Here is a 46,742-nt window from a genome sequence, read left to right as displayed (position 1 = left end):
TGGCCTGCGTCGGCGGCTTGCCGGACCAAGGTTTCGGCCCCTTCATGGTCTCCCGCTTCCCTACGCCAGTCGGCCAGGATGCTGAAGACATACGGGTTGCCTGCGTCGAAAGCCTGCCGTAGCAGGACTTCGGCTTCCTGGCGTTTTCCGGCATTCGCCAGCCATATAGCCAGGGAGGCAAGAGCCTGCGGGTCGTCTGCATCGGTGACCTGCCGCATCAGAGACTCGGCTTCCTGGTGTCTTCCGGCTTCCTTCAGCCACGTGACCAGAGTGTGATGGGCGCTCGGATGGCCGACGTCGACGGCCCGGCGCTTGAGGTGGTGCGCCCACTGCGTGCGGTATCGGGCATGGGCTGCATGGGCGAGGTTGGCCAGGTCATCTGGGTTCGTGAGGTGAGCGTGTGCCGCCTGCCAGAAAGAGGCGGGTGGGCACGCCAGACGCCGGGTCTCACGCCCGTGCTGCTCAAGGTAGTCGGCCAGCCGGAACACCGGGCCCGGATGAGAGCGGGCTGGTACCACTGAGTGCGGCGTGTCTGACGGGCGGACGGTGGCGCGACGCAAAGGGGCCTGCTTGCCATGGACTTGCTCGGCCAGTTCGGCGAAGGCGGCTTGCACCCAACCATCAGTCAGGTTGTCGTAATCGGTGTCGGTGAGGTAGTCGGTTGCGGCGTCGAAAAGGAAGGCCTGAGGCAGATGCAGGCCGACACGGAGCCGGCGGGCATCCATCGCTGCTCGTAGCAATGCCTGAGCCGCGGGGGAACCGTTTTCATAGCGACGCAGCAGCTCGGGGGCACCTGCCAAATCCTGAGTTACGCGCCCATGGACATCGGCTCGTGTCAGAGCGTCCGCCAGCAACTGGTCGCCGCCCTGTGCCAGTCGAGTGGCGGTGGCAAGCGACTCTGCATCGAAACTCTCCGGAACGCTTACGGTGCGTCCGGCCAGGAGTTCTCGTGCCCGGCTGTACGGGTCCGGCCGACCGGTTGCGGGCAGGGCGGTGTACTCACGGGCGTACTCGGGCCAAAGGGTGCCCAACACCAGGACAGGTGCTCGCGCTTCGTCGGTGAGCAGCGTGTGCAGCGCGGCAGCGATCTGCTCACCCACATGCGTATCGCCGAAATAGTGCTGGGCCTCGTTGAGCCAAATCACGGTCCGTGGCCAGACGAACGGGAGTTCCTTGAGCGCAGCCTCCGCGCGCGTGGGATCGAAGGGATGCCACAGCTTCCACCCGGCACGGGACAGCGGCCTGATGGCTTCCCAGCAAGCCCGGGTCTTGCCGGTTGATGAGGATCCGGACAGGACCACCATGCAGCTCCGGTCGGCTTGAGCCTGCCGCACCGCCTCGACCAGAGTTCGGTCATGCTCCCGCGGTACGTAGCTCGGCAGTTGCTGCTGTCTGGGCAAGTCGGCCCCGCACGCAGCCGTACCAGCAGGATGAACCTCCAGGTCATGAGGCCCCCACTGGTCAATAGGGCGACCAGGTCCTGGATCCTTCTCGTCGGTCTGTTCAGCCTCCTCAATTACGGCAGTCCGCCGAAGTTTCAGTAGCTCCTCCGCCGGCCGACCCAGAGCCATGGCAAGTGCGGCCAGTGTCCTGGTCGAGGGCACCGGCCCATCAGGCTGAAACGCCTCCGACACGGTCGTTCGCCCCATGCCCGTACGGCGGGCTAGCTGTGTCTTGTCCAGCCCAGATGTGGCCAGCCAGTCACTCAGGCGCCGGCGTAACTCGGCGAGAGCCACGTCCGGCTTGCGCTGCTTGTCGTGCACCTGTGCCCCCACACCTTGAGTGTTCGCCGGTGTGCGTCTTCGTCCGCTGCGCACCCCGGCGTACGTTGCTTCCGCGACCTTCGATGGCGTCAACGGTCCATCGCCTACAGGGAGGCTGGCATGTCCGTCGCCGTCGTTCTACTCACTGCCGCACTCGCGGTCGTCTTCGCGCTGCTCGCTGCTGCCGGTGCGGGCAAACTTGCCCGCCTGGACGGAGCAAGCTACCCCACCGCCGTCAGGCAGGCAGCCGCGGCGTTCGCGGCGGTGGTCACACTCGTGGCTGCCCTAACAGCCGCCTTTGCGGCCGTATTCATCTAATTTGTAGGCGATCGAAAAACGGACGGTGGTGGTGGGGGCCAACGCCAACCTGCCACTGCGACATCAGGTTGTCGGGTGTCCGTCCGCCAACGGCTGATCGGGATCTCGTAGACGATCTCGCAGTGCGCTGCGGGCACCACGATGTCCGCCGTCTCCACGGGTCGGCCCTGGTCGCTGTAGTACGTCCGGCGGATGTGCGTGACGAGTGCGGCTTTCTGGATGCCGAGTAGCGATGCTTCCTCGGCGGTCGCCTGCCGCGGCTCCGGCTGCTCCACCGCATGGCTGACGGTCACTCCGATCACGGCCATACGGTTCACGACACCCGCTCCGGCGTGCGGCCCTCCCTCAGGGAGAACGACAAGCGTGCCGACGGCGAGGTCGTATGGCTCCCAACTCGTTGACGGCTGCACCGGCCTGCCGTCCGCCAGGAACCCGTACGTCGTTCGTACGCACAACTCGCCCTCGGCATCCCGAGCCGCGCCGCAATCTCCGCCGGGGCCGGTACCTTCGCGTCGGTCCGGCTCTCCCAGTCGCCCTGCCTACCCAGCGCCTTCATGTCCTGGCGGAACGGAGCTCCGCCAGGCTGCTCGCGCGCTGCTGACCGGACGACCCGTACCCGTTGCCGGGTCTCGGGGACGTAGGTGCCCGATCCGGCCCGGCCCTCCAGCACTCCCAGGGAGATCAGCAACTCCTGTGCCCGGCGCACCACGTTCTCGCCCACGCCGCACTCCTGGCCGATCTGGGCGCGGGAGGGGAGGGCCTGGACCTCGACGAGATCACCTCGCCCCGTGTCCGTACCTGGCGAACCGAGCGGCTGATGTCCACCGGGGCATCCACGACCGTGGCCAAGTCGTACAGGCTGCTCAAGGCCATCTTGGAAACCGTGGTCGATGACGAGCTGCTCCGTCGCAACCCCTGCCGCATCCGGGGCGCCGGGAAGGAGCGGTCCGCTGAACGTCAGATAGCCACCGTCGCCCAGGTCGACGCGCTCGCGGATGCTCTCGGGCCCCGCTGGCGGCTGATGGTCTACCTCGGCGCATACCGTCCGATGCGCCCGGAGGAACAGGCAGAGCTTCGCCGCAAGGACGTGGACCTGGACGAGATGACCATCCGGGTCCGCACGGCGGCGCCCGAGCGGGTGACGAGAATCGAACTCGCGCTCTGAGCATGGGAAACAGCGGTTCTGGGGCGGGCTACCGAAGGCGCTCTGACCTGTGTTTTCCGTTGGAAGCAATGGTTGGCTACGGTCCCCGGGAGCCGTACGTGACCGCTGTTGTCCGCTCAGCTGGGCACGGATGGGGCACGGTCGTGGCAGTTCCTTCGGCTGCGGTGTCAATGGCGTGCTCGGGCAGGGGGGAGCCTTTGCGGGACTTGCCTGCTGCCTGTGTGGCGGTTAAACGGTTGCGGACGGCGGAGACACCTTGTCCAGCATCCTGCGGGTGGCGGTCCCGCGCTGTGCGGCGCGCAGGACCGTGTAGCCGAGGAGACCACCGACGGTGTTGGCGATCAGGTCGTTGACATCGACGGCGCGACCGTTGGCGAAGACGATGTACTGGAGCAGTTGGGCGGCCTCGATGCTCAGGCTGATGAGCGCGCAGGCCAGGACGGTGCGGCTCCGGTTGAGCCGGGGGAGGAGCAGCGGCAGGATGAAGCCGAGCGGCATGAACATGATCACGTTGGGGGCCATGGTGATGTCGGCCAGGAGCAACGGGATCGGCTGGATCTGCCCGATCCATTCGGCCTGGTTCCGATATTCCTCGCCGTAGATCCACAGAGGGAAGAAGGTGAGTGAGATGACCGCTGCGGCGTAGAGCGCGGTGGCGACGCGCAGCACCAGCGAGCCGCCCTGCCAGCCGGAGAGGCCTCGCCGGTGGCGTACCAAGGCCACGAGGGCGAAGACGGCGAGCGCGGGCCCGAGGATCGCGGCGGTGGGAATGTGGATCTGGAAGTTCATGGGTGCTCCTGAGGTTCGCGGTTCGCGTACCGATCGTCTTGAGCGATCGTCGTCCGCTGAGACGTCAGGGCGGATCTGCCGAAGGACGGAGCCTGCGAGGAGCACTACGACTTTCGGCAGAAGGGCTCCCGACCCCGGATACGTACGCTGCCCGTATGGATTCCCCGCATTGAAAGGGCCCACTGACCAGGGCCTTCATCGAAGAGCGGGTGACGAGAATCGAACTCGCGCTCTGAGCTTGGGAATCACCGGTATTTGGACTGGTGCAGTCACCCTGACCTCCCATGTTTGACCGGTCCTGGTGAGGTTGGCGAGGTCTCTGAGAGCCGTACTTGACCGCTGCTGTCCGCTCCGAAGGGCACGGATGGGGCACGAGGGCCGCGGGGCGATCAGTCCCTCTCGCGCACCGCAACCTGTCACGCAGTCGGCATCGTCGGGCCGTCAATCCTCGTGCGGGGACTCGACCTCGTGAAGTCGTTCCCCGATGTCGTCGGCCCAGGTCTGTGCCCACTGACGCAGCCCGGCGATCGCCTCCTCGTCGAGTCCGTAGGCGGCGAATTCCGTGTCGTCGATCCAGTCGGCTCCGCTCAGCCGAGCTTGGAGCTCGCTGAGATCGAAGGAGTCCCGAGCATGGCGCCGGCCGAGTTCTTCGAGTTCGACGGGGTTCCAACGGCCCGTGGCGGCCTGCACGTCGATCAGGTCCCTGGCGAGTCCGCGGTCGGCCAGGGCGCGGACCTTCGTGCCCACGACATCTTCGAGGGACAACACCAAGCCGTGCTCGGTGGGTACGGGTGGCCGCCAGAGTGCTTCCTTGAGGATGTCGACCTCGCACTCTTCGTGGCTGGCAGGGTCGGTCACGATCAAGCGCGCGGACAGCGGGTCTGCCTCCAGAGCCACTACGCTCCACCCGCGCTGCTCCAGCCCGATACGCACGACGGTAGCGATGTCCTCCATACGATCTGGGTTCTCGGTCGCGACATCGAGGTCCTGGCTGAGCCGGTCCACCAGGCCATGTGCCTGGATCGCGTAGCCGCCGGTGAGCGCGAGGGGGTACGCGCCGCCCACGGCGAGCACGTCTGCAAGCAAGCGGCGGTGCAGGCCGGTGAGGTTCACGCAGCGGCCCGGGCGCTGTCAGCCAGCTCGTCGAAGGCGCTCTCCCAGACCTCACGGACATCCCGGCTGACCAGTGTGCGCAGTGTGGGCCACAGGCCGACGAGAAGGTCCCGGTCGAGGTACTGGACCAGGTCGTCGTGCTGGCCCTCGGCCAAGATGATGCGGTAGTAGCTCATCCGCAGCCGGGGCTGGTCGAGGTCGAAGGTGGTCAGCCCCGACCATGCAAGGTGGAGCGGCAGGTGTACCGGGCCGTGCTTGGGACCGGCAAGCTCGGAGAGCGCTGCGGGCAGGCGCCGGACGAACTTGGCACGACGGAGGTCGGAGAGACGAGGCTGTGATGCCATGCATCGATTATCCAGGAAGAGCCGAGGATGAGCCGCTCGGACCGCAGACATCACTCCTGCGAGCAGGACACCGGCCCGTTGCCCCGCCGGCGGGGCCGATGACGCCGCTGCCCGCAGTGCCTGTCTCGGAGATCGGCGGTGGAACTCGGCCCCCGGCGCCAACGTGATGCCCACCCCCAGATCGCCCGCGGGGATCGAGAGTGTCTGTCCACCGGACTGGCTGTGGAGGAGGCGTCGATGCCGGCCGACCGGATCCGGCACCTCTGAAATGCTCTCTATCGAGTTCTGCCGACTGTTTGCTGCGCGCGGTGGGGGCTGAGTCTTACAACTTTTTGGAGGGGAAAGTGTGTCGAAAACCGACCTTGTGGCGCTCGTCTTCGTTGCTTGGACAACCTCAATATGGGCCCTGACCATGACGGCAACGTCGCAGCGCCGAGGTAAAAGGACATTCTTGGAGCGGCTCTGCTGGGCTCGTGCGCGGGTGCGTGCACGTCGTCGTCGCGCTCACTTGGTGCGTCAGATCCGCGGCAGCTCCCTGGCGACACGTCCCGACTATCCAACGCTGGACTATTTGGAGCGCGAAGACGTCCTCTACCAGGTGTCGAGGAGGGCGCTCTGCATAAAAGTGATCGGCCCTGTCGTGACATCTTTCTCAGCGGGGCTGGTCTTTGCAGCAACCATTGAAAGCAAAGCCTGGCACGCCTGGCGGGACGTCCTCGCTGTCGGGGCCCTCGTGACGCCCATTCTGATCACTGGAATGATTGCTTCGCTTGTCTCGAACCAAGGCATGCCACGGTGGACAACCGAGGCTGTGACAGCCACCGTGCGTAGGGCCTATGAGGCACTTCTCAAGCCTCTGGAAGTGAAGGGGAAGGTGCCTCTGACGGCATCGCCCTTCAACTCCCCGCATGTCGCGGCAGTCCAAGCGTTGGAGGACTTCGCCATTGCGCTGGAGAGATACGCCCTGCAACGTGCACTTCCCGACGGCCGCAACCCCATGCCCCAGGTCGTGGCTCGATTTTCAGCAGCCGCCGCCCTCGTGCGCGAGCTTCGGGACGGGGTTGAACTTGATCGCATCGACGGTGCGAAGCGTGCTCTGCTCGGAGTCGAGAGAATCCTGAAAGTCCTCGCCAGCGGTCAGCTGCAAGATCTCGCGCCCGGTGACCCATCCGGCGACGAGCTGTTGCATAGCCACCGGGAGCGCAGAGCGTGGCGACAGCAGGTGTTGCGAGGATCTGCGTTCACCCTCTGTCTTGCCGGCATCGTATTCGCCCTGGCCTCATCAGCCGTCGGCGTCGCCCTGGCTACGGCCGCCGCTGTGGCTGCTATGGCTATTTGGGACAAGATTCTTCGCCTCTCCGCTGGCTCGGACGTGAATAGGTCAGCCAGCAGCTGACTGGCACTTTCATACGGCCCTTGACTCAAAGGAGAGCCCTATCAAACCTGAAAAGAGACATGCTGCGGTGTGGGATGACCTCGCTGCCCGGACTCTATGGGGCGGGCAACGCGAAGGGCCCCCAGCCAAATGGCTGGGGGCCCTTTCAAAGAGCGGGTGACGAGAATCGAACTCGCGCTCTGAGCTTGGGAATCAACGGCTCCTGCGGTGGTCGAATGTGCTCTGACCTGCACTGATGTCGCTAGAGGCTGCGATAGCCCTGGCTTCGCAGTACCGTGATTGACCGGTGGTTACCGCTCTGAAGGGCACGGATGGGGCACGAATGCGGTTACTGCAGGGGAGCGGCCCTGCGAGTGTCACGCCCAAGCGGTGATGAGGTCGTCGGGGGTGAGGCTGAGGATGCCGCTGGCGCTGCTTCCGCTGCGGGCGACGGCGAGCAAAGGGGTGGAGTCGTCGGTGCCGGGCAGTTGTGAGCGGTGGGTGACGAGGCGGGCGAGGTCGCGGTTGTCGAAGGGCTTGTTCTCCAGCCACTTGATGGATCCGACGAGGGTGATCTTTTTGGCGATGGGGGAGCGGTCGGCGCCGATGAGGTCGATTTCGGGGTCGTTGGTACGGGTCCAGTAGCCGCCGATCACGTTGGTGGCCTCGGGTAGCCGGTCGTCGGTCAGACGCCATAGGGCCTCGCGGATCACAGGTTCGACGGCGCGGCCCCGCCAGGACGTCCAACTGGTGCGGATCGACTCGAGTACACGGTCTCCACGCCCGCGCTCGACCATCGGGATGCCGGAGCCGATGAAAGAGAGCCAGAAGCGAAGATATGGGTCGGCGATGCGATAGCGGCTCTCGCGGCTCGGCCTGGTGGACAGCGGAAGGTCGGCCGCCACCATGCGTCGGCTGGTGAGGAGCTCCAGGGAACGTTTCACGGAGCCTGGATTGAGGTCGCCGGCTGCCCGGCCGATGAGGGTGAAGGTGCGTTCCCCGTGTCCGATGGCGCTCAGCACGGTGCGGGCCTGTGCCTCGGTGGGGAACTCGGCGGCCAGAGTGCGCTCGCCGCTGACGAGGAGGGCGGATGTCGGACGGACGAGTGCCTGCTCCAGGTAGTCCCAGAGGGTGGCGCCCGGAGGCCATTCTTCAAGGATGAGCGGGAGGCCGCCGGAAACGAGAAAGGCGTCGAACGCTTCAGCCGGCGGGAGGTCGAGCATGACGGCGACCTCGGCCGGATTGAGCGGGGGTACGACCATCTCGGTGCCGCGCTGGTAGAAGGGGCGACCGTAGGTATTCAGCTGCTCCATCATCGCAATGTCCGAGCCGATGAGGACGAGTAGTACGGGGAGCTTGGCCAACGTCCGGTCGAATGCTTTCTGTAGCGCGCCCTCGAAAGTGGGGTCATCGCGTACGAGGTAGGGCATCTCGTCGAGCACGACCACGCTGGGTGTGTCTTGAGGCAGGACGCTGGCGAGCAGGCCGAAAGCCGCGTCCCAGGTCTGCGGGGTGGCGAAGTCCGCGACCCGGCCGGCGTCTGGGAGCGGAGAGGCGGCGAGCTCGGCGGCGAAGCCTGCCAGGTCCTCGGCCTTCGAGCCGCCGACTGCGGTGAAGAAGACATGGGGAAGCTCTGTGCGTTCCAGGAACTCTTCTACGAGCCGGGATTTGCCGACGCGCCGCCGCCCTCGGATCAGCACGGCGCGACCGGGCCGCCCGCTACGGCCGCCGGTTCGTACGGGGACCAGTAGGTCATCCAGAAGGTCGAGCTCTGTACGGCGCCCAACGAATCCGTTCATGGGTTCCACCTCGCCGATCGTTCATTCTCTGTGGTCATGTTACTTGCTTTAATGAAAGTTGCGCAAATGAAAGTCTGCTTCATCGGTCGGTGGTCTCGCCTCGAGGGCTGCGAGGAGGCCGAGGCCGACTTGTATGCGGTGGGACTGTTCTGTGGCATGCCAACTCGCTGGGTCCTCACCTCGGTCGACGTCAGTAGCGGGTGCCGGGGCGGCCGGTGTGCGGACCGGGCTCGCCCTGGAGATGCGGTCCGAATGCCACGCTCGGGGGTGCGATGGTCCTGGCATCGTTGGTATGCCGGACGGCTTCCGCTTCTACGGTCTCCGTTACGCCGGGCACACCCTGGTCGCCCTCAAGGACGCGATGGTCCGGGCCGGTCAGTCGTCGGAAAAGGCCGCGCTGATCTATCAGCACTCGGACCTTGAGCGGCAGCAGGTGGCCGCGAGTGGGTTGGATGACACCTCCTGCGGTTCGCCCGCAATGAGGCTGATCAGGGGCCTTCCGGGGTGGATCTGGTGCGAGAGCCCTGAACTGATCTAGGCAAGCAAAGAAGCCCCCGGCCGCTGGCCTGGGGCTTTTTCATGGAGCGGGTGACGAGAATCGAACTCGCGCTCTGAGCTTGGGAATCAATGACGGTTACGGGTGTCTCAGTGCTCTGATCAGGTGTTTTGTTGCCTACGGTGGTTATGGAGGCATCTGGATTTGGCCGCTTCTGACCCTGGCGTACCGAGGTGAAGGGCTGGGCCGGGGCTGGTCTGCGACTGGGTGGATATGAACGCGGGGATGGAGTAGGGCCGAGACCCCGAGAGGCACCGGGCGCAACGGGGACGAAGCGGTGTACTCACGCGAAGGAGCCGGATGCTTTTGCGTAGATCTGCATTTGCTCAGCGTGGTGGGTTGGGCTTGACGAGGCCGCTCCGGTAGGCGATGACGACGAGTTGGGCGCGGTCACGGGCGTGGAGTTTGGTCATGGCGCGGTGGATGTGGGTGCGGACGGTCAGAGGGCTGAGGTGGAGCTGTGCGGCGATCTCGGTGTTGGTGCGGCCTTCGGCGGCCAGCGCCATGACTTCGCGTTCGCGGGCGGTGAGGTGGGCGAGGCTCTCCTCGGCTGCCGGGTAGGTGCTCGACCGGGGAGTGGCGAGGAAACGGGAGATGAGGTTGCGGGTCGCCTGGGGCGAGAGGAGTGCTTCGCCGGCGACGATGGTGCGGATGCCGTGGAGGAGCCCTTCGGCACCGACGTCCTTGCCCAGGAACCCGCTTGCTCCGGCGTGAAGAGCTTGGGCGACGTGCTCTTCGGTATCGAACGTGGTGAGGATGAGGATGCGTGTGGCAGAGAGGTCGGGGTCGGCGCAGATGGTGGCGGTGGCGGTGAGCCCGTCGGTCCCGGGCATGCGGATGTCCATGACGACGATGTCGGGGTGATGGGTGCGGGTGAGCTGGACGGCTTCGTCGCCGTCTGCGGCTTCGCCGACGACTTCCATGTCGGGTCGGGAGTCGATGAGGATCCGGAAGGTTTCGCGCAGGAGGGCCTGGTCGTCGGCGAGTAGAACGCGAATGGTCACGGGGTGTCCTCGGCAGGGGGATGGGAGTACAGGGGCAGTTCGACGGTGACTTCGAAACCGCCGGCAGGCCGACGGCCGGCGTGCAGCTGTCCGCCGACGGACAGCGCGCGTTCCCGTATTCCGATGAGGCCGTACCCGGCGCCAGGGGCGCTGTCGGGGCCCGTCCCGTGGTCGCTGACGCTGATCGTGAGCCGGTCGTGGGCGTAGGTGAGAGTGACTTCCGCGGTACTGGTGCGGGCGTGCTTGGCGACGTTGGTGAGGGCTTCCTGCACGATGCGGTACGCGGTGAGCTCCACCCCGGGAGCGAGTGGCCTGGGCTCTCCGTAGGCGGTGAGGGTGACGGTGAGCCCGCCGGCGGAGTGCGCGTCGAGGAGGGCAGGGAGTTGGGCGAGATCCGGGGCCGGCTGGAGGGGCGCGTCAGGTGTGTCGCTTTGGCGCAGGAGTCCGACGGTGGCTTTCATCTCGCGCAGGGCCGCGGTGGTGGTCTCGCCGAGGGCGGTGACCATCTTCTCGGCCTGCTCGGGGTGGCTGCGGATAAGGAGCGCTGCGGTGGTTGCCTGGGCGTTGGCGAGGGCGAGGTGGTGGGCGGAGACGTCGTGGAGTTCGCGGGCGATACGCATGCGTTCCTCGGCGACTCGGTGCCGGGCCTCCTCCTCGCGGTTCCGTTCGGCGTATTCGGCGCGGGCGCGTACCGATTCCAGGTAGGCGGTGCGGAAGCGGGCGTTGGCCCCGAGGGCGGCCGGCAGGAGCAGATACGCGGCGGGCCCGATCACCTTGAGCGCCAGGGATTCGCCGGTGGGCCCACCGATCACGGAGGCGCCGACGACGAGGGCGACAGCTGCGAGGGTGAGGTTTCTGGTTGTTGCGCGGTCGGTGCGTTCGGCCAGTGAGTGGAGCGCAGCCATCAGCGGGGCGAGCAACAGGACAGTCATCACATAGCCGGCCAGGGCCGTGCCGGTCGCGCAGAGGATGGCGATGCCGGTGACGAGTGCCGGTCGGGTGCGGTGCCAGAGCAGTGCGGCACAGGAAATGCCGGCCAGGAGGACGCCGATCCACCGGTGCAGTGGTGCCGCGAGGTGGTCGACACCGGCGTAGCTCCCGGGAAAAGCCACGACGAACAGCACCAGGGCCACCGTCGTGTCGACCCCACGAGGGTGACGGCGCAGGTAGCGCTGCCAGGTCGTCATCATCGCGCCTTCTGCCATGTAAGGGGTAGTACGGACACCGGGCCGGTGAAGGAGGGGTGGACCGCCCGGATTCGGGCGGTCCACCCCTCCAGGCTGCCACTAGTGGACGGGGAGACTCGGCCGCTCCGCTTCGCCGGGCGTTGCGGCCGCAGGGTTCGTGTCCCGGGTCAGGGCCTGGCCTTCGACGTCGACGCGGGGGGCGATGCGTTCCAGCCAGCGGGGCATCGTCCAGGCCCGCTCGCCCAGCAGCGCGAGGACGGCGGGCACGATCGTCATCCGGACGACGAGTGCGTCGAACAGGACGGCGGTCGCGAGGCCGAATCCGATCATCTTGATCATGGGTTCGCTGACGCCGATGAATCCGGAGAACACCGAGATCATGATGACGGCTGCGGCTGCGACCACTCGGGCGCTGTGGTTGAAGCCTGAGACGATCGCCTGACCGGGGCGTTCACCCTTGAGGTGGGCTTCCCGGATACGGGTGACGAGGAAGACCTGGTAGTCCATGGCGAGGCCGAAGACGATGCCGACCATGACGATCGGCATGGTGTTCATGATCGGGCCGGTCTGGTGTACGCCCAGCAGGCCGGCGAGCCATCCCCACTGGAAGACGGCGACGACCGCGCCGAGGGCGGCGAGGACCGACAGCAGGAACCCGAGGGCCGCCTTGAGCGGTACGAGCACGGAGCGGAACACGATCAGGAGCAGGAGGAAGGCCAGGCCCACCACGAGCCCGAGGTAGGGGACGAGGGCGCCTTGGACCTTCTGGTCGCTGTCGATGTTGCCCGCCGTGCTGCCGCTGACCATGAACGTGGCGCCGGTGGTCTTCTCGATCGTGGGGCGGCCGTCGCGCAGGGTGTGGATCAGCTCGCTGGTCCGCTCGTCCTGGGGGTCGGTGGCCGGGGCGACGGAGAAGATCGCGGTGTCGCCCGCAGTGTTGTAGCGGGCGTCCGAGATGGATACGACACCGCCGACGGCGCTGATCACCCGGGCGCTCGCTTCGACCGCGCTCTTGGGGTCCTGTGCCGACTTGGCGTCTACGACGATGGTCAGCGGTCCGTTGAATCCCGGGCCGAAGCCGTCGGCCAAGGCGTCGTAGGCGCGGCGTTCGGTGGCCGAGGTCGGCTTGGAGCCGTCACCCGCCGTGCCCAGGTGCAGCTGTGCGGCGGGCAGGGCGATCACGCCGAGGGCCGCCACCCCGGCCAGCAGCACCAGCAGCGGGCGACGGACCACCAGTCGGGCCCACCGGCTGCCCAGGTTCGCCTTCCCTTCCACGGCCCCGGACCGGGCACCACCGCGGGCGGGACGGCGCTGCGAACGCGCCAGAGAGGCGCGGGGGAAGATCCCGAGCAGGGCCGGGACCAGAGTCACCGCGACCAGTACGGACAGCGCGACGGTTCCGGCCGCGGCCAGGCCCATCTGGGTCAGCGTCGGGATGCCGACCACCGACAGCCCCGCCAGGCCGATCACGACGGTCAGACCCGCGAACACCACCGACGAACCGGCTGTGCCCACGGCGACCCCGGCCGCGTCCTGAGGCGCGAGGCCCCGCGCGCGTTCCTCCCGGTAGCGGGAGACGATGAACATCGCGTAGTCGATGCCGACCGCGAGGCCCAGCATCATCGCCAACGTGCTGGTCGCGCTGGACAAGCCCAGTGCACTGCTGAGCGCCATGATGGTCGCGGCGCCGATCCCGACACCGATCAGCGCGGTCAGCAGCGGCAGGCCGGCAGCGGCCAGCGAGCTGAACGTGATCAGCAGGACCATGGCCGCCACCACGACGCCGACCAGTTCGGTCGCGCCCCCGGAGGGCTGGGTGGCCAGGACCGAACCGCCGACCTCGACCGTCAGTCCCGCGTCCCGTCCCTCGTCGACGGCCTGCTCCAGGTCCTGCTTTACCGCGTCGTCGACGTCCTTCGCCTTCACCTCGAAGGTGACCGACGCATACGCCGTGGAGCCGTCCCTGCTCACCGCGTCCGTCCCGTACGGATCAGCGGCCCGGACCACCTGGTCGAGCCCGCCGACCTTGCCCACGACCTCGGTGACGGCCGGCCGGTTCGCCCGGTCGGTGACCTTCTGACCCTCCGGCGCGACGAACACGAGCTTCGCGCTCGCCCCCTCCGAGGCGGCGCTCCCCGTGCTGCCCGCGGGGAAGCGCTCTTCGATGAGGTCGAACGCCCGCTGCGACTCCGTCCCCGGCATCGAGTAGGAAGCATCCGGCGCGGCCGGGGCCAGCGCCGACGCCATCCCCGCCGCAACGAGCGCCACCACCCACACCGCCAGGAAACGCCAGCGGTGGCGAAAGGCCAACCGGCCCAAACGATCAAGAAAAGCAGCCACAGGAGGATCTCCACATCCGAACTCGGGGAACCTTTTCACCCTGTCCGACCTGGTGTTCCCCGTCGTCGTACAGCTGCCGACAGTTCCCTACTACGTACGCAGTAGGGACTGCCCCGATGGCGGCCGCTGCTCCAGCAACAGACGGGTGGAGGGGCACCACGTGCTTCAGGCCGCTACCGGTGGCGTCCGGGAATCCTGGACCGGTCTTGTGCAGTGCGGCAGACCGCGTCGGGCGGCGCGGAGCCGAAGCGGCGCGTACGGGCTGGGTGCTACGGAGAACCCTTCCCCGGGTGGCTCGTCAATGCGGGTTCAGCGCGCGTCCGGCCGAGTTGATGATGTTGTGGGCGTCAGCCCCGTATACCGCCGATTCACGGAGGGTCTCCCAGACCTTCGCGTACAGGGTGACGTTGTCGGCGTCGTCCAGCCACATCTCGGCGTGCCAGTCCTCGGCGACGACGAGGCGGTCGTCAAGGAGCCAGAAGCCGTTGGCGGGCACGATCTTGACGGACGCGGTGAACGGGATGATGCCCAGCTCGACCGTGTCCATCCCGATCATTCCCGTGAGGCGGTGGAGCTGCGCGGCCAGGACGGCGGGAGGGCAGATCAGCGAGCGCAGCGCCGCTTCCCACATCAGCACGTGCAGCTTGTGGCCGGGACGGTACAGCCACTCCTGCCGTCGTACCCGGGAGCGCACCGCATCCTCGATGTCGGCGGCTCCGCCCAGCAGCTCCGCGTAGCGCTGGATGACGTGGCGGGCGTACTCGGGGGGCTGCAGCAGTCCGGCGATCACCGACTCTTCCCAGACCCACATGGTCGTGGTGCGCTCGATCTCAGCGCTCAACCCCTCGTGCAGGGGCTTGAAGCCGTTGGCCAGTGCTCTGCGCCAGGATCTGATGTGGGACTCGAACCCGGCGAGCCGGGCGGCAAGCTCGGCGTATACACCTGGCTGTTCGGTGGCGTCGGCCCATGCCCGTAGGTTCTCGGGGATGGCAGTCTGCTTGCCGTTCTCCAGCTTGCTGCCCTTGGAGCCTTGCCAGCCCAGCCGCTGGGCGAGCTGCTGACCGGTGAGCCGGCCTCCGGGGCACGAGAAGCGGAGTTCGCGCAGTCGCGCCCCCAGCGCTGCCCGTGCCTGCTGGTAGTCGGGGCTCACCGGTCACGCGCGCTATTCGCTCGCGGCCACTTGTGCCGCGAACCGGCCGTACGGAACGGCGTGGTGCATGGCCGCGTCGCGGACGATGGCGTACCGCACGATCTGGGCCGGTTCGGTGATCAACTCGATGCCGAGCATGGTGTCTTCGTCGTCGAAGTGCAGCAGCGCCACGATCCGTGAATCGAAGATCCAGAAGTCTTCGGCGGGCAGGGTCGCCTGGTTGGCGTCCTCGCACCACAGGTAGCGGATGTCCTCGCCGACCGCGGCGTTGTGCCGGGCGTAGTCGAGCAGGAACCGTTGCTCGGCGGTGGGCGGGTTGTCGGCGATACGGACACGGCCGACCGTCTTGCCGGCGTCCGTCGCGGTCCGCGGCGCGGACGAGGCCTCAGGTGAATGTCCGCTCCGAGGGCCGGTTTTGCATCCGTGATCTTGCGACAGCCCAGGCATGCGTGACTCGCGTCACAGAGGAACCGTCTCGCCATTCGAGAGGGTCAGCCGTCGTGGAGCCTGAACGGGCGCGGGAGTTCGCTGAATCTTCGCGTCCATCAGCAGAGTACTGATCCATTCAGAATTGGTCTAGGCAACAAGAAAGGCCCTGGTCTCTGACCAGGGCCTTTATCAAAGAGCGGGTGACGAGAATCGAACTCGCGCTCTGAGCTTGGGAATCAACGGCTCTTGAACGGCAGTAGTCGCTCTGACCTGCATGTTTGGCTGGATCGGTCGAGGCTGGTGTGGTCTCTGGCCACCGCACTTGACCGCTGCTATCCGCTCCGAAGGGCACGGATGGGGCACGAGGGTGATCGATGCCGCCGTGCCGTGAGTGGGAAGCGTCACCGTGCTGGATCAGGCGCTTGCCGTCGTGCGATTTCATCCCTGGCGATACGGGCGGTCGGCGGACCGCGTCTCAGCGCGGTCACCAGCGAGGCGCAACGTGAGGTACTAAGGTACCGTGGATGTGGAGGTGGGATTCATGACCACGGCTTCGAAGCCGCCCCGGCAGTCGCCGCTCAAGGTGGACCCGGCGACGGACAAGTTGATCAGCCAGGGCGCGCATTTCCTGGGCCTGACGAAGAAGGACCTGGTCGCGGAGGCGGTACGGGTCTACCTGGACCAGAGGCGTGAGGATTTGCGTGAGGGCATGGTGGAGGCGCTCAGCGTCCTGGACGGCTCCCTGAAGTCGGACGTCATGCTCCTGACCGGGCTGACATCGGAGGAGATCGACGCGGTCGGCGGGATCGACGAATGACCGGTCCCGCTGCGATGCGTCCCGCCAGGCCCACCCTGCGATGCCTATGCGATGACCTCGGACTCACCCTGCCGGCGGTGACCGACCCCCTGGACGAGATCGAGCACCCGATCCTGGCGAAGACCGCCGAGCAGTTCGCGGCGGACGATGCCAAGCATGAGCGCATTCGCGCTGTCGATGACCAGGTGTTGTTCAAGGTGAAGGTCCAGCGCTGGCGCGGGGCGGTCTGGGTGGACGCCGATCTTCCGTGGCTGGTGGCAGCCGGCCGCCGCGAGGACGGCTCAACCGACGACTTCTACGCCGCTCTCGAAGCTGACGGCAAGACCGCCCGAACCCGCTACAACGCCGGCAACGCCGACGCACTCAAGTCCGCCACGTACACCGCCCACTTACTCCCCGCTCGCGAGGACCACGTCCGCTATCGCGCCGAAGCGGGAGTCCGTTTCGTCCGGCGACTCCGGACTACGGTTCTGACCCTGAGCCGTGCGTCCCTCCGGGACGGCCAGGAACACACGGTGGATTTCGACACCTTCACCGTCGGCCTTCAGGTCCGCGCCGACGACGGCCACGAAACCTACCTCGCGGTGCGGATCACGGGTTCGGTCCCGCCGAACCTCACCACTTTGATCCTGCGCAACGTCCCCGGCTGTGAAGCCGACGGCTGGTACCCCGAATACGCCCTGCCGGAGCGGGACCTGCTCCCCGCCGAACAAGCCTGGTCCAACCTGATGGACCCTCGTGAAGCCGCCCGAGTCCTCGACGCAGAGCCGTAGCAGCCGGAACAGAAACAAGGCCCAGGTCACTGACCTGGGCCTTCATTAAAGAGCGGGTGACGAGAATCGAACTCGCGCTCTGAGCTTGGGAATCACCGGTGCTTGGGCCGCTGGAAGGGGCCGGACCTGCACTTTCGCGCGAGGAAGCTTGGATTGCCGTGGTCTCTGGAAGCTGTACCTGACCGCTGTTGTCCGCTGTGCTGGGCACAGATGGGGCACGAGGCTAGCGGTGCGGCGGACCTTGCCAGGGGGTGCGCTCGGTGTGGGCTGACCGTGGCAAGTGGCACGCTACTGGCACGACCGCCATCTGGTCAGTGGGCGCTTCATCTACCGCTGATGGCTACGAGATGGAATCAGCCACGCAACGGTAGGGACATCGGGCGGATCAGCTTTTCACCCCGCGGTACCGACATCATGGAATGCGGCAATCCTTGGAGCATCTCGGCAAGGCCACGCTCCTCCTCGCTAGTTGCGAATAGTACTTGACTCCCCTGTGCACCGTTCATTGCAGCACGCCGCAACAACTGTTCAAAGCTCGGCCTAGCTGCTTCCTGTTGGCGAGGTTCATCGAATACGAGCAGTTGCAGGTGATTCCCATTAGCCTCTTTTGAAACTTCCATAAAGGAGAAAAGGTATGCCCAAATGACGCGGATCATGTCGCTTGCAGATAGGTCGAATCCAAGATCAAATCCTTCATGGACCGGCCTGTAAGTCTTTTCTGAGATATCTACGGTATGAGGTTCCATGGACCTGAATCCGTAACTGCGGAGTTGTGAGACAAGTGATTCGCGCAGTTTATCAATCTTGGATGCATCGGCTGCATTCAAATCGCGGTTTCTGATCCGGGAAAGCTCGTCCTTATTGCGTCGCCACGTCTTCGAGAGCGAAGCGAGTTCTTCGAGCGATGAATCGATTGTGTCTCGTAGGCCACGGAGGGACGAGAGTTGGCCCTCAAGCTGGATACGTTCCGCCAGTGTAGCTGCATCTGGCAAATCGCTGGGGCTCACGAGCGCATCCTTCTGTGACCTGATCGTGGAACGCAACGCTACGAGTTCTTCCCGAATTCTCCCGGCGCGGACTTGCTCCCGCGCGACTACGCGACGAGCGTCCTCAGCCATGGAGCGGAATGTTGCTAGCTCCTTTTCGAGATGCGAAATATTATCGTCGATCGAGAGAGGGAAGTCTGTAATCTCGAATCCATCAGGCAATGACTGGCCGCAGGTCGGGCAGTTCTCGTACAGCTCTTCTACGTGCTCGGAGGAACCTAGATGGCGCAAGAGGGCGGCATCCTTGTGCTTCCTTAGATCCTCCTCCATAGCCTCAATCCGAAGCTCGATTGAATTGGATCTCCGCTTCGATTGTTCAAGTTCCTCCAGGGCGTTTGATAGCAGCAGAGCGAGCTGGACGCTCTGCTCTTGATTCTCCAGCAGGGCACGCTCGATCTCTGGTGCTGCCTCACCTGTTGAAGCTACGCGGCGCTGTGCAGCAGCTTCTAGCTTTTCTGCAAGTCGATCAATTTCGACCGAGAGAGGGATCCATCCTGCGCCGGCGGCGACTTCTGATGCCACCCGGTCGTCCAGGCGCCAGTCCCGCGTTGGCTTCTTCGGCACCCCGCGGACCAGCACGCCGCCGCGCCTAGCTAGGTCCTCAATCCCGGCCTCTGTAGTCCTCCAGTCGGATTCGATTAGAGTTACGGCAGATTCCAACCTCTGGCGCTCAAGAATAGTTTCCATGGCGTCTAGGTTAAGAATGAATTCTGCGGAACGCTTGGATACGTCTTGGATGCCCAAATATGTGGGAATCCTTGCTTGGACGCCAGACCACCCGTGTTTCTGTTCCACAAAGAAGTACGGGAATAGGCATTCTAGGTACAGCGGACCCTCGCTTCCGTCCATGCGAGTTACGCGGGGGAGGTCCCACCCAAGAAAATTCGCTAGTTCGTGATGGAATCCGGCCTCCCTTTGAGCGGCCCCTTGTCGTCGAACAAAGAAGTCGCGGGTCGAGTATTCCCCGTACGGATTTGTTAGTGCGGGTCCTAGCGTAACCCTAATCAGTGTCCTGTCGAACCTTTCGCTGCGTACTGCGCGACGCACGGTGATGATTTCATCGCGGGAGTTTTGGATTTCTAGCGCGACTTCCGAAGAAAGTACCTGGAATTCGGATCCTTCGACCTCAAGAGAGTCGGTCATGGCGTGAGGGAGTGGGACGTCTCGGCTCGGGCTCAACATGCCTTCGAGCCCCAAGGCATAGATGATGGATTGCAGGCAAGTGGACTTCCCGCTTGAGTTGTCTGCGCGCAGAATATTGAGACCGGGAGAAAATTCTAGTTCAGTCCCGCACAGCGGTCCGGCTGTCTGCACCAGGAGCTTCAGTTTCCTGAGTTTCAGCATAAGGCTAGCTCCAGTCGAGAAGATCGCTAACGGACTTCTGTGTGATTCGGGTTGGGAGGGTCGACAGGAAGTTCTTCTCCGGAATCAGAACCGTTTTTTGCGACCAGAGTTTATTTGCCCAGCGCTCGCCTGTGGGAGTCAGTGAGACCGTAGTGTTGGGGTTGCGCTTTGCTAGTCCTGCTGCAATGGCCAAATTGATCGTGCGCGATGTAGAAGGGTCGTGGCGAATGACTAAGTCATGCGGCTTTCGGCCATTTACGAACCATTCGCTGATCACTCTTCGTCCATGGGTAGACCTGAGTCCCCAAGTCAGCACGTGGATCTGTTCGATGTTTGCCGTGTTCGCCCTGCAGCGTCGCAGAGTTAGTGTCAGGCAAGCGAGGCGCCAGGAGATGCGCAAGTCGCCAGGAATTGGATCAGGTCGGCGAGTGAAGACGACTGAATTGGCGATGCCCGCAAAGAACCCTTGGAGTGTTTGGCTCATGATCCGCCCTCGATAGTCTCAAAGTCCAGAGGGCAGCGCATAAGCCAATCCGCGACGGCCCCCCAGGACATTGCGTCTGCGAGAGGCTCATCCAGAGTGGGTACCTGCCTGATGAGGTCCATTTTGAGGGAATTTACGATCCCGTTCACGTCGGCAGGAGTGCTTGTGCTCCCCGGAGGATACTCAAGCACCAGCTTGCGCTCTTTTCGGGCGCGCGTATCGACGGCTGCTTCCCATTGGTCTGGGTACTTTTCTCTCAGTCGATCGAGGGCGTTCTCGGAATCGAGGAGCTGATTCACTAGCTGCTCCAGATAGGAAGCCCTAGATGCTGATGAGAGTTTGAGGCGGGACAGTTTCTCTAGTGCCTTTTCTGTAAGCTCATGATTTCCGGTAATCCAAGTGCCGACATCGGCGGGTGGTGTAGGTACCAAATTTACCAACGAGATAGCTCGCTCAAGTACTTCGTTACGTTCCTTTGCGTACATGGCATCGGTGGCCACGGTGATTTTGAAGTCAGGGGCGAGGTGGGGGAGTTTCTTTTCACACATCTCGATTGTCTTGGAAGATGCGTGCTTAACGAGTTGGGCCGAATCGAAAATGGGTACGAGGAAGATGTAGTGCTGGATAACCACGCCACCCAGCAAAGCCAGAAGGTCTTTCTGCTTTGTGTCCAGTTTTCTGAGGTCGGTGGAAAGCTTGTCCCGATGTTTTTCGTAACGTTCACTGGTCGATAGAGGTTCAACCGGCGCGTAGCACTGGAAGGCTCGGCCGCTAAAGGTGAATGCCTCGATACCCAGGTCACCGCCGTGGCGCGCTGGGACCTCTTGTACCTGATCGGCCCCATAGTGCCGACGGGCAAGTAGGAGGCAGTGCTGTTCCCACTCATCCCCTGAGTACTGATGAGTTGCAACCAACAAGACCCCCAGCGGCCGTGGGCTACTGCCCAACGCTCGTTGCAGGGGCTGACCGCCCCCAACCCCGGGTCATGATAGTTAGTTTGCTGTGCTGCAGTGCCGTTCCGAGCTGATTCGTAAGGTCGGCGGAGCGGGTTTGGCCGGTGTCCTGCCCGGTTTGGGGTCGAGCATGATCAGGTGGGCGTACGTTGGCCGGCAAGTCGGGCAGGCTGTGATCCTGCCCGGAATTTGAACGAGTGGCCCCCTGGTCTTGCTCGACGCGGGACCCGAACTGGGGAGGTGGCTAAAGCCGTGGAGCCGACCGCCCCAGCCACAGCAGGGTTTCTCCCCACCATGGTGCTCGCTTCAGCCGCGCGAGCCGCCTTGATGAAGTAGGGAAAGATCTACCGCGCTGGGAGCAGGTGCCTGCCGCAGCTTGTGTGCCGGACGTGGCCGTCGACCGCGCTCACCTGGAGCGGTCGACGGCCACGTCCGGAATTCGTCAGGCCGGAGCAGCGGCTTCGCGACCCCTGCGCGTCCGCCGGTGGAGGATCTCGTCGAAGGTGGCGCGGGCACCGGTGGGATCGATGTAGTGCATGGCCAGGAGGGCCGCGATGACGGCGCCGACCAGGTCGTTCTGGACCTCGGACCAGGTGTGGTCGTCGCCGCAGGTGGTGAGGCCCTTCAGGCCGTGGAGGGCGTGCATGGCCTCGCCGGCCTCTTCGGCGACCTTGCCGACCTGGAGAGCCTTGAGCTCCTCGTCGGGGAGATGGGCGCCTGCCGCTCGGCAGACAGCGGAGAGCTTCTCGATGTTGTCCCACAGGGTGTCCATGGCGGACCTCCGGGTCGATGGGTTCGGCTAGTCCTGTGCGGGTCGTCCGAGCTGGCGTACGGTCCATCCGGCCATGCGCCAGGCGTCGGCGTCGATGAGGTTGCGGAGGTCGATGAGGACCGGGTCCGCGACCAGTGGGGCGAGGGCCTTGGGGTCGGCCTCGCGGAAGTGGGGCCACTCTGTGGCCAGGACGATCAGCTCGGCTGCCGCGAGGGAGCCTTCGAGGTCTTCGCAGTAGTCGAGTTCGGGGTGGCGGCGCAGTGCCGTGGGCACGGCGTGCGGGTCGTGGACGGTGACGGTCGCACCGCGCTGGTGCATGAGGGCGGCGATCGCCAGGGCCGGGGATTCGCGGACATCGTCGGTGCCAGCCTTGAAGGAAGCTCCCCAGACGGTGACGCGTACGCCATCGACGGGGTGGCCGAGGGTCTGCTCGATGAGCTTCAGCGCAGCGGTGGGGCGGGATTCGTTGACCTGCTCTGCCGCCCGCAGGAGGGTTGCTGCCTCGGTGGCTCCGAGGGTGCTCGCTGAGGCTGTGAAGGCGCGGACGTCCTTGGGGAGGCAGCCGCCGCCATAACCGGGGCCGGCGTTGAGCCCGCCGCGGCCGATACGGGGGTCGAGGCCGATGGCCTCGGTGAGCTGCTGGACGTCGGCTCCGGCGGCGGTACACATGTCGGCGACGCCGTTGATGAACGAGATCTTCATGCCGAGGTAGGCGTTGGCGGCGCCCTTGATGAGTTCGGCGGTGGCGGGGTCGGTGACGAAGAGCGGGATCCCGTTTGCCAGGAGCGGTGCGTAGACCTGGCGTACAGCGTCCTCCGCGCGGGCCGAGGGGACGCCGACGACGATCCGGTCTGGTCGCAGGGTGTCCTCGATTGCGTGGCCCTCGCGAAGGAACTCCGGGTTCCAGACGACCTCCACATTCTCACCGGCCGGGGAGAGACGGGCGAGGAGAGCGGCGAGGTCGCGGGAGGTGCCGACGGTGACCGTTGACTTGCCGACGATGACGGTCGGGCGGGTCAGGTGCGTGGCGAGGGCGCGGGCGGCGCCGAAGACCTGGCCGGTGTCGTAGCTCCGTCCGTCCGCGTCGATCGGCGTGCCAACGGCGAGGAAGTGGACGTCCGCGAACTCGGCCGCCTCTTCGAGGCTGGTGGTGAACCGCAGTCGTCCAGTGGCGGTGTGGGTGGCGAGGAGTTCGGGCAGGCCGTCCTCGTAGATGGGGCACTCGCCGGCGTTGAGGCGGTCGATCTTCGCCTGGTCCAGGTCTACGCCGATGACCTCGTGGCCGATCTCGGCCATGGCAGCGGCGTGGGGGATGCCCAGGTGACCGCAGCCGATGACGGATACGCGCATGGGGTCGACGCTCCTTTCCTTGCCTCTCGCCCGCCCGGTAAGTCCGGGCCGGCCGGGTGCGTCACGCTAGCGCCACCACCCGGCGCGGCCCTCTTCGTGCAGGTGAATCAACCGGCTTGCTGCTTCAGGAGATTGACGAGTGCGGGCAACGCCTCAGCGGCGGTGGCCCGGCACACCAGGTCACCGTCCTGGGGCCCCTCCAGCGGGTACGGCATGAACTGGCCGTCGTGCCAGAAGCCCTCCGGGTCCAGGTAGACGACCTGCATGCCGCGAGCACGGGCGCGAGCCTGGACCTTGCGCCGGTCGGCGTGCAGGCCGACGACAAGGAGGGCCTTGGCGCCGTCGACCCACTCGACGTCGGGTACGGCCTGGTCGTAGCGGCGCATGAAGCACTCGTCGAGCCCTGCGCGTGCGGCGAGCACGTCGAAGTTGTTGGTGATGACCGGACCGATGAGGTGCCCGGCGTCCTTCAGCTCCTTTAGCGCCCACATAGCCGGGGTCGGCTCGGCCAGGAAGCAGGCACGGAACATCTCCACGAACTCCGCAGTCTTCTCCTCCGGCTCCGTCAGCACCTCATGGAGGAGAGTGTCCGCTGCCGGAGAGAGGGTGAAGCGGTGCTCCCGCGGCTCGTGGCCCTGGCGGTCGGTGACTCGGTAGATCTCGTGGAGCCGGTGCAGGGGCGGGATACCGGCCTCGACCGACGTACCGCATCCGATCTCCACCTGGAACGGCCGTAGGTCCGCGAGGACGGATAGGTCCGGCACGCGGGTCGGCGTGCCGGGGCGGTCTTTGCGCCGGATTCCGGTGGAGAGCACGTTCCACGGCAGTTGCCGGACAGCGGGCGGCGGTGCGTAGGACACAGAGGCGATCTGCACGTCCAGGCTCCGGTAGCCAGCTGGGAGGGTGCGGCCCGCAGCGGCGTCCTGGGGGTGGACGTCGTGCTCGGTGATCCGGCACTTCAGATCCCGTCGGGTCCATAAGAATCCACCGGGAGCCTCCTTCCAGCCGCCAGCGGCGAGCGAATCGCACAGGGCGTCGTGGTGCGCGGCGACCTCGTCGGCCGGGGCGGACGCGGAGTGATAGAGGTACAGGTCGGTCAAGCCGATGGCCAGCGCAGCCGTGGTGGGCACCAGTCCGTACCGGTAGCGGTAGTGGATGATCCGCCGCCGTGCGTCGTCGGAGGCCGCCCAGCCGGACTGGCCGGCGGTGGCCTTCTCCTGGGTGCGGCGCCAGATGCCTTCTTCGATGTAGCGGGGGCGGTCGGCGTCGCCGAAGTACGTCTTCCAGACCTGCTGCTGGTCGGGGACGAGCTGGTCGATGACGATGTACGGGATGTCCATGATCCCTCCCTGGGGAATCACGCGTGGATGTTCCAGATGGCTGACGAGGTGCAGGCCGTCCCGCTCCGGGCAGCCGAAGCCGCGCTGAGCGGGGCGGTTCTTCAGCGCCGCTCGACGAGAGAGCAGCGTGGGAGGCTCCGGCGGTCGAGCGCGGGCAGACGGCGCCGGTATCGGGAGCGGCCTCAGCGGTCGGAGGGCAGGCTCGCGTCCGGTGCGACGGCGGTGGACCGATGGCCAGCTCCTTCAAGGAACGGGCCGGCGTGCTCACGCAGTGCCCAGACCGGGCCGACCAGGCCGACGACGGCCAGAAAGGTGAACGCGATTCGGCCTCCGTGGTCGGACCGTGCGGTTCTGGACGCGGCGTTTCGGGCATGGCGGCGCCGAGCCCCGGTCACGAGGTGCCGCCGAGGGTGTGTTCGTGGTCGACGAGGAGGCGGCTGGTCTGCGCGTACAACCGCTCCAGCTCAGCAGAGGTGAGGATGAGCGCGCCGTCGAGGGTCGAGCCGTCATCGAAGTGGAACTCGACGGGAACCGACCCTTGCTGGGCCCTCGGGTCGTAGACCGCGTCCCGGCCGGCCAGCAGCGTGGCGTGCGTGGCCTTCACCCGCACGGGCTTGAGCGTCGTCCCGTCGGCGGGCGCGGACCACTGGGCCCCGCCCCCGGGAGGGCGCAGGTGGTAGGTCGTGGCGGAGCCCTCACCAGGGAGGGCGACCACGACCCCCACACGGTCGTCACGGGCGCTGTCGGTGGCGAGGTCGCCGAGCCGGGGAACGAAGGGAGCTGCCGTACCTAACCCGGCTCCCTGGGAAGGGAGGTGGGGAGAACGTCGTGGCGTCATGCCCTGAAGTTAGGGTCAGGACAAACCTCGAATATGAGCCGGAGGAATACGACCCCTATCCGTCCAGGTGGAAGCGGTCGGACATGCGCCGCAGCTTCTCCCGCGTGGCTGCTCGTTCCGCGTAGACGATGCTGCGGAGCGTCGAACGGGCGATGGGGTGGTTCCGTACGAGCTGGGGCGCGATCCGCTCAGCCGTCTCCAGCTCGGCCAGGGCCTTTCCCCGGTTCCCGTCCCACAGCCAGGCGCGCGCGACGTCCATGTGGTGATGTCCCTGACGGGAGTTGGGCAGTGACCCGACCAGTACTGGGCTGGTTCGGCGGTTTATCTCCAGTGCCTTGCCCTGCTCGCCCATTTCCAGAGCCACGCTGATCGCGTGGATCTGCACGTTCCCGGCGGAGAACGTCAGCGAATGCCGGTCGTACACAGGTGCCCCGACGTACGCGTCCATGCGTTCGGCAGCGTCCTTCGCGTGTCCGATCCGGTCCTCGGCCTCCGAGGCGCGGCCGGCTCGGGCAGCAGAGACCGCGGCCCGTAGCTGCAGCGTGCCCCAGGCCCGCACGGCCAGCGGCTCGCCACGGTCGTACTCCTGCTCCACCGAGGTGATCGCCTTGTCCGAGAGCGTCAGAGCGTCGGCCCAGTCAGCCGTCGCCCACATGTCCCAGACCCTCATCCAGTCGGCGACGGCGGGCAGCACCGGATCCCCCGACAACCTGGCTGACCATGCGGCCCGCTCGCAGGCCATGGCGACCAGTTCGGGGTGCCCGAGGGAGTGGGCGGCGGTGTGTGCGAACTTGCAGCACACGGCGTAGATGGCATACGCCTCCTCCCGCTCGTGCCCCTCCGACTCCTCAGCCAGGGCACGCGCCTCGCGGAACAGGTCCGGGAGAACCCGGAGAATCGCCACGTTGGAAGCGGTGTCCCGCAGGCGGTGCAGCCGGGTCACCTCGCGCCACAGCTGGGATGAAGGTCGCGGAGTCCCGTCGAAGACGGGGACGAGGTCGTAGCGGCGCAGCTCGCGCAGGATCGACGAGGCGGCAACCTGCCACTGGTTGTCGTCGGGGGAACTGCTGTACGGGCGCCCGATCAGGTCGTTCGGATGGACGTGCAGCTCCGCGGCCACCTGGTTGAGCAGTCCGACCCTGTCCAGCTCGATCAGGCCACGTTCCATCTTCGACACCCAGCCCTGCGACTTCCCCAGGGCCGTCGCAAGGTCGGCCTGCGGCATACCCAACCGCAGCCTCGCCCTGCGGACGCGCTTGCCGATCTCCTCGGCTTCCTCCAGCATCAGGACACCTCCCGGCCGCCGGACGATCCGGCGCGATCGCCGGTCTGTCCGTACAGAGTTCGTCTTCAGCACGGTACCCATGACGTGGCTTGCGCGTGAGACGAGCTGCAGGGACAGGGCTGCCACGCCGTGTCCTTGGTTTGCCGTTAGGGACCAACACGAGGCAGGCGAACTTTTGCATTACCGGCGACCGGCCCGTCCGAGCCAGGTGCGCTGCTCTACGGCAGTGGATCATGTTGATGAGGAACACACCACGTCGCATTTCGCCGGAGGCAGCCAGTGACCGTCGTGACCGTCTTGCACCCGGGATCCATGGGCGCGGCGGTCACCGCCGAGCTTGTCACCGGCGGCCACGACGTGGTGTGGGTTTCCAAGGGCCGCAGCGAGAACACGTGGCGACGCGCGAGGGAGGCCGGAGCCGTGGCCTGCGACTCCCTTGCGGAAGCGCTGTCCCGTAGCGCGGTCGTTCTCTCGGTCTGCCCACCGCAGGCGGCGGAGGACGTGGCAGCGGCCGTGGCTGCACACGCCTTCGCTGGGGCGTACGTCGATGTCAATGCCATCAGTCCCCAGCGCGTACAGCGCATCGCGGAGGAGATCCGCCCCGGCTCCGAGGTCGTCGACGGCGCAGTCTTCGGTCCGCCGCCAGGTGAAGGGCGTACGGCACGGCTCTATCTCGCGGGGGCCGGCTCCGCAGTCGACCTGGTGGAGCCGCTGTTCACGGACTCTTCGCTGGATGTGCGCCGGGCAGGCGAGACCATCGGTTCCGCTTCCGCCCTGAAGATGGCCTTCGCCAGTTACCAGAAAGCCGCTCGTACTCTCGCAGGGGTCTCCCACGCGCTCGCACACGCCCATGGAGTCGGCGACCAGCTCACGGCTGAAGCCGAGATCATGGTCTCTGCGATCCTCTCCGATCCGGGGTACCTGCCGAGCGTGGCTGCCAGGGCGTGGCGCTGGGCGCCCGAGATGGAAGAGGTCGCCGAGACTCTCCGGGCGGCCGACCTGCCCGCCGACATGGCCGAGGCTACGGCTCGGGCCCTTTCGTTCTGGGAGCAGGACAAGGACCAGTACGACTTGCCGGTCGCGCAGGTCCTCTCTCAGCTCCGGTCAGGAAGAACCACTTGACCCCGCTGCCGCCGAGAGTGCCCGCCCAGGGTTGATCACCTACGCCGAGGCCGAGAGGTAGCGGTGGGTGCGGCCGGTGGCGCAGGCTGCGGGAGAGCTACGGGGCGTAGGACGGTGCTACGTGCCTGTGCCGCCTGAGCTTGCCGGCTTGGAGCGGGCCTCTGCGAGAGCCGTTGTACGCGCCAGGCCAGTGTGCGTGCCGGGGAGCGGGCGTCGTCGAGGGCGCGTTCGTCGGCTGCCTGTCGCAACAGGCGTACAGGATCGTGGCCTGCGGTCTCCGCGGCGGCCAATGCGGTGGTCAGCGCATCGGTGGCGGGGTCGGCGAGGATTTGGTCGGCGTGTGCGGGGGCGCTCTGGCGGATGAGTTGGGCGTACCGGACTGCGACCCCCCGAGACAGTCGATGCTGGCCCGCGGCAAGCAGGTGCCCGGAGGAGGTTCGCTCGTGGGCGGCCTGGGTGTGGAGCAGGGTCTGGTGGGCGGCGGAGGTCTGCTGGTTGTGCTGTCGTTGCTCGTGCCAGCGGGCGGCGGCGATGACGGCCAGGAGTGCGGCATCGAGGAACATCGCCAGGAGAGCTCCGTCCTTGGGCGAGGGCTCGCGGAGTATGGCCTTCACAGCCCCGCGCAGCGCGCGGGCGTGGTGGTGGTCGGCGTGGATACGTGAACGGGTTGCCCGTTCGAAGGCAGAGGCCGCTGCTCGGAGTTCGGTACGAATGTCCGGTGGTGCGGTGAGAGCTACGGCGTCGAGTGCTTCGCCGAGGGCGGCCAGGTGGGCCTGGGCGGCTTCGGCGTCCGGCCGGCCGAGGTGGTGGGGGATGCGCTCTGTGGCTGCGGTGGCTTGGTGCCACGGGTGCGGCCGTAGATGCCCGTTGGGATTGTCGGCAGGGATGTCTGCTGCGGCGAGACGGCTCTGGATCTTGGGGAGGGAGAGGTCCGGTGACAGCGTGGAGCCGGAGAACCACACCGGTTCTCCTTCGGCGTTCGTGTCGTGTTCCAGGGCGACTTTGTAGCCGCGTGGTTCTCCGGAGGGAAAGTGCAGGACCTCGACGAGGACGCTGCTGGTGCGGGTGAGTAGAGCGAGGAACTCCTCGGTGGTGGTGGCAGCAGCCGCTGCTGTGCGGACAAGGGTGCGCAGGCGTACGCGGGCAGGCTTGTCACGGCCGGTGCGGTGGGCCTTCTCCCGCTCGGCGCGGGTGGGCCGTTTTGCGGCGGTGCGGTCTCCACGTACGACTTGGAAGAGGCCGTATTCCTTCTCGACGGCTGCGAGTTCGCGGTCGGCGGTGAGGTAGTCGTTCCAGTGGCGTGCGGTGCGCAGGTCGCCTCGGATCTTGGTGGCGGCGATGTGGATGTGGTCGTCGGCATGCCGGACGGCGACCCATCGGCAGCCGTCGGGATCGTCTGTCGGTGCGATGCCGGTTGCTGTGACGACACGACGGGCGATCTCCGCCCACTCGGCGTCGTCGAGGATGCGGTCGCCGGGTGCTGCGCGGACGGAGCAGTGCCACACGTGCTGCTTCGGGGCCTGGCCGAGTCGCTTGGCCTGCTGCACGCGTAGGTCGAGGTCGGCCACGAGCAGCTTCTTCGTGGCGGCGATGTCGTCGGAGCGGCCGGGGTCGGGTGCGAAGCCGTCCCAGGAGGCGACGAGGTGCGGGTCGGTGTGTTCGTTGGCCCGGCCGGGGCCGTAGAGGTAGTGGATGAGGCCGGCTGTGCTCTTGCCGCTGCTGATCTTCGCGATCACCGTGGCCCCTTTGTGGCGGCGGCCTGAGTGGCGGCTGCGGCGATGTGGCGGATGGTGGTGCCGACCGTGCCGAGGGCGTGTTCCGCATGGTCGAGGAGTGCGGTGTCTCCGTGGTGTGGACGGTCGCCGGAGTTCAGCTTCTTGGCGATCTGGTTGACGTTGTGGCCGATCTTGGCGACCTCACCGCGGAGGGCTGCGAGTTCGTCGATGTAGTCGTCGAGCTGGGTGCGCTGACCGGGCAGGGCGAGGTCCCCGTGGATGTGGGCCATGACGACGGCGCCGACGTAGTGGGCGGCGGCGATGTTCAGTGACCGGGCCACAGTGAGGATCGCTGTCTTCTCGTCGGTGCTGTAGCGGACGTCGACGCGTTCCTTGCGTTGGGTTTCTTTGCGCTGGCGGCGGCGTGCGACTCGGTGCAGTGCGGCGGCTTCGGCGGCACGCTTCGGCAGCACAGTGCGGGGGGTGGCGTCGACGGGCTTGTTCCGGTCGGGCACCCCCTGGTGCCCGAGCTCCTCCGCCACCCCCGGGGCGGAGGCATCTGCGTTGGACCGGCCTGTGGACGGTCCAACGCCATACCTTGCTCCGCCTGATGCCGGGGTGGCGGTCATCTGCTGCTGCGCTGACGAGGGTTCGTGGTCGAGGCTGTGCATGGGGGCTCCTGCAAGCGGTGGTGGAGGGAGAGGGCCCGTTCCTCCCGTGCTGATTCAAGGGAGGAACGGGCTGGGGTGACGTGCGGTGCGAGGTTCAGTCGGTGCTTGTGGTGACGGCGTCGAGTTCGGCCTGCAGCAGGTCCTTGACCTTGTCCAGGCGGGCGCGTGACATGCCGAATCCGCTGTCCCGGATCGCCTTCTCGACGTTGCGGCGAGAAACGCTGTCGCCTCGTCCGAGGGGAGCCGTGCGGCCGATGGCCACGGCCTGCTCCAGGGAAACGCTCGACTGCTTGCCTCCTGACTCACCGGGCTGCTGCGGCACATCGGTGTCCGTGCCCGTGGTGTGTGGTGGCGCGAGCTCACCGATGGTGTGTTCCGCGGCGGGGGCGTGGCGGTCGTCGCTGTTGTGGCGGTCGGTGGCTGTGGGCCGTCGCGCTACGAGGAGGTAGAAGTGGACGGCTCCCGCCAGGGCCAGTGGGGCGATGGCGGAGATGACTCCGACGGTGATGTCGTCGAGGGCGAGGCTGGTGTGGCGGGTCTGCTGGTTGAGGCGGACGGCGTGCAGGACGTTGGCCCAGATGCTTGTGGCGGTGGCGACGCCGACCAGGGCGGAGACGTAGAGGCGGGCGGACAAGGGTGCGGTCCGCAGGATGAGCAGGGCGCCGATCCCGATGGCGATGAACCCGTCAATGACGAGCGGGAAGGCATAGGTGAGCGCCCGGTGGATGTGGCTGGCGGCGGCCATCTGACGCAGCGCGTCGTAGGACAGTGCGAAGGCGGCCACGGCCAGCAGCGACACACCCGTGCGGATCGCGGTGGCCAGTGGCAGGGGGGCAGACGGGGCCGCGGTGATGGCGTGGGAGGACAAAGGGAAATGCTCCAGAGTGCGGGGTGCGGCTGAGGTGGCCCTGAGGGCGGGGGACCCGTCACGACTTGTCGCGTGCCTGGTCAGGGCTGGTACGAGTGCGGCGGTAGTGACGAGTCGACTCGTCACCGGACCGCGACTCGTCACCGCGCTGACCTGCGCGGAGACGGGTCGTGACGGGTCGTGCCGGGTCAGGCCCCGGTCGTCGTTTCGGGTGTGGGCTCGGGGCAGTAGCGGGCCCAGGAGTCGGCGAACTGCAGGCGGGTGAAGCCTCGGGCCTGAACGTTGCCGTGGAAGCGGCGGGTGACCGAGCTGATGTCGTACTCCTTGAGCAGGAGTTGCAGGCCCCGAGGGGTCAGTCCGTGGGTGGTGTACTCCGCCCAGGGCATTTCGTCGTCCTGGTTGAGGATGTCGAGGAGCCGGCTGGTGCGGAGTGCCGGCGGGTTGCCTTCAGTGGTGAAGGCGCGGCGGATGTCGGCCAGGAGGCGGATGCCCAGGCTGCTGCGGTCTTGGTCGTGCTCGGCTTCGTGCTTGGCCATGATCTGGCAGGCGGTGCGGGCGAGGTCCGGCCATGCTCCGCCGGCGAGATCGGCGACGCTCACCAGCGGCTGCCATGTGTCGGCCGCCCGGTCTTCGACCGGCATGGCCGGTGTCAGCTCCATCGCCTCGGCGTGCAGGGGAGTCAGCCAGGCGACGAGCCGGTCACGTAGCGCGTGGAGGGGCGGGGTGTCACGGAAGGTGCGGAACTCCGCCACCTTCTCGCCCGGCCTGCGGCGCCGCATCCGGATGACGATCGACCGGTCCATGATCGTGTCCGGCAGGTCGCCGATGCCGGCGAGAGCCGCCATGGCGAAGGTGGGGAACTTCGATACCTCGTGGTTGGGTCCGGAGACCCGCAGGGTGGGGCGGTTGCGCTGGTGCCCCGCGTTGAGCAGGCCACGCATCTCCTCGTTCTTCTCCGCGACCTTCGCGGAGCCGAAGAGCGTGTCGGCCTCGTCGACCAGCAGGGTGGGCGGCGTGGCGGTGATCGACCGGAACACCGCGGCGGCCGACGCGTTGACCGTGATCAGCGGATTGTGGACGCTCTCGGTGATCACGTCCAGCAGCCGAGACTTGCCGCACCGCTTCGCCGGCCCCACCACGGCCAGTCGCGGAGCGTGCTGCCACGCCGTCTGCAAGTGCGTAGCCGCGACCCACAGGGTCACGGCCGTGAAAGCCTCCCCGCTCGGCAGTACGACGTAGCGGCGAATCTGCTCCCGCAGCTCCGCGAGCACCGCCTCACCCTCGGACGGCGGAGCAGGTTCGGGCTCCTCCGCCGACAGCCGTACGGGCTCGGTGGGGCGGCCGGGTATGGCCACCGGCGGCCACAGGGCGGCGGTGTTCGGAAGGGATGGCGTGCTCTGGGCGGGATCGTCCATACTGGACACGTAGCTCCTCCGCTTGCGGGCCAATGGGACGGCAATCCCGGCCTCGCAGGTCAGTCGTTCAGGGATGGGCGGCATGAGGTTTGCGCTCTGAGCCCCTCGGTGTTGGGTCACCGGGGGGCTTTTTGTATGTCGGGGCTGGTTGGAGGCATGCCTCAGCGGATCGGTGCGGTCTGCTGGGGTGCTTTACAGTACCACGGACTATGCGGATGGCATAGCGCTATGCGATCGGCAGAACGGATGCTAATCTTGTTCCATGCCGAACAACCGGCGGTACACGCAGCGAACGGGAGGAGGGGGCGATGCCGGATGACGAGGGAAACCCTGAGGGCGTGCTCCTCAGCGGCGAGGAGAACGCCGCTGTGCGGGTCAAACTGGAGCGCGAGAAACGCGGCTGGAGCACCACCACGCTGTCCGACCGCATGAACGACGTCGGCTTCGACATGAACCCGTCTGCGGTCTGGCGCATCGAGAACCGCAAGCGCCGGATCAACCTCGATGAGGCCATCGGGTTCGCCGAGATCTTCGGCATCCCGCTCAGCAACTTCGTCGGGCCGCCCAGCCTGGCGACCATGGGCCGTGCCATGGAGCTGATCGACAACGTCGTCGCCGCCTACAGAGCCTCCAACCGTGCCAACCACGAGGCACGCAAGGCCCGCGACCAGCTCGACGCCTATCTCGCCGACCACCCGGACATCCGCGAAGAGGCTGACGTGATGGTCTCCAACGCCATCGCCACCGAACTGATGAAGAGCAACGAAGAGTACGGGCCTGCCTCCGACGCGTAGCGGCCCACTCCACCAGGCGCAGCGGGAACGCAAACCCCTGCTGTGACCGTCCTGCCCATCTCATCCCATCCCTGAACGACACGAGGCCAGGCGCGGGGTTGCCGCCCCATCCGCCGGCCGGAACCGGAGCACTCACTTGCGCCCTTCGGCGATACCGCACGCCCCCGTTCAGCCCCCGCGACCGCAGGGGGAGGTGACCACTACCGACACCCTCCTCACCGTGGAGCAGGCAGCCGAGCGCCTGGGCACCGGCGTGCGCTTCATCCGGCGACTCATCCAGGAGCGCCGCATCCGCTACGTCAAGCTCGGCAAGCCCGTACGGATCCCTGAGAGCGCCATCGCCGCGTACATCGAGGAGCGCACCGTTCCGACTCTCGGCGACGCGCGTTCCCGTTTCGGGAAGGCCGCCTGATGGCGGCCCGCAAGCCGCAGCGGCGGCGCGAGTTCGGCACCGTTCGTCAGCTCTCGTCGGGGCGGTGGCAGGTGCGCTACTGGGCCCCGGACGGCAGCCGTCGCACCGCCCCGGAGACCTTCGAGACGCGTACCGAGGCCCAGACCTGGCTCACGCTGACCCAGGCCGACATCGAGCGCAAGCACTGGGTTGATCCCGACGCCGGCTCGATCAACTTCGAGACGTACGCCATGAAGTGGGTCGAGGAGCGCGGGCTCTCCGCCACCACGCAGGAGCTGTACCGAAGGCTCCTGCGCCTGCACCTGCTGCCCGCATTCGCCACGGCGAACCTGGATGGCATCACGCCGCCAGGCGTGCGCACCTGGCGGGTCGAGCGGCTGGCGGCTACCGGTGCGACGACCGTCGCCAAGTCCTACCGCCTCCTCAAGGCCATCATGGAGACGGCGACCGACGACGAGCTGATCCGCCGCAACCCCTGCCGCATCAGGGGTGCTGGCAGCGAAAGGGCCAAGGAGCGCCCCACCGCCACCGTCGAACAGGTCGACGCGCTCGCCGATGCCATGGGACCGAGGTGGCGGCTGATGGTCTACTTCGGTGCCTACGGGCCCATGCGCCCGGAAGAACAGGCCGCCCTCCGGCGCCCCGACGTCACCCTCGAACCCCTCGCGGTCAAGATCCGTGACGCCGCCCCCGAACTGACCACCGGACGTCGCGTCGAAGGCGACACCAAGTCGGCCGCCGGAAGGCGAACCGTCTTCCTCCCAGCCTTCCTGCACGTCGAGGTGAAGCGACACCTCGACTGGTACGCCGAGAAGAAACCCAATGGGCTCCTGTTCGTCGGGGAGAGGGGCGCACCCTTCCGCCGGTCCACCTTCGGCCGCAAGTGGCGCAGGGCTCGGACCAAGGCCGGCTTGTCGGAGGGCTTCCGCTTCTACGACCTCCGGCACACCGGCCACACCCTGTCCACCCAGTCCGGCGCCACGCTCAAGGACACGATGGTCCGCGCCGGCCAGTCCTCGGAGAAGGCTGCGCTGATTTACCAGCACTCCGATGGTGAGCGGCAGCGGGAGGTCGCGGACGGCATCAATGACCTGGTCCGTGCCCAACGGATCAAGGCAGCGGAGGTCGTTGGGTCGCAGAGCGCTCGCGAAGCCTAACGAGCAGACCGGCTCGGGGCTGTCCGAACACAGCCCCGAGCTCGATACGTTTCGGAGTCCTGCCGACGTGCCGCGTGCTTCCGCAGCGGCGAAATACGCCTCCGGAATAGCCATCTTCGGTCTTGCTGTCAGACGTTGCATCTACGCTGCCTCTCACCGAGGACACTGGGGGAACGGTGAGTGGTGCAGGATCGCCGCAGCGATGGCATCCAGTACAGAGAGTGCACAATCGGCAGGTTGAGAAACATGTGGGACGGGCGGAAAGGGCTGCCGCTGATCTGGGTGTCGCCTTCGATACGCACAGTGTCCGTAAGGCACTTGGATTTCGATGGGTCCCCTATCTGCTGAGACTGCGGCGAGTGCTGATCTTCTTCGTGGTGCTGGGCGTTACAGCCGTTGTTACCTACCGCCCGGCTTGTCGACCTGGCGGGATCCTCGATGTTGGTCCCACGTCTTGCGGGTCCTACTCTGCTTACGTTCTCGGACCCGGGGGCGACCCGCGGGCGACTGGGGTCTTCGTCTGCGCCTCGTTGGTCCTCGTTTTCGTGTGGTCGACATGGCGCGCGGAGCACATCGCGCGGTGCTACGAGCCGCTCTACCCACTCCTCAGCTTGCTCTCGGCCAGTGGGGATCTGGTCGGTATGGCGGAAAGCCATTACACGGATGCAGGGCGACTCCGAAAGAAGGTCTGGAGAGTTGGTCTCCCTCTGCGGGAGGTCGCCGGAGACGCTGCATCTGCGTTCGGGGTTAGCCGGGTAATCCGAAAGGAACTCGTGAGCCACGTACGGCTGGTGGAGACGACGTTTACGCAGGCGGCGGACGAACTTCTGCGGGATCGCGAGGGCGCGGCGCGGAAGCTTGGTCTGCTTGCCGCGACTGCCGCGAGCAGCATCGCCGCCGATCGCTTTCAGGAAATCCTCCCGGAGGCGCTGCTCCCGAGCGGGGAATCTGGAGAGGGCTCGTTGGCACCTGACCGGGTGGACGGCCTCCGCTTGGCGAAGGCGTGCACGTGGTCGGTACTCTGCGTAACGCTCTTCTCGCTGCTCCTCGCGGGGCTAGGTGTGCCGGCGGAGCTGATGGTGCCATTGGCGATACTGGCCTTCCCTGTGGCCGTATACGTGCTTTTGGCGGCGCGGTATGGGCTCAACGAGGCGTCACGTCTGACGCGAAGCATCAGCACGTTCTTCTCTTCGGGACCTCCGCTCTGACGCTGGCTGCTCGTACATGGCTGTGCGAACCGCTGTCCATGTCGAGTGGAGAGTTCCCGCTTGACCGCCCGAACGGTGACTCAGGGCACAAGGATTACGTCTCGTGATCCGAGATGCCCGGATCAGTCTTTCCTGGAGTGGGTCGCGAACGGCTCGCGAAACAGCGCCCCAATGGCGACTTAGGGCACGGGGAGGGCACGGAGCACCCTGGGTGGTCTAGACAACAAACAAGGCCCTGGTCGCTGACCAGGGCCTTCATCATGGAGCGGGTGACGAGAATCGAACTCGCGCTCTGAGCTTGGGAAGCTCATGTTCTACCATTAAACTACACCCGCGAAGCACGCCGGTGATCGGCCGTGCATCGTCCCGTACTGTACCTCATCGCAGGCCCCCGGCGTGTTCGCCGTGGGGTCTGTGTGGCGTTTCGGGGGGTGGACGCGGGTGTGGGTGCGGGGAGTTGGGGGCGTAGCGTGGGTGGGCGGAGTGCCGCCTGGAGTGGCGTCCCGTTCATCCCCTAATGTGGCGGTCTCGTCCAAGGCTGGTTGGGGAAGGGACTTGATGGAGTCGATGGAGCGCACCGTCGTCCGCTGTGCCGAAGGGCACGTTTTTGCTACCTCGTCGTTCCCGATGCAGCAGCTCGGGTCCGAGCGGATCGGCCCCGGGCGGCTCATCCGCTGTCCGCGGTGTGCGCGGTTGAGGCAGGCCGTTCCTGTGGCGTTCGAGGAGCGGTAGCGGCGTGAGGCAGGCGCGCGGGGCGGTCCGGTTGGGGTCGGCTCGCGCGCTCTGCGTATCCTCGGTGCGTGCTTCTCTCAGATAAGGACCTCCGGGCCGAGATCGATGCCGGGCGGGTTCGCATTGACCCGTTCGACGCTTCGATGGTGCAGCCCTCGAGCATCGATGTGCGGCTCGACCGTTACTTCCGGGTGTTCGAGAACCATCGCTATCCGCATATCGATCCCGCCGTCGAGCAGATCGACCTGACCCGTCAGGTCGAACCGGACGGTGATGAGGCGTTCATCCTGCACCCCGGGGAGTTCGTCCTGGCCTCGACCTACGAGGTCATCTCGCTCCCCGACGATCTTGCGTCGCGGCTTGAGGGCAAGAGTTCGCTCGGCCGGCTCGGACTGGTGACGCATTCCACCGCCGGGTTCATCGACCCTGGGTTCTCGGGGCATGTGACCCTGGAGCTGTCGAATCTGGCGACGCTGCCGATAAAGCTCTGGCCGGGAATGAAGATCGGGCAGCTGTGCATGTTCCGGCTGACGTCGCCCTCCGAATTCCCGTACGGGTCCGAGCGTTACGGATCGCGTTATCAGGGCCAGCGAGGGCCGACCGCCTCGCGTTCTTACATGAATTTCCATCGGACTCAGGTGTGATACGACGTGGCTGGTGAGATGCGGGAGAATCTGACGTACGACGCCTTCGGGCACGCCGTGCGTGAGCTGGCGCAGTCGGTCGCCGACGACGGCTACGAGCCGGATGTCGTGCTGAGCATCGCGCGGGGCGGGGTCTTCGTCGCGGGTGGTCTGGCGTATGCCCTGGACTGCAAGAACATTCATCTGGTGAACGTCGAGTTCTACACCGGGGTCGGGACCACGCTGGAAATGCCGGTGATGCTGGCGCCCGTTCCCAATGCAATCGACTTCACGCGGAAGAAGGTGCTCATCGCCGATGATGTCGCCGACACGGGCAAGACGCTGAAGCTGGTCCGTGACTTCTGCATCGATCATGTGGCCGAGGTGCGCAGCGCAGTCATCTACGAGAAGCCGCATTCGCTCGTGAAATGCGAGTACGTGTGGAAGAAGACCGATCAGTGGATCAACTTCCCGTGGAGTGTGGAGAAGCCCGTCGTGCGTCGTTCGGGGCAGGTTCTCGACTCCTAGTACTCCAGCCGTAGATCGTGATCTCGGTGGTGAGGGCTGAGGCGGCAGGTGGCTAGCGTCGATCATCTCGCCCGAGATCGCCCACGCCGTCGCGAGCGTCAGCTTCTTCTCCGTCTACCCGAGTTCACCGAGACGGAGGGCATCCCTTATCTCGCTGAGCTTCGCGGTCGTGGCCGGGGGCCGCTCCTGCGCTTGTTCAGCGAGTCGGAGGGCGTCGTCAATCTCGCTGAGCTTCACGGAGGACAGGACGGCCGCCCGCTCTATCAGGTCGTCCCGGGACACAGTGGTCAGCCACGTGCACGGGGTGAAGCCTGGACGCGGGAGCGCGAGCCGCAGCACGCCTTCGAACGGCAGTCCTTCACCAGCGCCGACCGTCACTTCGATGCCCCAACCGCTGATGTCGACGCCCGCCGGAGCGACGACCTGCATCACCCGGATCCCGGACGTGTCGTCTCCCGACAGCAGTACGACCAACCGGCGCTCGTCGAACTGGACCCACCAGACTTCGCCACGTTGCACAAGTCCTCCAGACACATGACGGCAGACAGACGCTGCGCGCCCCTGACGCTGTGGAGACGGGTGCGGCCACCGTTGATCATCGGTGTGTGAAGACTGAAGATCATGCGGTGGCCGCAGGTTACAGCGTAGACCCTGCCCGCTGGCAGGAGGCGTTCGAGGGCCTGATGGCCCGGATCGCGGGCCGGTTCGCACGGGTCGAACCCCGACGTCGGGTCGGGCGGTTGGTGCTCGGGCTGCTGTCGGACCTGCCGCGCAAAAACTGCTGGACCATCGCAGAGTGGGCCGGAGAGAGCACCCCGGACGGCATGCAGCACCTGCTCGGGCGGGCCAAGTGGGACGCCGACCAGGTCCGCGACGACGTGCGGGCCTACGTGGTGGAGCATCTGCGGGACGACCAGGCGGTTCTGGTGGTCGACGAGACCGGCGACGTGAAGAAGGGCACCGACACCGTCGGTGTCCAGCGCCAGTACACCGGCACGGCGGGCAGGATCGAGAACGCGCAGGTCGCCGTCTATCTCGTCTGCGCCGGCCGCCGCGGACACGCCGCGGTAGACCGGGAACTGTACGTTCCGCGTTCCTGGACCTCGGACCCCGACCGCTGCCGGGCCGCCGGCCTCGGTGACACGACCGAATTCGCAACCAAACCGCAGCTTGCCGCCCGCATGGTCACCCGATTCCTGGACGCCGGCCACCGGGCCGCCTGGGTCGCGGGAGACGAGGTCTACGGCGGCAACCCGACGGTACGCGCCGCGCTGGAAGAACGCGGCACCGGCTACGTCCTCGCGGTGGCCTGCTCGCACGAAGTCACCACAGGCGCCGGGAAGTTCCGCGCGGACACGCTGGCCAGGAAGGTGCCCAAGAGGGCATGGCAGAAGCTGTCCGCAGGAAGCGGAGCCAAGGGCCACCGCTTCTACGACTGGGCCGTCATCGACCTCACCGACCCCCGGCCCGGGAGCCGGCAGTTGCTGATCCGCCGCAACCGCAGCACCGGCGAACTCGCGTACTACCGCTGCTACTCGCCGGCCACCGCAGTGCCGCTAACCACCCTGGTGCGCGTCGCTGGATCAAGGTGGCGGGTCGAGGAGTTTTTCCAGTCCGGCAAGGGCCTGACGGCCTTGGACGAGCACCAGGTCCGCCGCTACCCGTCCTGGTCCCGCTGGGCCACCCTGGCCATGCTCGCGCACGCCTTCCTCGCCGTCGTCCGAGCGAACGAACACGACCGCGATCCCGCACCAGACGCCCTCATACCGCTCACCTGCAACGAGATCCAACAGCTGTTCATCACGCTCGTCATCCGGCCTGCCTTTGACCCAGTCCACCGGCTCGGCTGGTCCGACTGGCGACCCCGCCACCAGGCCCGATCCCAGACCAGCCACTACCGGCGGCAAGCCACTCGAACGTGAAGATCACGATCTACGGCTGGAGTACTAGGCGTGCGATGGTACGAAGAGATGGGCCCCGGTGCGCAGCACCGGGGCCCTCGTCCGTTCGGATCAGATCGTGCCGAGCTTGATGATCGACAGCAGTGCGACCAGCTGGATCGCGGAGGCGCCCAGTGCCTTCGGCCAGGGCAGGTCGTGGGACTTGCTCACCATCGAGGTGAACAGTGCTCCGGCGGCCAGCCAGGTCACCCAGCCGAGGATCTGCACCAGGGAGTTCTCGCCGCCGAGGAACAGGGCGAAGACCAGGCGCGGTGCGTCAGTGATGGACATGATGAGCATCGACAGCCCCACGGTCGGCTGCCAGGAGCCGGTACCGCCGAGCTGGCGGGCGAGCGTGTGGGTGACCGCGCCGAGTACCAGTCCACCGATGACGAAGCCGATGCCCGTGAAGATCACGTACGGGGCGGCCGTGGAGACCTCCGCGTGGATCGCCTCGTCGCGGGCCTGGTCGAAGCCGAAGAGCGCGAGCAGGCCGTAGATGAAGGTGACGACGAGCGCGGTGCCCCAGACGGGGTAGTCGCGCATCTGCCAGAACGTCGGTCCCGGCCGCATCACGATGCCGCTCAGCAGCTGCTTCCAGTGCAGCCGCGGCCCCGAGGGCTGCGCGGGGGCCTGGCCGGCCTGGTAGGTGTTGCCGTCGCTGTACGGGTCCTCGCCGATGCTGAACGCCTGGGTGTGCCCCGGGGCGTTGGCGTAGGGATCCTGTTGCGGCGGCTGGTGGTACGGGTCGCCGAAGTACTCCGGTTCGCCCTGCCCGCCTGCGTACCCGTTCCCACCCCCGTGTCCGTTGCCCCTCTGCCCGCCGCTGTACGGGGCGCCCTGGGGGCCGCCGTACGGTGCGCCGTTGCCTCCTGCCGGAGGCCACGGCTGCCCGCCGTACGGCGGCGGTGATGCCTGCGCGCCGTACGGCTCCTGCTGCTGCGGGTGTTGTTGCGGTGTGCGGTTGTCCCGGCCGCGTCCGATCCTGAATCCAGCCACCCATCGAACGTACCTGGTCCGGGTGGGCGCGGTGTGAGGGCGGGGGAACACAGGTCCCATTGCGGCCTAGCTGTGACATCCCCTAGGGGAACCCTGGGGTGCTTGCGGCACCCCCGTGCGCCGCCCCGGGAGCACCCCCGTGCGGCCCGGCGGCATCCCGTGCGGCCCGGCAGCACCCCCGTGCACGCTCCGGCGGTACCCCCGGACGCACCGGAGCGGCCGGTCCTGCCCCCGAGGCAGGTCCGGCCGCTTCCGTGAGAGGGACGGCTACTGTACGGGCGCGGGTTCCGGCTGGTCGGCCGTCTCCGCGTCGCCCGCCGGGTCGGCGGGCGTCTTCACCGATTCGAGGAGCAGCTGGGACACGTCGACGACCTGCACCGACTCCTTCGCCTGGCCGTCGTTCTTCTTGCCGTTGACCGAGTCGGTCAGCATGACGAGGCAGAACGGGCACGCCGTGGAGACGATGTCGGGGTTGAGGGAGAGGGCTTCGTCGACGCGCTCGTTGTTGACGCGCTTGCCGATCCGCTCCTCCATCCACATCCGGGCACCACCGGCGCCGCAGCAGAAGCCGCGCTCCTTGTGGCGGTGCATCTCCTCGTTCCGCAGACCCGGAACCTTCGCGATGATCTCGCGCGGGGGCGTGTAGATCTTGTTGTGGCGGCCCAGGTAGCAGGGGTCGTGGTACGTGATCAGACCCTCGACCGGGGTCACCGGGATCAGCTTGCCCTCGTCCACCAGGTGCTGGAGCAGCTGCGTGTGGTGGATGACCTCGTACTCGCCGCCGAGCTGCGGGTACTCGTTGGCGATGGTGTTGAAGCAGTGCGGGCACGTCGCGACGATCTTCTTCGTCGCCTTCGGCTTCTTCGTCTCCGGCTCGTCGTCGTCTTCGCCGAACGCCATGTTCAGCATCGCGACGTTCTCCTGGCCGAGCTGCTGGAAGAGCGGCTCGTTGCCCAGGCGGCGGGCGGAGTCACCCGTGCACTTCTCGTCGCCGCCCATGATCGCGAACTTGACGCCCGCGATGTGCAGCAGCTCCGCGAAGGCCTTCGTCGTCTTCTTGGCCCGGTCCTCCAGGGCGCCCGCGCAGCCGACCCAGTAGAGGTAGTCGATCTCCGAGAGGTCCTCGACGTCCTTGCCGACGATCGGGACCTCGAAGTCGACCTCCTTGGTCCACTCGACGCGCTGCTTCTTGGCGAGCCCCCAGGGGTTGCCCTTCTTCTCCAGGTTCTTGAGCATCGTGCCCGCCTCGGACGGGAACGCGGACTCGATCATCACCTGGTAGCGGCGCATGTCGACGATGTGGTCGATGTGCTCGATGTCGACCGGGCACTGCTCCACGCACGCACCGCAGGTGGTGCAGGACCACAGCACGTCGGGGTCGATGACGCCGTTCTCCTCGAGCGTCCCGATCAGCGGGCGCTCGGCCTCCGCGAGGGCCGCCGCCGGGACGTCCTTCAGCTGCTCCTCGGTCGCCTTCTCGTTGCCTTCCATGTCCTTGCCGCCGCCGGCCAGCAGATACGGGGCCTTGGCGTGCGCGTGGTCGCGCAGGGACATGATCAGGAGCTTCGGGGAGAGCGGCTTGCCGGTGTTCCAGGCGGGGCACTGCGACTGGCAGCGACCGCACTCGGTGCACGTGGAGAAGTCGAGGATGCCCTTCCAGGAGAACTGCTCGACCTGGGAGACACCGAAGGTGGCGTCCTCGTCCGGGTCCTCCCAGTCGATCTCCTTGCCGCCGCTTGTCATCGGCTGCAGAGCGCCGAGCGCGACGTCGCCGTCGGCGTTTCGCTTGAACCAGATGTTCGGGAAGCCGAGGAAGCGGTGCCAGGCGACACCCATGTTGGTGTTGAGCGAGACCGTGATCATCCAGATCAGCGAGACGCCGATCTTGATCATCGCGACGAAGTAGATGAGGTTCTGGAGCGTGCCGAGCGCGATGCCCTTGAAGGCGAGCACCAGCGGATACGAGACGAAGTACGCGGCCTCGTAGCCGCCGACGTGGTGGATCGCGCCCTCGAGGCCGCGCAGGGTCAGGATCGCCAGGCCGATGACGAGGATGACGTACTCGACGAAGTACGCCTGCCAGGCCTTGGAGCCGGCGAAGCGGGACTTGCGGCCCGCGCGCGAGGGCAGGTTCAGCAGCCGGATGGCCATCAGCGTGACGATGCCGAGCACCGTCATGATGCCGATGAACTCGATGTACAGCTCGAACGGCAGCCATTCACCGATGATCGGCAGCACCCAGTCGGCCTTGAAGAGCTGCCCGTACGCCTGGAGCAGCGTCGGAGGCAGTGTCAGGAAGCCGATGGCGACGAACCAGTGGGCGAAGCCCACGATCCCCCACCGGTTCATCCGGGTGTGGCCGAGGAATTCCTTGACCAGGGTGATCGTGCGCTGCTTGGGGTTGTCGGTGCGGCTGCCTGCCGGCACCGGCTGTCCGAGACGGACGAACCGGTAGATCTGCGCGACGGCTCGGGCGATGAGCGCAACGCCGACGACAGTCAGCACCAGCGACACGATGATCGCGGCGAGTTGCATGTGGGGCTCCTCGGGCCTGCGAGGGTGGGATCCAGCGCGTACAAGCGATTACTAAGCAGTAACTTAATCAGTCTGTGCTGACACTATCCACTTATTCCGCCACGCTGTAGCCGCGCAGGCGGTGATCTGTGTCGCTCAGGTGGGCCTTCCCGGGACGTCGCGGGCCGCGGAGCGCCGCGCGGAGCGGGATGCGTGCGGATTGCGCCAGGATCGCCAGGTCGAGCCCTGTCCCATGATGCTCTGCGTAGTGCGCGTCCAGGAGGGCGGGTTCGTCCCAGGGCATCCCCGAGCGGGAGCGCACCTGGGCCAGGCCGGTCAGGCCGGGCCGGACGCTCTGGCGCCAGTGCCCGCCGGCGGGGCCGAGGCGGGCGGCCTCGTCCGGGGTGAGGGGTGCGGGACCGACCAGGGAGAGCTCGCCCCGTACGACGTGGGGCAGCCGGGACAGCAGGTCGAGCCGGAGCCGTCGGGTGCGCAGCGAGCGCAGCTCGAAAAGGTGGCCGTCGAGGCCGAGGCAGATCTCGCGCCTCAGCAGGCCTGTCCCGGTGCGGGGCGGCCGGAGAGCCAGTGTCAGGGCGGCGAGGGCGAGTGCGGGAGCCGCCAGGAGCAGGAGGGCCGAGCCGAGGGCCAGGTCCAGGGTCCGTTTGGCCGTCATGGCCGCCAGGGGGTCGGTGATCCGCGTGAGGACCGCCGACGGCGCGGGGTGCCGTTGTCCTCGTGTCGCGGTCCGTGCCGCGGTTCGTGCCGCAGTCTGCTTCGCGTTCCGCATGGCGCCTGCCCGGAGTCGGTGGCGTGACGGTATGACCGTCTCGCTGCATTTTGTGACAGAACGATCCCACGGTGCGATGGTGGGAGGAGTGTGTGTGACGTGCGGCGCATCCCGGGTGTCGCGGATCGATGTGGCCCCGGTCGGCCCTGTTCGTTTGGCCGCAGGGCATCTGAATGTGGAAAATGCCTGCTCAGTGGGGTCGCGAGCACATAAGTTGAGCGTAAGTGGCTCAGGTCCTTTGACTCCAGGGTGGGTGTCATGCATCCTTGAGTCAGATCCACTCAAGTAGTCAGTTGGAGGAATTGAAATGGCACGTGCGGTCGGCATCGACCTGGGCACGACTAACTCCGTCGTCAGCGTTCTCGAAGGCGGCGAGCCCACCGTCATCACCAACGCCGAAGGCGCCAGGACCACGCCGTCCGTCGTCGCCTTCGCGAAGAACGGCGAGGTGCTTGTCGGCGAGGTCGCCAAGCGCCAGGCGGTCACCAACGTCGACAGGACGATCCGTTCGGTCAAGCGCCACATGGGCACTGACTGGAAGATCGAGCTCGACGGCAAGAACTTCAACCCGCAGCAGATGAGCGCCTTCATCCTGCAGAAGCTGAAGCGCGACGCCGAGTCGTACCTGGGCGAGAAGGTCACCGACGCGGTGATCACCGTCCCGGCGTACTTCAACGACTCGGAGCGCCAGGCGACCAAGGAGGCCGGCGAGATCGCGGGCCTGAACGTCCTGCGTATCGTCAACGAGCCGACCGCCGCCGCCCTGGCGTACGGCCTCGACAAGGACGACCAGACGATCCTCGTCTTCGACCTCGGTGGCGGCACCTTCGACGTGTCCCTCCTGGAGATCGGCGACGGCGTCGTCGAGGTGAAGGCCACCAACGGTGACAACCACCTCGGTGGTGACGACTGGGACCAGCGGGTCGTCGACTACCTGGTGAAGCAGTTCGCCAACGGGCACGGCGTGGACCTGTCCAAGGACAAGATGGCTCTCCAGCGTCTCCGCGAGGCCGCGGAGAAGGCGAAGATCGAGCTCTCGTCCTCGACCGAGACCACGATCAACCTGCCCTACATCACGGCGTCCGCCGAGGGCCCGCTGCACCTGGACGAGAAGCTCACGCGCTCGCAGTTCCAGCAGCTGACCGCGGACCTCCTGGACCGCTGCAAGAACCCGTTCCACAACGTCATCAAGGACGCGGGCATCCAGCTCTCCGAGATCGACCACGTCGTTCTCGTCGGTGGCTCGACCCGTATGCCGGCCGTCGCCGAGCTCGTCAAGGAGCTCACGGGCGGCCAGGACGCCAACAAGGGTGTGAACCCGGACGAGGTCGTCGCCATCGGCGCCTCGCTCCAGGCCGGTGTCCTCAAGGGTGAGGTCAAGGACGTCCTGCTCCTCGACGTGACCCCGCTGTCCCTCGGTATCGAGACCAAGGGAGGGATCATGACGAAGCTCATCGAGCGCAACACCACGATCCCGACCAAGCGTTCCGAGATCTTCACGACGGCCGAGGACAACCAGCCGTCCGTGCAGATCCAGGTCTACCAGGGCGAGCGCGAGATCGCGGCGTACAACAAGAAGCTCGGGATGTTCGAGCTCACCGGTCTGCCGCCGGCCCCGCGTGGTGTGCCGCAGATCGAGGTCGCCTTCGACATCGACGCCAACGGCATCATGCACGTCGCTGCCAAGGACCTCGGCACCGGCAAGGAGCAGAAGATGACCGTCACCGGTGGCTCCTCGCTGCCGAAGGACGAGGTCAACCGGATGCGTGAAGAGGCCGAGCAGTACGCCGACGAGGACCACCGCCGTCGCGAGGCCGCCGAGTCGCGCAACCAGGGCGAGCAGCTCGTCTACCAGACGGAGAAGTTCCTCAAGGACAACGAGGACAAGGTCCCCGGCGACGTCAAGACGGAGGTGGAGACCGCGCTCACCGAGCTGAAGGAGAAGCTCAAGGGCGAGGACTCCGCCGAGATCCGTACCGCCACCGAGAAGGTCGCGGCCGTCTCCCAGAAGCTGGGCCAGGCGATGTACGCCAACACCCAGGAGGGCGCCACGCCGGGTGCCGACGCTCCGGGTGACGACGGCCAGGCCACGGCCTCCGCCGACGACGACGTCGTCGACGCGGAGATCGTGGACGACGAGAAGGACACGAAGGGCGGTGCGGCGTGACCGAGGAGACCCCGGGCTTCGAAGAGAAGCCCGACGTCCCCTCCGGCGCCAACTCCGACGACGCCGAACCGGCGGCGGCCACCCCCTCCGACGAGGAGGCGGCGGCCCCGGCCGGGGACGTACAGCAGACAGCGGCCCTGACGGCGCAGCTGGACCAGGTCCGTACCGCGCTCAACGAGCGCACGGCCGACCTCCAGCGGCTCCAGGCCGAATACCAGAACTACCGTCGCCGCGTCGAGCGGGACCGGGTCATGGTCAAGGAGGTCGCATCGGCGAATCTCCTGTCCGAGCTCCTGCCCGTGCTCGACGACATCGGCCGGGCTCGGGAGCACGGCGAGCTCGTCGGAGGCTTCAAGGCGGTGGCCGAATCGGTGGAGACGGTCGTCGCGAAGCTGGGCCTCCAGCAGTTCGGCAAGGAGGGTGAGCCCTTCGACCCGACGATCCACGAGGCCCTGATGCACTCGTACGCGCCGGACGTCACCGAGACGACCTGCGTGGCGATCCTGCAGCCCGGGTACCGCATCGGGGAGCGCACCATCCGCCCCGCGCGGGTGGCCGTGGCCGAACCGCAGCCGGGCGCCACGCCCGCGGCGGCGAAGGAAGAGAAGGCAGACGACGAGGAGAGCGGTGGCACCGAAGAGGTCTGACATTCTGTCCGACCACTGCGGTGAACACCGACGGGGCGTGGGGGCGGGCCCCGGGGCCGCCCCCCCCCCCCGCGGGCCGGAGGGGGGGGGGCGGAGGGGGCCGAAGGCG

General features: G+C 66.7%; 39 protein-coding genes, 1 tRNA gene and 3 pseudogenes. 16 read left to right on the top strand and 27 right to left on the bottom strand.

The features are described 5' to 3' along the window. The coding region (locus AB0C75_RS24115; RefSeq protein ID WP_362893767.1) for a helix-turn-helix domain-containing protein at window positions 1–1,763 on the bottom strand (1,763 nt) is incomplete at its 3' end. 120 nt (window positions 1,764–1,883) lie between these two features. Between AB0C75_RS24115 and AB0C75_RS24110 the strand changes: the two genes are divergently transcribed. Next, entirely contained in the window at window positions 1,884–2,081 is a 198-nt protein-coding gene (locus AB0C75_RS24110) for a hypothetical protein (protein ID WP_362893766.1), read from the top strand. Between the two features lie 89 nt (window positions 2,082–2,170). On the opposite strand, the pseudogene AB0C75_RS24105 reads toward AB0C75_RS24110, so the two are convergent. Further along, window positions 2,171–2,820 (bottom strand): annotated as a pseudogene (locus tag AB0C75_RS24105) (GntR family transcriptional regulator); the annotation flags it as partial. Window positions 2,821–2,841: 21 nt separating this feature from the next. Between AB0C75_RS24105 and AB0C75_RS24100 the strand changes: the two are divergent. Next, window positions 2,842–3,216 (top strand): annotated as a pseudogene (locus tag AB0C75_RS24100) (site-specific integrase); the annotation flags it as partial. A gap of 258 nt (window positions 3,217–3,474) precedes the next feature. Here AB0C75_RS24100 and AB0C75_RS24095 read toward each other — a convergent pair. The 3 genes from AB0C75_RS24095 to AB0C75_RS24085 all read right to left on the bottom strand — a co-directional run bounded on the left by AB0C75_RS24095 (window position 3,475) and on the right by AB0C75_RS24085 (window position 5,492). Beyond that, window positions 3,475–4,035, bottom strand: a complete 561-nt coding sequence (locus AB0C75_RS24095) for a VanZ family protein (protein WP_362893765.1) — start codon at window positions 4,033–4,035, stop codon at window positions 3,475–3,477. A gap of 441 nt (window positions 4,036–4,476) precedes the next feature. Beyond that, the gene (locus AB0C75_RS24090; protein ID WP_362893764.1) at window positions 4,477–5,148 is read right to left on the bottom strand and encodes a nucleotidyl transferase AbiEii/AbiGii toxin family protein; all 672 of its coding nucleotides are present in this window, start codon (window positions 5,146–5,148) and stop codon (window positions 4,477–4,479) included. Beyond that, window positions 5,145–5,492 (bottom strand): transcriptional regulator, encoded by a 348-nt coding sequence (locus AB0C75_RS24085; RefSeq protein ID WP_362893763.1) that lies wholly within the window; start codon window positions 5,490–5,492, stop codon window positions 5,145–5,147. Before AB0C75_RS24085 ends, AB0C75_RS24090 begins: the two co-directional genes overlap by 4 nt. A gap of 571 nt (window positions 5,493–6,063) precedes the next feature. Here AB0C75_RS24085 and AB0C75_RS24080 point away from each other — a divergent pair. Further along, window positions 6,064–6,888 (top strand): hypothetical protein, encoded by an 825-nt coding sequence (locus AB0C75_RS24080; protein WP_362893762.1) that lies wholly within the window; start codon window positions 6,064–6,066, stop codon window positions 6,886–6,888. Between the two features lie 356 nt (window positions 6,889–7,244). Here the strand turns inward: AB0C75_RS24080 and AB0C75_RS24075 are convergent, their stop codons facing one another. Then, window positions 7,245–8,666 (bottom strand): DUF234 domain-containing protein, encoded by a 1,422-nt coding sequence (locus AB0C75_RS24075; protein WP_362893761.1) that lies wholly within the window; start codon window positions 8,664–8,666, stop codon window positions 7,245–7,247. A gap of 283 nt (window positions 8,667–8,949) precedes the next feature. Here AB0C75_RS24075 and AB0C75_RS24070 point away from each other — a divergent pair. Next, window positions 8,950–9,194, top strand: a pseudogene (locus tag AB0C75_RS24070) (site-specific integrase); the annotation flags it as partial. Between the two features lie 354 nt (window positions 9,195–9,548). Here the strand turns inward: AB0C75_RS24070 and AB0C75_RS24065 are convergent. The 5 genes from AB0C75_RS24065 to AB0C75_RS24045 form a co-directional block, all read right to left on the bottom strand. Beyond that, complete coding sequence (locus AB0C75_RS24065; RefSeq protein WP_362893760.1) at window positions 9,549–10,226, bottom strand: response regulator transcription factor; 678 nt, start codon at window positions 10,224–10,226, stop codon at window positions 9,549–9,551. Continuing rightward, window positions 10,223–11,431, bottom strand: a complete 1,209-nt coding sequence (locus AB0C75_RS24060; RefSeq protein ID WP_362893759.1) for a sensor histidine kinase — start codon at window positions 11,429–11,431, stop codon at window positions 10,223–10,225. The genes AB0C75_RS24065 and AB0C75_RS24060 overlap by 4 nt, the downstream gene beginning before the upstream one ends. An 81-nt stretch (window positions 11,432–11,512) precedes the next feature. Further along, on the bottom strand, window positions 11,513–13,753 hold the full coding sequence (locus AB0C75_RS24055) for an MMPL family transporter (RefSeq protein WP_362893758.1): 2,241 nt from the start codon (window positions 13,751–13,753) through the stop codon (window positions 11,513–11,515). Between the two features lie 298 nt (window positions 13,754–14,051). Continuing rightward, window positions 14,052–14,903 carry a helix-turn-helix transcriptional regulator gene (locus AB0C75_RS24050; protein WP_362893757.1) on the bottom strand — a complete coding sequence of 284 codons (852 nt, stop codon included), beginning with the start codon at window positions 14,901–14,903 and terminating at the stop codon, window positions 14,052–14,054. 12 nt (window positions 14,904–14,915) lie between these two features. Beyond that, window positions 14,916–15,350 (bottom strand): DUF6879 family protein, encoded by a 435-nt coding sequence (locus AB0C75_RS24045; protein ID WP_362893756.1) that lies wholly within the window; start codon window positions 15,348–15,350, stop codon window positions 14,916–14,918. Window positions 15,351–15,873: 523 nt separating this feature from the next. Here AB0C75_RS24045 and AB0C75_RS24040 point away from each other — a divergent pair. Together AB0C75_RS24040 and AB0C75_RS24035 are read left to right on the top strand one after the other, a co-directional pair. Further along, on the top strand, window positions 15,874–16,149 hold the full coding sequence (locus tag AB0C75_RS24040; protein WP_030595208.1) for a hypothetical protein: 276 nt from the start codon (window positions 15,874–15,876) through the stop codon (window positions 16,147–16,149). 77 nt (window positions 16,150–16,226) lie between these two features. Next, window positions 16,227–16,922 carry a hypothetical protein gene (locus AB0C75_RS24035; RefSeq protein WP_362893755.1) on the top strand — a complete coding sequence of 232 codons (696 nt, stop codon included), beginning with the start codon at window positions 16,227–16,229 and terminating at the stop codon, window positions 16,920–16,922. Window positions 16,923–17,275: 353 nt separating this feature from the next. Here AB0C75_RS24035 and AB0C75_RS24030 read toward each other — a convergent pair whose 3' ends face one another. From AB0C75_RS24030 to AB0C75_RS24000, 7 genes are all read right to left on the bottom strand, one after another. Next, window positions 17,276–19,312, bottom strand: coding sequence for an AAA family ATPase (locus tag AB0C75_RS24030; protein ID WP_362893754.1), 2,037 nt, complete (start codon window positions 19,310–19,312; stop codon window positions 17,276–17,278). A 480-nt stretch (window positions 19,313–19,792) separates the two neighbouring features. Beyond that, window positions 19,793–20,428, bottom strand: a complete 636-nt coding sequence (locus tag AB0C75_RS24025; RefSeq protein ID WP_362893753.1) for a hypothetical protein — start codon at window positions 20,426–20,428, stop codon at window positions 19,793–19,795. Window positions 20,429–21,191: 763 nt separating this feature from the next. Next, complete coding sequence (locus AB0C75_RS24020; protein WP_362893752.1) at window positions 21,192–21,521, bottom strand: MazG-like family protein; 330 nt, start codon at window positions 21,519–21,521, stop codon at window positions 21,192–21,194. Between the two features lie 27 nt (window positions 21,522–21,548). Further along, window positions 21,549–22,871 (bottom strand): UDP-glucose/GDP-mannose dehydrogenase family protein, encoded by a 1,323-nt coding sequence (locus AB0C75_RS24015; RefSeq protein ID WP_362893751.1) that lies wholly within the window; start codon window positions 22,869–22,871, stop codon window positions 21,549–21,551. Window positions 22,872–22,978: 107 nt separating this feature from the next. Continuing rightward, the gene (locus AB0C75_RS24010) at window positions 22,979–24,211 is read right to left on the bottom strand and encodes a hypothetical protein (RefSeq protein WP_362893750.1); all 1,233 of its coding nucleotides are present in this window, start codon (window positions 24,209–24,211) and stop codon (window positions 22,979–22,981) included. Between the two features lie 391 nt (window positions 24,212–24,602). Continuing rightward, entirely contained in the window at window positions 24,603–24,926 is a 324-nt protein-coding gene (locus tag AB0C75_RS24005) for a hypothetical protein (protein ID WP_362893749.1), read from the bottom strand. A 178-nt stretch (window positions 24,927–25,104) separates the two neighbouring features. After that, window positions 25,105–26,334 carry a helix-turn-helix domain-containing protein gene (locus AB0C75_RS24000; protein WP_362893748.1) on the bottom strand — a complete coding sequence of 410 codons (1,230 nt, stop codon included), beginning with the start codon at window positions 26,332–26,334 and terminating at the stop codon, window positions 25,105–25,107. 279 nt (window positions 26,335–26,613) lie between these two features. On the opposite strand from AB0C75_RS24000, the gene AB0C75_RS23995 reads away from it, so the two are divergent. Then, window positions 26,614–27,456: a DUF1932 domain-containing protein gene (locus tag AB0C75_RS23995; protein WP_362893747.1), complete on the top strand. Its 843-nt coding sequence runs from the start codon at window positions 26,614–26,616 to the stop codon at window positions 27,454–27,456. Window positions 27,457–27,491: 35 nt separating this feature from the next. On the opposite strand, the gene AB0C75_RS23990 is transcribed toward AB0C75_RS23995, so the two are convergent. The 4 genes from AB0C75_RS23990 to AB0C75_RS23975 all read right to left on the bottom strand — a co-directional run bounded on the left by AB0C75_RS23990 (window position 27,492) and on the right by AB0C75_RS23975 (window position 32,125). Next, window positions 27,492–29,192, bottom strand: a complete 1,701-nt coding sequence (locus AB0C75_RS23990; RefSeq protein ID WP_362893746.1) for a mobilization protein — start codon at window positions 29,190–29,192, stop codon at window positions 27,492–27,494. After that, window positions 29,189–29,713 (bottom strand): plasmid mobilization relaxosome protein MobC, encoded by a 525-nt coding sequence (mobC, locus tag AB0C75_RS23985; protein WP_362893745.1) that lies wholly within the window; start codon window positions 29,711–29,713, stop codon window positions 29,189–29,191. The genes AB0C75_RS23990 and mobC overlap by 4 nt, the downstream gene beginning before the upstream one ends. Window positions 29,714–29,936: 223 nt before the next feature. Continuing rightward, the gene (locus AB0C75_RS23980; protein ID WP_362893744.1) at window positions 29,937–30,710 is read right to left on the bottom strand and encodes a DUF2637 domain-containing protein; all 774 of its coding nucleotides are present in this window, start codon (window positions 30,708–30,710) and stop codon (window positions 29,937–29,939) included. 188 nt (window positions 30,711–30,898) lie between these two features. Further along, entirely contained in the window at window positions 30,899–32,125 is a 1,227-nt protein-coding gene (locus tag AB0C75_RS23975) for a DUF3631 domain-containing protein (RefSeq protein WP_362893867.1), read from the bottom strand. 308 nt (window positions 32,126–32,433) lie between these two features. Between AB0C75_RS23975 and AB0C75_RS23970 the strand changes: the two genes are divergently transcribed. The 4 genes from AB0C75_RS23970 to AB0C75_RS23955 all read left to right on the top strand — a co-directional run bounded on the left by AB0C75_RS23970 (window position 32,434) and on the right by AB0C75_RS23955 (window position 35,696). Continuing rightward, the gene (locus AB0C75_RS23970) at window positions 32,434–32,919 is read left to right on the top strand and encodes a helix-turn-helix transcriptional regulator (protein ID WP_362893743.1); all 486 of its coding nucleotides are present in this window, start codon (window positions 32,434–32,436) and stop codon (window positions 32,917–32,919) included. 193 nt (window positions 32,920–33,112) lie between these two features. After that, window positions 33,113–33,331, top strand: a complete 219-nt coding sequence (locus tag AB0C75_RS23965) for a helix-turn-helix domain-containing protein (protein ID WP_014046958.1) — start codon at window positions 33,113–33,115, stop codon at window positions 33,329–33,331. Beyond that, on the top strand, window positions 33,331–34,488 hold the full coding sequence (locus AB0C75_RS23960) for a tyrosine-type recombinase/integrase (protein ID WP_362893742.1): 1,158 nt from the start codon (window positions 33,331–33,333) through the stop codon (window positions 34,486–34,488). The genes AB0C75_RS23965 and AB0C75_RS23960 overlap by 1 nt, the downstream gene beginning before the upstream one ends. Before the next feature lie 359 nt (window positions 34,489–34,847). Beyond that, a complete protein-coding gene (locus tag AB0C75_RS23955) occupies window positions 34,848–35,696 on the top strand; it encodes a hypothetical protein (protein WP_362893741.1) in 849 nt (282 codons plus the stop codon). A gap of 261 nt (window positions 35,697–35,957) precedes the next feature. Here the strand turns inward: AB0C75_RS23955 and AB0C75_RS23950 are convergent. Next, window positions 35,958–36,031, bottom strand: a tRNA-Gly gene (locus tag AB0C75_RS23950). A 465-nt stretch (window positions 36,032–36,496) separates the two neighbouring features. On the opposite strand from AB0C75_RS23950, the gene dcd reads away from it, so the two are divergent. Together dcd and AB0C75_RS23940 are read left to right on the top strand one after the other, a co-directional pair. Next, window positions 36,497–37,072 carry a dCTP deaminase gene (gene dcd / locus AB0C75_RS23945; protein WP_362893740.1) on the top strand — a complete coding sequence of 192 codons (576 nt, stop codon included), beginning with the start codon at window positions 36,497–36,499 and terminating at the stop codon, window positions 37,070–37,072. A gap of 6 nt (window positions 37,073–37,078) precedes the next feature. Beyond that, window positions 37,079–37,579 (top strand): phosphoribosyltransferase, encoded by a 501-nt coding sequence (locus tag AB0C75_RS23940; RefSeq protein ID WP_362893739.1) that lies wholly within the window; start codon window positions 37,079–37,081, stop codon window positions 37,577–37,579. 114 nt (window positions 37,580–37,693) lie between these two features. Here AB0C75_RS23940 and AB0C75_RS23935 read toward each other — a convergent pair whose 3' ends face one another. Next, on the bottom strand, window positions 37,694–38,098 hold the full coding sequence (locus AB0C75_RS23935; protein ID WP_362893738.1) for a type II toxin-antitoxin system PemK/MazF family toxin: 405 nt from the start codon (window positions 38,096–38,098) through the stop codon (window positions 37,694–37,696). A 164-nt stretch (window positions 38,099–38,262) separates the two neighbouring features. Here AB0C75_RS23935 and AB0C75_RS23930 point away from each other — a divergent pair, with 164 nt between their 5' ends. Next, on the top strand, window positions 38,263–39,501 hold the full coding sequence (locus tag AB0C75_RS23930) for an IS701 family transposase (RefSeq protein ID WP_362893866.1): 1,239 nt from the start codon (window positions 38,263–38,265) through the stop codon (window positions 39,499–39,501). A gap of 90 nt (window positions 39,502–39,591) precedes the next feature. On the opposite strand, the gene AB0C75_RS23925 is transcribed toward AB0C75_RS23930, so the two are convergent. From AB0C75_RS23925 to AB0C75_RS23915, 3 genes are all read right to left on the bottom strand, one after another. Beyond that, the gene (locus AB0C75_RS23925) at window positions 39,592–40,518 is read right to left on the bottom strand and encodes a Yip1 family protein (RefSeq protein WP_362893737.1); all 927 of its coding nucleotides are present in this window, start codon (window positions 40,516–40,518) and stop codon (window positions 39,592–39,594) included. 267 nt (window positions 40,519–40,785) lie between these two features. Continuing rightward, window positions 40,786–43,053, bottom strand: coding sequence for a (Fe-S)-binding protein (locus AB0C75_RS23920; RefSeq protein WP_362893736.1), 2,268 nt, complete (start codon window positions 43,051–43,053; stop codon window positions 40,786–40,788). 91 nt (window positions 43,054–43,144) lie between these two features. Next, the gene (locus tag AB0C75_RS23915) at window positions 43,145–43,705 is read right to left on the bottom strand and encodes a sugar transferase (RefSeq protein ID WP_362893735.1); all 561 of its coding nucleotides are present in this window, start codon (window positions 43,703–43,705) and stop codon (window positions 43,145–43,147) included. A 421-nt stretch (window positions 43,706–44,126) separates the two neighbouring features. Between AB0C75_RS23915 and dnaK the strand changes: the two genes are divergently transcribed. Further along, entirely contained in the window at window positions 44,127–45,986 is a 1,860-nt protein-coding gene (dnaK, locus tag AB0C75_RS23910) for a molecular chaperone DnaK (RefSeq protein ID WP_362893734.1), read from the top strand. After that, window positions 45,983–46,633, top strand: coding sequence for a nucleotide exchange factor GrpE (gene grpE, locus AB0C75_RS23905; RefSeq protein WP_362893733.1), 651 nt, complete (start codon window positions 45,983–45,985; stop codon window positions 46,631–46,633). The genes dnaK and grpE overlap by 4 nt, the downstream gene beginning before the upstream one ends. Window positions 46,634–46,742 lie beyond the last annotated feature (109 nt).

Origin of the sequence: Streptomyces sp. NPDC048565 (assembly GCF_040650935.1) — a bacterium.
Lineage (GTDB): Bacteria > Actinomycetota > Actinomycetes > Streptomycetales > Streptomycetaceae > Streptomyces.
This window is presented reverse-complemented; position numbering and strand designations above follow the sequence as displayed.

Excerpts from the sequence above, each read along its gene's own strand:
- AB0C75_RS24030 (WP_362893754.1), bottom strand. The coding sequence starts at position 19,312 with ATGCTGAAACTCAGGAAACTGAAGCTCCTGGTGCAGACAGCCGGACCG.
- AB0C75_RS24020 (WP_362893752.1), bottom strand. The coding sequence starts at position 21,521 with ATGGACACCCTGTGGGACAACATCGAGAAGCTCTCCGCTGTCTGCCGA.
- AB0C75_RS23975 (WP_362893867.1), bottom strand. The coding sequence starts at position 32,125 with ATGGACGATCCCGCCCAGAGCACGCCATCCCTTCCGAACACCGCCGCC.
- AB0C75_RS24015 (WP_362893751.1), bottom strand. The coding sequence starts at position 22,871 with ATGCGCGTATCCGTCATCGGCTGCGGTCACCTGGGCATCCCCCACGCC.
- AB0C75_RS24010 (WP_362893750.1), bottom strand. The coding sequence starts at position 24,211 with ATGGACATCCCGTACATCGTCATCGACCAGCTCGTCCCCGACCAGCAG.
- dnaK (WP_362893734.1), top strand. The coding sequence starts at position 44,127 with ATGGCACGTGCGGTCGGCATCGACCTGGGCACGACTAACTCCGTCGTC.
- AB0C75_RS24060 (WP_362893759.1), bottom strand. The coding sequence starts at position 11,431 with ATGGCAGAAGGCGCGATGATGACGACCTGGCAGCGCTACCTGCGCCGT.
- AB0C75_RS24085 (WP_362893763.1), bottom strand. The coding sequence starts at position 5,492 with ATGGCATCACAGCCTCGTCTCTCCGACCTCCGTCGTGCCAAGTTCGTC.
- AB0C75_RS23970 (WP_362893743.1), top strand. The coding sequence starts at position 32,434 with ATGCCGGATGACGAGGGAAACCCTGAGGGCGTGCTCCTCAGCGGCGAG.
- AB0C75_RS24000 (WP_362893748.1), bottom strand. The coding sequence starts at position 26,334 with ATGCTGGAGGAAGCCGAGGAGATCGGCAAGCGCGTCCGCAGGGCGAGG.
- AB0C75_RS24110 (WP_362893766.1), top strand. The coding sequence starts at position 1,884 with ATGTCCGTCGCCGTCGTTCTACTCACTGCCGCACTCGCGGTCGTCTTC.
- AB0C75_RS23915 (WP_362893735.1), bottom strand. The coding sequence starts at position 43,705 with ATGACGGCCAAACGGACCCTGGACCTGGCCCTCGGCTCGGCCCTCCTG.
- AB0C75_RS23960 (WP_362893742.1), top strand. The coding sequence starts at position 33,331 with ATGGCGGCCCGCAAGCCGCAGCGGCGGCGCGAGTTCGGCACCGTTCGT.
- AB0C75_RS24095 (WP_362893765.1), bottom strand. The coding sequence starts at position 4,035 with ATGAACTTCCAGATCCACATTCCCACCGCCGCGATCCTCGGGCCCGCG.
- AB0C75_RS24040 (WP_030595208.1), top strand. The coding sequence starts at position 15,874 with ATGACCACGGCTTCGAAGCCGCCCCGGCAGTCGCCGCTCAAGGTGGAC.
- AB0C75_RS24075 (WP_362893761.1), bottom strand. The coding sequence starts at position 8,666 with ATGAACGGATTCGTTGGGCGCCGTACAGAGCTCGACCTTCTGGATGAC.
- AB0C75_RS23930 (WP_362893866.1), top strand. The coding sequence starts at position 38,263 with ATGGCCCGGATCGCGGGCCGGTTCGCACGGGTCGAACCCCGACGTCGG.
- AB0C75_RS24045 (WP_362893756.1), bottom strand. The coding sequence starts at position 15,350 with ATGCCTGGGCTGTCGCAAGATCACGGATGCAAAACCGGCCCTCGGAGC.
- AB0C75_RS23920 (WP_362893736.1), bottom strand. The coding sequence starts at position 43,053 with ATGCAACTCGCCGCGATCATCGTGTCGCTGGTGCTGACTGTCGTCGGC.